This is a genomic window from Escherichia sp. KS167_9B (genome assembly GCF_030295215.1).
GTDB classification, from domain to species: Bacteria; Pseudomonadota; Gammaproteobacteria; order Enterobacterales; family Enterobacteriaceae; genus Escherichia; species Escherichia coli_F.
Map to the genome: position 1 here is coordinate 2005329 of NZ_AP025754.1, position 55163 is coordinate 2060491.

The 55163-nt window shown below is 52.7% G+C and carries 70 protein-coding genes and 1 pseudogene (2 of these 71 cut by a window edge); 62 read left to right on the top strand and 9 right to left on the bottom strand.

Going from position 1 to position 55163, the window contains the following annotated elements; all coding sequences use genetic code 11:
* Nucleotides 1-1206: the 3' portion of a YdgA family protein gene (locus tag QUE34_RS10015; RefSeq protein ID WP_001043385.1), read on the top strand. 303 nt of this gene lie to the left of the window's left edge; only the last 1206 of its 1509 coding nucleotides appear in the window; its start codon lies beyond the left edge, outside the window; it ends in the stop codon at nucleotides 1204-1206.
* 44 nt (nucleotides 1207-1250) lie between these two features.
* Here the strand turns inward: QUE34_RS10015 and uidC are convergent, their stop codons facing one another.
* The 6 genes from uidC to malI form a co-directional block, all read right to left on the bottom strand.
* A complete protein-coding gene (uidC, locus tag QUE34_RS10020; protein WP_103253687.1) occupies nucleotides 1251-2516 on the bottom strand; it encodes a glucuronide uptake porin UidC in 1266 nt (421 codons plus the stop codon).
* 38 nt (nucleotides 2517-2554) lie between these two features.
* Entirely contained in the window at nucleotides 2555-3928 is a 1374-nt protein-coding gene (gene uidB / locus QUE34_RS10025) for a glucuronide transporter (RefSeq protein ID WP_001075890.1), read from the bottom strand.
* On the bottom strand, nucleotides 3925-5736 hold the full coding sequence (gene uidA, locus QUE34_RS10030; RefSeq protein WP_032303115.1) for a beta-glucuronidase: 1812 nt from the start codon (nucleotides 5734-5736) through the stop codon (nucleotides 3925-3927). The genes uidB and uidA overlap by 4 nt, the downstream gene beginning before the upstream one ends.
* 387 nt (nucleotides 5737-6123) lie before the next feature.
* Nucleotides 6124-6714: a DNA-binding transcriptional regulator UidR gene (uidR, locus tag QUE34_RS10035; protein WP_000969092.1), complete on the bottom strand. Its 591-nt coding sequence runs from the start codon at nucleotides 6712-6714 to the stop codon at nucleotides 6124-6126.
* Nucleotides 6715-6934: 220 nt separating this feature from the next.
* Nucleotides 6935-7702: a 7-alpha-hydroxysteroid dehydrogenase gene (gene hdhA / locus QUE34_RS10040; RefSeq protein ID WP_000483362.1), complete on the bottom strand. Its 768-nt coding sequence runs from the start codon at nucleotides 7700-7702 to the stop codon at nucleotides 6935-6937.
* Nucleotides 7703-7813: 111 nt separating this feature from the next.
* Complete coding sequence (gene malI, locus QUE34_RS10045; RefSeq protein WP_000179513.1) at nucleotides 7814-8842, bottom strand: mal regulon transcriptional regulator MalI; 1029 nt, start codon at nucleotides 8840-8842, stop codon at nucleotides 7814-7816.
* 174 nt (nucleotides 8843-9016) lie between these two features.
* On the opposite strand from malI, the gene malX reads away from it, so the two are divergent.
* The 3 genes from malX (at nucleotide 9017) to add (ending at nucleotide 12896) form a co-directional block, all read left to right on the top strand.
* Complete coding sequence (gene malX / locus QUE34_RS10050) at nucleotides 9017-10609, top strand: PTS maltose transporter subunit IICB (RefSeq protein WP_000125609.1); 1593 nt, start codon at nucleotides 9017-9019, stop codon at nucleotides 10607-10609.
* 9 nt (nucleotides 10610-10618) lie between these two features.
* Nucleotides 10619-11791 carry a bifunctional maltose regulon transcriptional repressor/cystathionine beta-lyase MalY gene (gene malY, locus QUE34_RS10055; protein WP_103253686.1) on the top strand — a complete coding sequence of 391 codons (1173 nt, stop codon included), beginning with the start codon at nucleotides 10619-10621 and terminating at the stop codon, nucleotides 11789-11791.
* A gap of 103 nt (nucleotides 11792-11894) precedes the next feature.
* Nucleotides 11895-12896: an adenosine deaminase gene (add, locus tag QUE34_RS10060; protein ID WP_000567509.1), complete on the top strand. Its 1002-nt coding sequence runs from the start codon at nucleotides 11895-11897 to the stop codon at nucleotides 12894-12896.
* A 35-nt stretch (nucleotides 12897-12931) separates the two neighbouring features.
* On the opposite strand, the gene QUE34_RS10065 is transcribed toward add, so the two are convergent.
* Nucleotides 12932-13972 carry an oxidoreductase gene (locus QUE34_RS10065; RefSeq protein ID WP_001282537.1) on the bottom strand — a complete coding sequence of 347 codons (1041 nt, stop codon included), beginning with the start codon at nucleotides 13970-13972 and terminating at the stop codon, nucleotides 12932-12934.
* 242 nt (nucleotides 13973-14214) lie between these two features.
* On the opposite strand from QUE34_RS10065, the gene blr reads away from it, so the two are divergent.
* The 12 genes from blr (at nucleotide 14215) to gstA (ending at nucleotide 24646) form a co-directional block, all read left to right on the top strand.
* Nucleotides 14215-14340, top strand: a complete 126-nt coding sequence (gene blr / locus QUE34_RS10070) for a division septum protein Blr (protein ID WP_024166213.1) — start codon at nucleotides 14215-14217, stop codon at nucleotides 14338-14340.
* Between the two features lie 272 nt (nucleotides 14341-14612).
* A complete protein-coding gene (gene ydgT / locus QUE34_RS10075; RefSeq protein WP_000217950.1) occupies nucleotides 14613-14828 on the top strand; it encodes a transcription modulator YdgT in 216 nt (71 codons plus the stop codon).
* An 85-nt stretch (nucleotides 14829-14913) separates the two neighbouring features.
* Nucleotides 14914-15354 (top strand): DUF2569 domain-containing protein, encoded by a 441-nt coding sequence (locus tag QUE34_RS10080; protein WP_001306099.1) that lies wholly within the window; start codon nucleotides 14914-14916, stop codon nucleotides 15352-15354.
* A 76-nt stretch (nucleotides 15355-15430) separates the two neighbouring features.
* The gene (rsxA, locus tag QUE34_RS10085) at nucleotides 15431-16012 is read left to right on the top strand and encodes an electron transport complex subunit RsxA (protein ID WP_000133193.1); all 582 of its coding nucleotides are present in this window, start codon (nucleotides 15431-15433) and stop codon (nucleotides 16010-16012) included.
* A complete protein-coding gene (rsxB, locus tag QUE34_RS10090) occupies nucleotides 16012-16590 on the top strand; it encodes an electron transport complex subunit RsxB (RefSeq protein ID WP_000991806.1) in 579 nt (192 codons plus the stop codon). Before rsxA ends, rsxB begins: the two co-directional genes overlap by 1 nt.
* Nucleotides 16583-18805: an electron transport complex subunit RsxC gene (gene rsxC, locus QUE34_RS10095; RefSeq protein WP_032303117.1), complete on the top strand. Its 2223-nt coding sequence runs from the start codon at nucleotides 16583-16585 to the stop codon at nucleotides 18803-18805. The genes rsxB and rsxC overlap by 8 nt, the downstream gene beginning before the upstream one ends.
* On the top strand, nucleotides 18806-19864 hold the full coding sequence (gene rsxD, locus QUE34_RS10100; protein ID WP_032303118.1) for an electron transport complex subunit RsxD: 1059 nt from the start codon (nucleotides 18806-18808) through the stop codon (nucleotides 19862-19864).
* A 3-nt stretch (nucleotides 19865-19867) separates the two neighbouring features.
* Complete coding sequence (gene rsxG, locus QUE34_RS10105) at nucleotides 19868-20488, top strand: electron transport complex subunit RsxG (RefSeq protein WP_000920784.1); 621 nt, start codon at nucleotides 19868-19870, stop codon at nucleotides 20486-20488.
* A gap of 3 nt (nucleotides 20489-20491) precedes the next feature.
* On the top strand, nucleotides 20492-21187 hold the full coding sequence (gene rsxE, locus QUE34_RS10110; protein WP_032303119.1) for an electron transport complex subunit RsxE: 696 nt from the start codon (nucleotides 20492-20494) through the stop codon (nucleotides 21185-21187).
* Nucleotides 21187-21822: an endonuclease III gene (gene nth / locus QUE34_RS10115; protein ID WP_103253684.1), complete on the top strand. Its 636-nt coding sequence runs from the start codon at nucleotides 21187-21189 to the stop codon at nucleotides 21820-21822. Before rsxE ends, nth begins: the two co-directional genes overlap by 1 nt.
* Before the next feature lie 610 nt (nucleotides 21823-22432).
* A complete protein-coding gene (gene dtpA / locus QUE34_RS10120) occupies nucleotides 22433-23935 on the top strand; it encodes a dipeptide/tripeptide permease DtpA (RefSeq protein WP_000100942.1) in 1503 nt (500 codons plus the stop codon).
* Between the two features lie 105 nt (nucleotides 23936-24040).
* Nucleotides 24041-24646 carry a glutathione transferase GstA gene (gene gstA, locus QUE34_RS10125; RefSeq protein ID WP_103253683.1) on the top strand — a complete coding sequence of 202 codons (606 nt, stop codon included), beginning with the start codon at nucleotides 24041-24043 and terminating at the stop codon, nucleotides 24644-24646.
* A 43-nt stretch (nucleotides 24647-24689) separates the two neighbouring features.
* On the opposite strand, the pseudogene pdxY reads toward gstA, so the two are convergent.
* Nucleotides 24690-25478, bottom strand: a pseudogene (gene pdxY / locus QUE34_RS10130) (pyridoxal kinase PdxY); the annotation flags it as partial.
* A gap of 313 nt (nucleotides 25479-25791) precedes the next feature.
* Nucleotides 25792-26439 (bottom strand): helix-turn-helix domain-containing protein, encoded by a 648-nt coding sequence (locus tag QUE34_RS10135; RefSeq protein ID WP_047088848.1) that lies wholly within the window; start codon nucleotides 26437-26439, stop codon nucleotides 25792-25794.
* A 168-nt stretch (nucleotides 26440-26607) separates the two neighbouring features.
* Between QUE34_RS10135 and QUE34_RS10140 the strand changes: the two genes are divergently transcribed.
* The 46 genes from QUE34_RS10140 to QUE34_RS10355 all read left to right on the top strand — a co-directional run.
* Complete coding sequence (locus tag QUE34_RS10140; protein WP_000989761.1) at nucleotides 26608-26844, top strand: helix-turn-helix domain-containing protein; 237 nt, start codon at nucleotides 26608-26610, stop codon at nucleotides 26842-26844.
* Nucleotides 26844-28886, top strand: coding sequence for a Mu transposase C-terminal domain-containing protein (locus QUE34_RS10145; protein WP_047088849.1), 2043 nt, complete (start codon nucleotides 26844-26846; stop codon nucleotides 28884-28886). The genes QUE34_RS10140 and QUE34_RS10145 overlap by 1 nt, the downstream gene beginning before the upstream one ends.
* Before the next feature lie 18 nt (nucleotides 28887-28904).
* Nucleotides 28905-29798: an AAA family ATPase gene (locus QUE34_RS10150; RefSeq protein WP_047088850.1), complete on the top strand. Its 894-nt coding sequence runs from the start codon at nucleotides 28905-28907 to the stop codon at nucleotides 29796-29798.
* Nucleotides 29799-29812: 14 nt separating this feature from the next.
* A complete protein-coding gene (locus QUE34_RS10155) occupies nucleotides 29813-30037 on the top strand; it encodes a hypothetical protein (RefSeq protein ID WP_000361028.1) in 225 nt (74 codons plus the stop codon).
* A gap of 12 nt (nucleotides 30038-30049) precedes the next feature.
* A complete protein-coding gene (locus tag QUE34_RS10160; RefSeq protein WP_047088851.1) occupies nucleotides 30050-30265 on the top strand; it encodes a hypothetical protein in 216 nt (71 codons plus the stop codon).
* Nucleotides 30266-30294: 29 nt separating this feature from the next.
* Nucleotides 30295-30939: a DUF3164 family protein gene (locus tag QUE34_RS10165; protein WP_047088852.1), complete on the top strand. Its 645-nt coding sequence runs from the start codon at nucleotides 30295-30297 to the stop codon at nucleotides 30937-30939.
* Nucleotide 30940: 1 nt separating this feature from the next.
* Nucleotides 30941-31174: an ANR family transcriptional regulator gene (locus tag QUE34_RS10170; protein WP_012904653.1), complete on the top strand. Its 234-nt coding sequence runs from the start codon at nucleotides 30941-30943 to the stop codon at nucleotides 31172-31174.
* Entirely contained in the window at nucleotides 31155-31346 is a 192-nt protein-coding gene (locus QUE34_RS10175) for a hypothetical protein (RefSeq protein WP_047087255.1), read from the top strand. The genes QUE34_RS10170 and QUE34_RS10175 overlap by 20 nt, the downstream gene beginning before the upstream one ends.
* An 80-nt stretch (nucleotides 31347-31426) precedes the next feature.
* The gene (locus QUE34_RS10180; protein ID WP_047087257.1) at nucleotides 31427-32155 is read left to right on the top strand and encodes a DUF2786 domain-containing protein; all 729 of its coding nucleotides are present in this window, start codon (nucleotides 31427-31429) and stop codon (nucleotides 32153-32155) included.
* Complete coding sequence (locus QUE34_RS10185) at nucleotides 32145-32372, top strand: hypothetical protein (protein WP_047087259.1); 228 nt, start codon at nucleotides 32145-32147, stop codon at nucleotides 32370-32372. Before QUE34_RS10180 ends, QUE34_RS10185 begins: the two co-directional genes overlap by 11 nt.
* Entirely contained in the window at nucleotides 32369-32599 is a 231-nt protein-coding gene (locus QUE34_RS10190; protein WP_042966114.1) for a hypothetical protein, read from the top strand. The genes QUE34_RS10185 and QUE34_RS10190 overlap by 4 nt, the downstream gene beginning before the upstream one ends.
* Complete coding sequence (locus QUE34_RS10195; protein ID WP_042970909.1) at nucleotides 32589-32879, top strand: DUF4752 family protein; 291 nt, start codon at nucleotides 32589-32591, stop codon at nucleotides 32877-32879. The genes QUE34_RS10190 and QUE34_RS10195 overlap by 11 nt, the downstream gene beginning before the upstream one ends.
* A complete protein-coding gene (locus QUE34_RS10200) occupies nucleotides 32876-33184 on the top strand; it encodes a hypothetical protein (RefSeq protein WP_042970913.1) in 309 nt (102 codons plus the stop codon). Before QUE34_RS10195 ends, QUE34_RS10200 begins: the two co-directional genes overlap by 4 nt.
* Before the next feature lie 4 nt (nucleotides 33185-33188).
* A complete protein-coding gene (locus QUE34_RS28435; RefSeq protein WP_071940939.1) occupies nucleotides 33189-33371 on the top strand; it encodes a hypothetical protein in 183 nt (60 codons plus the stop codon).
* A gap of 31 nt (nucleotides 33372-33402) precedes the next feature.
* Nucleotides 33403-33717 carry a hypothetical protein gene (locus QUE34_RS10205; RefSeq protein WP_042966117.1) on the top strand — a complete coding sequence of 105 codons (315 nt, stop codon included), beginning with the start codon at nucleotides 33403-33405 and terminating at the stop codon, nucleotides 33715-33717.
* Entirely contained in the window at nucleotides 33689-34087 is a 399-nt protein-coding gene (locus tag QUE34_RS10210) for a gp16 family protein (protein WP_047087260.1), read from the top strand. Before QUE34_RS10205 ends, QUE34_RS10210 begins: the two co-directional genes overlap by 29 nt.
* Complete coding sequence (locus QUE34_RS10215) at nucleotides 34084-34563, top strand: hypothetical protein (RefSeq protein ID WP_042970930.1); 480 nt, start codon at nucleotides 34084-34086, stop codon at nucleotides 34561-34563. Before QUE34_RS10210 ends, QUE34_RS10215 begins: the two co-directional genes overlap by 4 nt.
* 94 nt (nucleotides 34564-34657) lie before the next feature.
* Nucleotides 34658-35125 (top strand): Mor transcription activator family protein, encoded by a 468-nt coding sequence (locus tag QUE34_RS10220; RefSeq protein ID WP_047087262.1) that lies wholly within the window; start codon nucleotides 34658-34660, stop codon nucleotides 35123-35125.
* Between the two features lie 25 nt (nucleotides 35126-35150).
* Entirely contained in the window at nucleotides 35151-35429 is a 279-nt protein-coding gene (locus QUE34_RS10225) for a hypothetical protein (RefSeq protein ID WP_042971158.1), read from the top strand.
* A 183-nt stretch (nucleotides 35430-35612) separates the two neighbouring features.
* The gene (locus QUE34_RS10230; protein WP_001372993.1) at nucleotides 35613-36005 is read left to right on the top strand and encodes a phage holin family protein; all 393 of its coding nucleotides are present in this window, start codon (nucleotides 35613-35615) and stop codon (nucleotides 36003-36005) included.
* Complete coding sequence (locus QUE34_RS10235) at nucleotides 35995-36273, top strand: phage holin family protein (protein WP_000445984.1); 279 nt, start codon at nucleotides 35995-35997, stop codon at nucleotides 36271-36273. Before QUE34_RS10230 ends, QUE34_RS10235 begins: the two co-directional genes overlap by 11 nt.
* 2 nt (nucleotides 36274-36275) lie before the next feature.
* Complete coding sequence (locus tag QUE34_RS10240) at nucleotides 36276-36653, top strand: M15 family metallopeptidase (protein WP_042966122.1); 378 nt, start codon at nucleotides 36276-36278, stop codon at nucleotides 36651-36653.
* 13 nt (nucleotides 36654-36666) lie between these two features.
* Nucleotides 36667-36849, top strand: coding sequence for a hypothetical protein (locus QUE34_RS10245; RefSeq protein WP_042966123.1), 183 nt, complete (start codon nucleotides 36667-36669; stop codon nucleotides 36847-36849).
* Complete coding sequence (locus QUE34_RS28595; protein ID WP_157839881.1) at nucleotides 36788-36937, top strand: SPASM domain-containing protein; 150 nt, start codon at nucleotides 36788-36790, stop codon at nucleotides 36935-36937. The genes QUE34_RS10245 and QUE34_RS28595 overlap by 62 nt, the downstream gene beginning before the upstream one ends.
* Nucleotides 36924-37076 (top strand): hypothetical protein, encoded by a 153-nt coding sequence (locus tag QUE34_RS10250; RefSeq protein WP_162838175.1) that lies wholly within the window; start codon nucleotides 36924-36926, stop codon nucleotides 37074-37076. Before QUE34_RS28595 ends, QUE34_RS10250 begins: the two co-directional genes overlap by 14 nt.
* Nucleotides 37076-37576, top strand: a complete 501-nt coding sequence (locus QUE34_RS10255) for a DUF1804 family protein (RefSeq protein WP_000312574.1) — start codon at nucleotides 37076-37078, stop codon at nucleotides 37574-37576. Before QUE34_RS10250 ends, QUE34_RS10255 begins: the two co-directional genes overlap by 1 nt.
* Before the next feature lie 46 nt (nucleotides 37577-37622).
* Nucleotides 37623-38363, top strand: a complete 741-nt coding sequence (locus QUE34_RS10260; RefSeq protein WP_042966124.1) for a DNA-methyltransferase — start codon at nucleotides 37623-37625, stop codon at nucleotides 38361-38363.
* A 1-nt stretch (nucleotide 38364) separates the two neighbouring features.
* The gene (gene terL / locus QUE34_RS10265; RefSeq protein ID WP_047088853.1) at nucleotides 38365-40005 is read left to right on the top strand and encodes a phage terminase large subunit; all 1641 of its coding nucleotides are present in this window, start codon (nucleotides 38365-38367) and stop codon (nucleotides 40003-40005) included.
* A gap of 3 nt (nucleotides 40006-40008) precedes the next feature.
* On the top strand, nucleotides 40009-41604 hold the full coding sequence (locus QUE34_RS10270) for a DUF935 domain-containing protein (protein ID WP_047088854.1): 1596 nt from the start codon (nucleotides 40009-40011) through the stop codon (nucleotides 41602-41604).
* Nucleotides 41591-42757, top strand: a complete 1167-nt coding sequence (locus QUE34_RS10275) for a phage head morphogenesis protein (protein ID WP_042966127.1) — start codon at nucleotides 41591-41593, stop codon at nucleotides 42755-42757. Before QUE34_RS10270 ends, QUE34_RS10275 begins: the two co-directional genes overlap by 14 nt.
* Nucleotides 42754-43305 (top strand): phage virion morphogenesis protein, encoded by a 552-nt coding sequence (locus QUE34_RS10280; protein ID WP_050937630.1) that lies wholly within the window; start codon nucleotides 42754-42756, stop codon nucleotides 43303-43305. Before QUE34_RS10275 ends, QUE34_RS10280 begins: the two co-directional genes overlap by 4 nt.
* A 209-nt stretch (nucleotides 43306-43514) precedes the next feature.
* The gene (locus QUE34_RS10285; protein WP_047088860.1) at nucleotides 43515-44630 is read left to right on the top strand and encodes a phage protease; all 1116 of its coding nucleotides are present in this window, start codon (nucleotides 43515-43517) and stop codon (nucleotides 44628-44630) included.
* The gene (locus tag QUE34_RS10290) at nucleotides 44631-45026 is read left to right on the top strand and encodes a hypothetical protein (protein WP_042966128.1); all 396 of its coding nucleotides are present in this window, start codon (nucleotides 44631-44633) and stop codon (nucleotides 45024-45026) included. It begins immediately after the preceding gene.
* 10 nt (nucleotides 45027-45036) lie between these two features.
* Nucleotides 45037-45945 carry a Mu-like prophage major head subunit gpT family protein gene (locus QUE34_RS10295; RefSeq protein ID WP_286338958.1) on the top strand — a complete coding sequence of 303 codons (909 nt, stop codon included), beginning with the start codon at nucleotides 45037-45039 and terminating at the stop codon, nucleotides 45943-45945.
* A 3-nt stretch (nucleotides 45946-45948) separates the two neighbouring features.
* Entirely contained in the window at nucleotides 45949-46290 is a 342-nt protein-coding gene (locus tag QUE34_RS10300) for an HI1506-related protein (RefSeq protein ID WP_001402713.1), read from the top strand.
* A gap of 3 nt (nucleotides 46291-46293) precedes the next feature.
* The gene (locus QUE34_RS10305; RefSeq protein ID WP_096913030.1) at nucleotides 46294-46725 is read left to right on the top strand and encodes a gp436 family protein; all 432 of its coding nucleotides are present in this window, start codon (nucleotides 46294-46296) and stop codon (nucleotides 46723-46725) included.
* Nucleotides 46722-47360 carry a DUF1834 family protein gene (locus QUE34_RS10310; protein WP_071988111.1) on the top strand — a complete coding sequence of 213 codons (639 nt, stop codon included), beginning with the start codon at nucleotides 46722-46724 and terminating at the stop codon, nucleotides 47358-47360. Before QUE34_RS10305 ends, QUE34_RS10310 begins: the two co-directional genes overlap by 4 nt.
* On the top strand, nucleotides 47341-47583 hold the full coding sequence (locus QUE34_RS10315) for a DUF2635 domain-containing protein (protein WP_042966132.1): 243 nt from the start codon (nucleotides 47341-47343) through the stop codon (nucleotides 47581-47583). Before QUE34_RS10310 ends, QUE34_RS10315 begins: the two co-directional genes overlap by 20 nt.
* Nucleotides 47576-48997, top strand: coding sequence for a phage tail sheath C-terminal domain-containing protein (locus QUE34_RS10320; RefSeq protein ID WP_105268812.1), 1422 nt, complete (start codon nucleotides 47576-47578; stop codon nucleotides 48995-48997). The genes QUE34_RS10315 and QUE34_RS10320 overlap by 8 nt, the downstream gene beginning before the upstream one ends.
* Nucleotides 48998-49009: 12 nt before the next feature.
* Entirely contained in the window at nucleotides 49010-49384 is a 375-nt protein-coding gene (locus QUE34_RS10325; RefSeq protein ID WP_032082846.1) for a hypothetical protein, read from the top strand.
* Nucleotides 49381-49764: a hypothetical protein gene (locus tag QUE34_RS10330; RefSeq protein ID WP_042970743.1), complete on the top strand. Its 384-nt coding sequence runs from the start codon at nucleotides 49381-49383 to the stop codon at nucleotides 49762-49764. Before QUE34_RS10325 ends, QUE34_RS10330 begins: the two co-directional genes overlap by 4 nt.
* 14 nt (nucleotides 49765-49778) lie before the next feature.
* A complete protein-coding gene (locus tag QUE34_RS10335) occupies nucleotides 49779-49937 on the top strand; it encodes a hypothetical protein (protein WP_000178828.1) in 159 nt (52 codons plus the stop codon).
* Nucleotides 49927-52167: a phage tail tape measure protein gene (locus QUE34_RS10340; protein WP_286338959.1), complete on the top strand. Its 2241-nt coding sequence runs from the start codon at nucleotides 49927-49929 to the stop codon at nucleotides 52165-52167. The genes QUE34_RS10335 and QUE34_RS10340 overlap by 11 nt, the downstream gene beginning before the upstream one ends.
* Nucleotides 52167-53516 carry a DNA circularization protein gene (locus QUE34_RS10345; protein ID WP_047088843.1) on the top strand — a complete coding sequence of 450 codons (1350 nt, stop codon included), beginning with the start codon at nucleotides 52167-52169 and terminating at the stop codon, nucleotides 53514-53516. The genes QUE34_RS10340 and QUE34_RS10345 overlap by 1 nt, the downstream gene beginning before the upstream one ends.
* Nucleotides 53500-54711 carry a phage baseplate assembly protein gene (locus tag QUE34_RS10350; RefSeq protein WP_047088844.1) on the top strand — a complete coding sequence of 404 codons (1212 nt, stop codon included), beginning with the start codon at nucleotides 53500-53502 and terminating at the stop codon, nucleotides 54709-54711. Before QUE34_RS10345 ends, QUE34_RS10350 begins: the two co-directional genes overlap by 17 nt.
* Nucleotides 54711-55163, top strand: the 5' portion of a protein-coding gene (locus QUE34_RS10355; protein ID WP_042966138.1) for a phage baseplate assembly protein V. It continues 201 nt past the right edge of the window; 453 of the gene's 654 nt are visible here — the first part of the coding sequence; it begins with the start codon at nucleotides 54711-54713; the stop codon falls past the right edge of the window. The genes QUE34_RS10350 and QUE34_RS10355 overlap by 1 nt, the downstream gene beginning before the upstream one ends.

Consider the following 55163-nt stretch of genomic DNA (forward strand, 5'->3'; position numbering starts at 1 on the left):
CCCTTTGCCCAGCTTAAAAAACTGAACCTGATCCCGTCTATGGCATCAATTCAAACCACGCTGGTCAATAACGAAGTAAGCAAGCCACTGTTTGATATGGCAAAGGGTGAAACGCCTTTTGAGATTAACTCCCGCATTGGTTATAGCGGTGATTCCAGTTCCGATATTTCGCTCAAGCCACTGAATTACGAGCAAAAGGATGAAAAAGTCGCCTTTAGCGGCGGCGAGTTCCAGTTAAATGCTGACAGAGACGGTAAAACTATCTCCCTTTCAGGGGAGGCGCAAAGTGGTCGGATAGACGCGGTTAACGAATACAACCAGAAAGTGCAGTTGACCTTTAATAATCTGAAAACCGACGGTTCCAGCACGCTGGCAAGTTTTGGTGAGCGCGTAGGAAACCAAAAACTGTCGCTGGAGAAAATGACCATTTCAGTGGAAGGCAAAGAACTGGCACTGCTGGAAGGCATGGAGATCAGCGGTAAATCGGATCTGGTCAATGACGGTAAAACGATCAATAGCCAACTGGATTACTCGCTAAATAGCCTTAAGGTACAGAATCAGGATCTGGGCAGCGGCAAGCTGACTTTAAAAGTCGGCCAGATTGATGGCGAAGCCTGGCATCAGTTTAGTCAGCAATATAACGCGCAAACTCAGGCGCTTCTGGCACAGCCAGAGATTGCCAACAATCCCGAACTTTATCAGGAGAAAGTGACGGAAGCCTTCTTTAGCGCCCTGCCGCTGATGTTGAAAGGCGATCCGGTGATTACTATCGCGCCGTTAAGCTGGAAAAACAGTCAGGGTGAAAGTGCGTTGAATCTGTCGCTGTTCCTGAAAGATCCGGCAACGACAAAAGAAGCGCCGCAAACGCTGGCACAGGAAGTAGACCGCTCGGTTAAATCTCTGGATGCGAAACTGACCATTCCGGTGGATATGGCAACTGAGTTGATGACTCAGGTAGCGAAGCTGGAAGGTTATCAGGAAGATCAAGCGAAAAAACTGGCGAAACAGCAAGTTGAAGGTGCATCAGCAATGGGGCAGATGTTCCGTCTGACCACCTTGCAGGACAATACCATCACCACCAGCCTGCAATATGCTAACGGTCAGATCACGTTAAACGGGCAGAAAATGCCACTGGAAGATTTTGTTGGCATGTTTGCGATGCCGGCATTAAACGTTCCGGCTGTACCCGCTATTCCGCAGCAGTAATTCACAGCCAAAATGCCGGAGATTTTTCTCTCCGGCGTTTTTTCTTACTTCAGCATAAAGTCATACTGAATACTCATTTTCACATCCCAGTAATTCAGGTGATCGCCCAGTGTACTGCCATCGCGCTTTTCCCGCCCTTTATCGGCAGCAAGAAAGAAATTCATCCCTTGTAACGGCCCTTCGCTGACCCGATAGTTCATACCACCTAAGATACCCGCGCCTTCAATCCGCACATCTCGTTTACTGGATTCATAGCCGCGAGTCACAATCGGTGCAAATGTCAGCGTAAATTGCGGAGTTAAACGATAATAGACGCCCAATTGCCAGGACTGCATTCCTTCACGGTTACGATCAAGACTTAATGAAAAGGGATAGCCAATGTCGGTGTCCACCACGGCACCATTCATTGCATGGCGCAAATAACCACCACTGCCAAATACACTTCCCCACGGCGCATTCCAGGTCAATTGTCCACTAACCAACGCCGTTTCATTGGGCTGGCTGGTATTACGACTTAAACCTTCGAGTTGCGCGTAAAAGCCGAGCAACTCCCCTTTCAACGTATAATTCGGGTCGAGCGGTATGCTTTTCTCGAGAATACTTTGTATCTGATTGGAAACATCTTTCTGTACCGATGCCCCCAGAGAATAGCGACTGGTATCATCATGCCAACTGGCGGCTAAAAAAGAACGTGCGCGATGTTTATCGTATTTTCCCGTCTGGCTGTTATAAACCCCTTCATCACGAATACCGGTTGTTGAATCGGTCCATAAAAATACTCGTGACCGCCACATTCCCCACAGATCAATATTTGGCGTTAAAGCCCAGTAACCTAATGCTCCTTCAGAAACTGTCGGTAATGTACGTTGCGAACTGCCAGCAATTAACGGAATACGATAAGGTAAGCTACCATAACTATAATCCGTCCCGAAGCGACCTAATTTAAGCAGGCTATTTTCACTGTGTTTTATTTTTACTGCACCCAAGGCAAAGCCAAAACTTTTATCACCATCAAGATACCACCGGGTACTCATATCAGCACGAGCACCTAATTTATAAACATAATACGCCCCGCCTTCAACGCCAATAATATTGGAATAATAACCACTATTGAAATCGAGCAATCCTCCCTGTACCCATGCGTAAATATCTCTTCCCGCGCCAGCACTGGGCTTATCCGCCCTGCGCAATTCGTTTTTCAGTCTGATGCGTAGTCCCGCTTCATCGTCAGCCAGTTGCGCCGCGTAAGCAGAGGTAAGGCCAGAGGCAGCCGTCAGGCAAATAACGGCCATGGCCACTATTTTTCTCATAGTTGCACCTTTGATGTTCTGATTATTTTTATTGAATATTAATTAGTGATATCGCTGATTAATTGCTGCTGCATTTTTTTACGATTATCAATTTCAACCACGATTTCTTTGAATTTTTTATCCGTGAGAGGATAAAACCAGATAATGACGAATGCCAGCAGCATAAATCCGCAAGGTACTAAGGCAATTGATGTGCGGATGCCCATAATAACTTCCGGCGTTTGCACCTGATTGGCAATATATCCGCTTAATCCCAAAATAAAGGCAGGAATTGAACCTCCGATTGCCTGACCGCATTTACGGGTAAATGAGAATAGTGAATAGGTGAGCCCTTCTATTCGCACGCCGGTCAGGTATTCACCGTATTCTACAGTATCAGCTTCCAGTGCCCACATCACGGTCATGGTAACGCCCTGACCAATTGAAGCGATGGCCAACGCAACCAACGCCACCGGCAGTGACCAGACCGAAACCCAGAAGAACAGCAGATAACCGCAGGTTCCCAGCAAAGCGCCAATCAGGAAGGTATTCTTTTTACCGATCCTCGCGACCATCCCCGGCACCAGCGGTGCCGATGCCACAGTACCGACCAGGTTTTGCACCAGTACCAGCACAGTGAACAGCCCGGTATCATTTAACACATAGCGCACGTAGAACAACGACGAGGCGCTGACCGCGAAGGTCGAAATCAGCACACACAGCGCACCGATGCACAACATAAACAGCGGGCGATTCCGTTTCAGGGTTTGCAGACTGATCTTCAATGACGGCTGCGCCACGATACGTACCACATTCTCACGCGTCGATTTGAAGCAGATGAAGTAAAGCACCATTCCGGCAATCGCCAGCACAATCGTCCAGAAATGGTATACCGACACCATCTCTTCCGGACTGGAGTTCTTAATGCTCGGTCCTATCAGAAATGCCAGACAGACAAAGGTCAATGAAGCGGCAATCCCGCGAGCCGCGCCCAGACGGGCGCGGGATTGTGGTTGTTGGGTCATCGCGGTAGCAAGTGAACCATAAGGAATATTCACCAGGCTGTAGCAAAGCCCGAGGCCCATGTAGGTCAAATATGCATACACTACTTTGCTGCTATGGCTCCAGTCGGTCGGCACCCAGAATACCAGCACACTGAAGATCATTAACGGCGCAGTACCGAAGAGTAAAAACGGGCGGAATTTTCCCCAGCGGGTATTCACACTGTCCACCACTCGTCCGGCAAAGACGTCGGCGAAGGCATCGAATACCCGCACCAGTAACAGCATGGTGCCCGCCGCAGCGGCACCGACGCCAGCGACGTCGGTGTAGTAACTCAACAGGAAGAGCGCCCCCATTGCGAAGGCGAAGTTATTGGCGACGTCACCGAGGCTGTAGCCGACGATGGTGCGCCAGGAGAGTTGTTGATTCATTGTTTGCCTCCCTGCTGCGGTTTTTCACCGAAGTTCATGCCAGTCCAGCGTTTTTGCAGCAGAAAAGCCGCCGACTTCGGTTTGCGGTCGCGGGTGAAGATCCCTTTCTTGTTACCGCCAACGCGCAATATGCCTTGTGAGGTCGCAAAATCGGCGAAATTCCATACCTGTTCACCGACGACGGCGCTGACTCGATCAAAGACGCGGTGATACATATCCAGCCATGCACACTGATACTCTTCACTCCACATGTCGGTGTACATTGAGTGCAGCCCGGCTAACGTATCCACGCCGTATTCGGTGATGATAATCGGCTGATGCAGTTTCTCCTGCCAGGCCAGCAGTTCTTTTTCCAGTACCTTCTCTGCCGTTTCCAAATCGCCGCTTTGGACATACCAACCGTAATAACGGTTCAGACACAGCACATCAAAGAGATCGCTGATGGTATCGGTGTGAGCGTCGCAGAACATTACATTGACGCAGGTGATCGGACGCGTCGGGTCGAGTTTACGCGTTGCTTCCGCCAGTGGCGCGAAATATTCCCGTGCACCTTGCGGACGGGTATCCGGTTCGTTGGCAATACTCCACATCACCACGCTTGGGTGGTTTTTGTCACGCGCAATCAGCTCTTTAATCGCCTGTAAGTGCGCCTGCTGGGTTTCTCCGTTGACTGCCTCTTCGCTGTACAGTTCTTTCGGCTTGTTGCCCGCTTCGAAACCAATGCCTAAAGAGAGGTTAAAGCCTACAGCTGCAGTTTCATCAATCACCACGATGCCATGTTCATCTGCCCAGTCGAGCATCTCTTCAGCGTAAGGGTAATGCGAGGTACGGTAGGAGTTGGCCCCAATCCAGTCCATTAATGCGTGATCGTGCACCATCAGCACGTTATCGAATCCTTTGCCACGCAAATCCGCATCTTCATGACGACCAAAGCCAGTAAAATAGAACGGTTTGTGGTTAATCAGGAACTGCTCGCCCTTCACTGCCACTGACCGGATGCCGACGCTCAGCGGGTAGATATCACACTCTGTCTGGCTTTTGGCTGTGACGCACAGTTCATAGAGATAACCTTCACCCGGTTGCCAGAGGTGCGGATTCACCACTTGCAAAGTCCCGCTGGTGCCTTGTCCAGTTGCAACCACCTGTTGATCCGCATCACGCAGTTCAACGCTGACATCACCATTTGCCACCACCTGCCAGTCAACAGACGCGTGGTTACAGTCTTGCGCGACATGCGTCACCACGGTGATATCGTCCACCCAGGTATTCGGCGTGGTGTAGAGCATTACGCTGCGATGGATCCCGGCGTAGTTAAAGAAATCATGAAAGTAAGACTGCTTTTTCTTGCCGTTTTCGTCGGTAATCACCATTCCCGGCGGGATAGTCTGCCAGTTCAGTTCGTTGTTCACACAAACAGTGATACGTACACTTTTCCCGGCAATAACATACGGCGTGACATCGGCTTCAAATGGCGTATAGCCGCCCTGATGCTCCATCACTTCCTGATTATTTACCCACACTTTGCCGTAATGAGTGACCGCATCGAAACGCAGCACGATACGCTGGCCTGCCCAACCTTTCGGTATAAAGACTTCGCGCTGATACCAGACGTTGCCCACATAATTACGAATATCTGCATCGGCGAACTGATCGTTAAAACTGCCCGGCACAGCAATTGCCCGGCTTTCTTGTAACGCGCTTTCCCACCAACGCTGATCAATTCCACAGTTTTCGCGATCCAGACTGAATGCCCACAGGCCGTCGAGTTTTTTGATTTCACGGGTTGGGGTTTCTACAGGACGTAACATAAGGGACTCCTCATTAAGATAAAAATACTGGTCAACCTTTAATCTGATTAGTTAACCAATTCTGTGTTGCACACAGTTATCTGTGAGAAACCCATGGAAGAGAAATGGAAATAAAAAGAACTGACACCGCGATCAAAAAACCAAAAACTGCAATACCCACAGCGTGATATTGATCGCATTAATCTTTAAAACAGCGTTGACAGAAGCCACAAAATAAGCAATCGAACGTTCGTTCGAACATATTGGGAGCGATAAACCCTCATGATATATTGCTAAGATGAATATTTAGGTGGGATTCTCCGATCCCTGGGAGGATGATTTTTGCACAGAGAAATTACGATATGAAACGCGGGCTCAGTTGTCACCAGCCCGCGGAAAGAGAGAGGATCAGGATGCGGTTAAGATACCGCCAATCATCGCGCGTAATCCCTGAGCAAACGACGCTTCACGCGCCAGATCTTCCGCTTCGATATCGGCCAGTACACCGTAGGTCAGATCCAGCAGTAAACGTGAAGTCATTGCCGTGTTGATGTCTGGGCTTATCTCGCCTTTTTGCTGGGCATCACGCATCCGCTGGGCAACAAATTCCGTGATCGTCATATGCTTATTTTTAAGCATGGCGGCGACCTGTGGGTTACGCATCCCTTCCGCCATAATTTCGACCACCAGCGCCCGTTGCCCAAAGGCCTCATGGGTGAGAGAGACAATAGACTCGACCATATAGTCAACGAAATGAATCCCTTCAATCGGTTCCCGGAAACGGGCCAGCGCCCTCTCCTGGTCCTGTAAGATAATCGCCTGAATCAAGGCTTCTTTGGAGATGAAATGGTGATAGAGCGTCCCGGGACTAATGGCGCAAGATTTACAGATGGCTTTCATCGAGGCACTGTGAAATCCATTTTCTGAAAAAATCTCTCTGGCAGCATTGAGGATCCGGGTCCGTGTCGGTTGTGCTTCAGTCTGCATGTTATCCATCATTAAACCATTATAGTTAGCGTGAATAACTAGTTTACCGCGTTGTCAGGTGAGCGCCTATCATTGCTGTTGAATAGTGCGAAGGCACACTCTATTCGTATACTTTTCACTCGTAAATTGGTTAACCAATATCCGTGATTTGGTTGCCAGTTGTTTAGCAGAGACGTTGATGAGTTTATCCCGGTAAACAACACGGACGGTTGTTTACCGGTCCGTTAGTGTATTAATTGAGCTCCTGTACCCCACCACCGGAGACGGTGAGAATTTGTCCGCTTACCCAGCTGGCTGCAGGCGAGCAAAGGAATAGCGCCGCGTTAGCAATATCTTGCGGTTGGCCCAGACGTCTGATCGGCGTGTGCTGTAACATTTTTTGTTCAATTTCTGGTGTAATAACGGATTTCAGGGCATCGGTTAATATTGCCCCCGGCGCAATGCCATTCACCCGAATATTTTTTTCACCCAGGTCAAACGCCATATTTCTGACCAGATGACTGGCCGCAGCTTTAGATGACGCATAGGAGGTCATGTTGATATTTTTATTTTCTGCCGCCATAGAAGTGATGGTCAGAATAACGCCACCGCCATTTTTTTCCATTTCTGGCGCAACAAGTTGTGACAGATGGAAAAAAGAAAACACATTCAGTTCATAAGCACGGCGAAAATCCGCCATTGGCATATCAAACGGTTTAGGACCACCGCCACCGGCGTTGTTAACCAGAATATCAACTTTACCCAGCTTACTGACGGCAAAGTCTGCCAGTGCAGAGAGTTCCTGTTCGGAAGTAATATCGCAGCGGCAGGCAAATGCCTGACCACCCAGTTGTTGAATTTCATCTACAACATGATTAGCTGCATCGGCGTTAATATCACTGACCACCACAGATGCGCCAGCTGTCGCGAATGTAATGGCGATTTCTTTACCAATACCTGCACCCGCACCTGTAATGATGGCGCATTTTCCGTCGAGTCTCAGGTTGTCAGAATTAAACACATAAACCTCCTGTGAACTTCAGTAAAAATAAAAGGCACCGCCTGTGTGCCACATTTTTTATCATTAACCTTGAGGAAAGGACACTACCAGGTATAGCAGATAAAGAGAGGATTATTTCGCCGCAATGAGCCGGGCGGGAATAATAAGATTGCGTGAATGCGTCTCTTCATGGGTGATTTTTTGCATCATGCGATCCGCAAGTGTGGTACCAAGTTCCCGCGCTGGCGTGCTGGCCCAGGTAACGGGTATATCATCAAGTGTGGTTGGCGTTGCATCGGTAAATGCCGCCAACGAAACCTGTTGCTCAAAGTAACGATCGACTCCGCTTTCCCCGCTTTGCCTCCCTGCTTTCAGCAAACCAAACCATGCCCCCATCGCAATAGTTTCGTTATAGCAAACCACGGCGCTGATGGTCGGGTTATGACGTAAAAGCGCCGTGATAGCTTCCGCGGCTTGCTTCTGGCTGGAAGTGCACTCCAGCACCCAATCGCTGTGAAACGGCAGGCCAAATTTTAGTAGAGTCGCACAATAGCCCCCCACCCGTTCTGCCCGGGTTAATGAGGAACTTTGCCCTCCCAGCCAGGCGATACGCTGATGCCCATTGCGAATGAGATGCTCCGTCAACAACTGTGCAGCCTGCATGTTGTCCGGGCGAACCGTATCAACGTCATCAAGATAACTGGCACGGGAAGCGAAAATCACCGGGATAGCTTTTTCTTCTGCCATCCGTCGCAGGTCATCGCTGCTTCCTGCAGCCCCGGCAATTACCACACCATCGACCCCCTGATTCAGTAACAGTGAAAACCGTTGTGCCAGCTGCTCGCCGTCTTTACCGCCGTGAAGCAAAAAAACCATCCGTCCCTGCGCTTCCAGAGCTTCCGTCAATCCGGCCGTTAATTCGGCGTAAAACGGCGCAGATAAATCACGGACGATCAAACCAATGACGCCGCTTTGCCCGCCGCGCAGCGCCGACGCCTGACGATTGCGCACAAATCCCAGCTCTTCAATGGCGGCGTTAACACGTTCTCCTGTGGCGGTAGAGATTCGCCCTTTGCCACTTAGCACCAGCGAAACGGTACTTACCGACACGCCCGCAGCCAGCGCAACATCATGAATGGTTATTTTTTTGGCGGTAGCCATGCAGATGACCTACTCCCTGATTATGTGACAGATAAAACGTTTTACCTTTTATTTATCTTATACCCGCTATTATCGTTGCGTAATGTGATTTATGCCTCACTAAAATTTGATAAAACGTTTTATCTTCTCGCGCAATTTACTGAATCCAGATTGTTCTCTACGAGGAGTCGTTTTATGACGGCGAAAACAGCACCGAAAGTCACGCTGTGGGAGTTCTTCCAGCAGTTAGGCAAAACCTTCATGTTACCCGTGGCATTATTGTCGTTCTGCGGCATTATGCTCGGCATTGGTAGTTCTCTTAGCAGCCATGATGTCATCACCCTGATCCCGGTCCTGGGCAACCCCGTGTTGCAGGCTATCTTTACCTGGATGAGTAAGATTGGCTCGTTTGCTTTTAGTTTCCTGCCAGTCATGTTCTGTATCGCCATCCCGCTGGGCCTGGCACGCGAAAACAAAGGTGTAGCGGCATTTGCTGGCTTTGTCGGTTATGCGGTAATGAATCTCGCGGTAAACTTCTGGTTGACCAATAAAGGCATTCTGCCAACCACGGACGCCGCGGTTCTGAAAGCCAATAACATTCAGAGCATTCTTGGGATCCAGTCGATCGATACAGGGATCCTCGGTGCGGTGATCGCCGGTATTATCGTCTGGATGCTCCATGAGCGTTTCCATAATATCCGCCTGCCGGATGCGCTGGCATTCTTCGGCGGTACGCGCTTCGTGCCAATCATCTCCTCACTGGTAATGGGCCTTGTCGGTCTGGTGATTCCATTAGTCTGGCCGATTTTCGCCATGGGTATTAGCGGCTTGGGCCATATGATAAACAGCGCGGGTGATTTCGGACCGATGCTGTTTGGTACCGGTGAACGTCTGCTGTTGCCGTTTGGTCTGCATCACATTCTGGTGGCATTAATTCGCTTTACCGACGCAGGCGGCACGCAGGAAGTCTGCGGTCAAACCGTCAGCGGCGCACTGACCATCTTCCAGGCGCAATTGAGTTGCCCGACCACTCACGGTTTTTCTGAAAGCGCCACGCGTTTCCTTTCGCAAGGCAAAATGCCTGCGTTTCTCGGCGGTCTGCCAGGTGCAGCGTTAGCTATGTATCACTGCGCGCGCCCGGAAAATCGCCATAAAATTAAAGGGCTGCTGATTTCTGGCCTGATCGCCTGTGTCGTTGGCGGCACGACCGAACCGCTGGAATTCCTGTTCCTGTTCGTAGCGCCAGTTCTGTATGTCATCCACGCGCTGTTAACCGGCCTCGGCTTCACCGTCATGTCTGTGCTCGGCGTCACCATCGGTAATACCGACGGCAATATCATCGACTTCGTGGTGTTCGGTATTTTGCATGGTCTGTCAACCAAGTGGTACATGGTGCCAGTGGTGGCGGCAATCTGGTTTGTCGTTTACTACGTCATCTTCCGTTTCGCTATCACCCGCTTCAATCTGAAAACCCCGGGGCGCGATAGCGAAGTTGCCAGCTCAATCGAAAAAGCCGTTGCCGGTGCACCGGGTAAATCAGGTTACAACGTTCCGGCAATCCTCGAAGCCTTAGGCGGTGCCGACAATATTGTCAGCCTCGATAACTGCATTACCCGTCTGCGTTTGTCTGTGAAAGATATGTCGCTTGTTAATGTGCAGGCACTGAAGGACAATCGGGCAATTGGCGTAGTACAACTTAATCAACATAACCTGCAGGTTGTTATCGGGCCACAAGTTCAGTCAGTAAAAGATGAAATGGCCGGTCTGATGCATACTGTTCAGGCATAAGGATAAGATATGTTCGATTTTTCAAAGGTCGTGGATCGTCATGGCACATGGTGTACGCAGTGGGATTATGTCGCTGACCGTTTCGGCACTGCTGACCTGTTACCGTTCACGATTTCAGACATGGATTTTGCCACTGCCCCCTGCATTATCGAGGCGCTGAATCAGCGCCTGATGCACGGCGTGTTTGGTTACAGCCGCTGGAAAAACGATGAGTTTCTCGCGGCTATTGCCCACTGGTTTTCCACCCAGCATTACACCGCCATCGATCCTCAGTCGGTGGTGTATGGCCCTTCTGTTATCTATATGGTTTCAGAACTGATTCGTCAGTGGTCTGAAACAGGTGAAGGCGTGGTGATCCACACACCCGCCTATGACGCATTTTATAAGGCCATTGAAGGTAACCAGCGCACAGTAATGCCCGTTGCTTTAGAGAAGCAGCCTGACGGCTGGTTTTGCGATATGGACAAGCTGGAAGCCGTGCTGGCGAAACCAGAATGTAAAATTATGCTCCTGTGTAGCCCACAGAATCCTACCGGGAAAGTGTGGACGTGCGATGAGCTGGAGATCATGGCTGACCTGTGTGAGCGTCATGGTGTGCGGGTTATTTCCGATGAAATCCATATGGATATGGTTTGGGGCGAGCAGCCGCATATTCCCTGGAGTAATGTGGCGCGCGGAGACTGGGCATTGCTAACGTCGGGATCGAAAAGTTTCAATATTCCCGCCCTGACCGGTGCTTACGGGATTATAGAAAATAGCAGCAGCCGTGATGCCTATTTATCAGCACTGAAAGGACGTGATGGCCTTTCTTCCCCTTCAGTACTGGCGTTAACTGCCCATATCGCCGCCTATCAGCAAGGCGCGCCGTGGCTGGATGCCTTACGCGTCTATCTGAAAGATAACCTGACGTATATTGCAGATAAAATGAACGCCGCGTTCCCTGAACTCAATTGGCAGATCCCGCAATCCACTTATCTGGCCTGGCTTGATCTACGTCCATTGAATATTGACGACAACGCGTTGCAAAAAGCGCTTATCGAGCAAGAGAAGGTCGCGATCATGCCGGGGTATACCTACGGTGAAGAAGGTCGTGGTTTTGTCCGTCTCAATGCCGGCTGCCCGCGTTCGAAACTGGAAAAAGGTGTTGCTGGATTAATTAACGCCATCCGCGCTGTTCGTTAACCCCAATTGCGCAACGTAAAAAATCGTTGCGCAATCGTGGATTTTTACCCTGCTTTGTTTTTATAATGGTGCGCACTTTTATATCCAGAAAAAGAGTGCGACCATGATTGATACCACCCTGCCATTAACTGATATCCATCGCCACCTTGATGGCAACATTCGTCCCCAGACCATTCTTGAACTTGGCCGCCAGTATAATATCTCGCTTCCTGCACAATCCCTGGAAACACTGATTCCCCACGTTCAGGTCATTGCCAACGAACCCGATCTTGTGAGCTTTCTGACCAAACTTGACTGGGGCGTTAAAGTTCTCGCCTCTCTTGATGCTTGCCGCCGCGTGGCATTTGAAAACATTGAAGATGCAGCCCGTAACGGCCTGCACTATGTCGAGCTGCGTTTTTCACCAGGCTACATGGCAATGGCACATCAGCTGCCTGTAGCGGGTGTTGTCGAAGCGGTGATCGATGGCGTACGTGAAGGTTGCCGCACCTTTGGTGTGCAGGCGAAGCTTATCGGCATTATGAGCCGGACCTTCGGTGAAGCCGCCTGTCAGCAAGAACTGGAGGCCTTTTTAGCCCACCGTGACCAGATTACCGCACTTGATTTAGCCGGTGATGAACTTGGTTTCCCGGGAAGTCTGTTCCTTTCTCACTTCAACCGCGCGCGTGATGCGGGCTGGCATATTACCGTCCATGCAGGCGAAGCTGCCGGGCCGGAAAGCATCTGGCAGGCGATTCGTGAACTGGGGGCGGAACGTATTGGACATGGCGTAAAAGCCATTGAAGATCGGGCGCTGATGGATTTTCTCGCCGAGCAGGAAATTGGTATTGAATCCTGTCTGACCTCCAATATTCAGACCAGCACCGTGGCAGAGCTGGCGGCACATCCGCTGAAAACGTTCCTTGAGCATGGCATTCGTGCCAGCATTAACACTGACGATCCCGGCGTACAGGGAGTGGATATCATTCACGAATATACCGTTGCCGCGCCAGCTGCTGGGTTATCCCGCGAGCAAATCCGCCAGGCACAGATTAATGGTCTGGAAATGGCTTTCCTCAGCGCAGAGGAAAAACGCGCACTGCGAGAAAAAGTCGCCGCGAAGTAACAAAAATGGATGGTGCTAATTGCACCATCCCCTTTTCACGCAAGGCACAAAGTCGCGCGATGTTTGGCGGATTCGATGCCCAGCTCAATCAACTCCATTACCTGGATTGCCTGACTTGCCGGAACCGGATTTTCACCATCGCCATTTAACGCATCACGAATAGCCGCATAGTAAGCCGGATAATTCCCCGGCACCGTCAACAGCGTTTCTTCGACACGTTCCTCACCTTCCACGCGGGTAAGTACGCCATCACGCATATCGTAGCCCCAGTCTTCCTGCGGCAGACGCTCGCCATTTTTCAGACGTTCTTCCTGTGGATCGAGGCCATATTTCACATAACTGCCTCGGGATCCATGCACGATATAACGTGCTGACTCAGCGGCTGCCAGCATGGTGCCGTGTAAAATGACTCGCCGCTGCGGATAGGACAAGATGGCGTGGAAATAATCAGTCGACTGCGCTCCGGGCCGTAACTGTGCCAAATCTACCGTCATGCTAACCGGTAAACCAAATAGCGTAATGGCCTGATCAAGAAGATGCGGTGCTAAATCGTACCAGATACCGCTGCCAGGGCCGCCCTGTTCACGCCAACGATCGCGCACCTGCGGACGGAAGCGGTCAAAATGAGACTCAAAGTAAGCAACTTCACCCAGTACGCCTTCCGCGAGCAAACCTTTTAGCGTCAGGAAATCGCTATCCCAGCGACGGTTATGGAATACAGACAGCACACGCCCCAGGCTTTTTGCCAGCGCTTCCAGCTCTCGCGCTTGTGACAGTGTCACGGTAAAGGGTTTATCAACGACCACATGTTTACCCGCCTCAAGCGCCGCTTTGGCTAACGGAAAATGGGTATCGTTGGGTGTAGGAATGACAATCAGGTCTATGTTGGGATCGTTAAACAGATGCTTCGGCTCAGAGACAACCGTAACCGTTGGCCAGTCGGCTTTTACTTTTGTTTCATCGCTGCTGGAGATTACCGCCAGTTCCAGCCCGGGCGTGCCCGCAATCAGGGGCGCATGGAAGGTTTTGCTCGCATAACCATACCCAATCAACCCAACACGGATGTTGTCGCTCATGTCATTGCCTCTCATTGAAGTATGATGGCTATTTGACACTATCCTTTACCCTCGCTCAACAGTTTAATAACCTGCCAGCAATAAGGGATGTTGTTTAACTTAAGTCAAAAAAATAGCGAATTTTCCAACGACAAAAGCTAAATATCGCAAAAACCTCAGTAAAAATCTTGCTGGAGCTATTATTGCTAAGTAACATTTACCCCCTGAAGTTAATGGATCAATCAACAGAGATGTGGGCTGTAATGAATCGTCTTATTGAATTAACAGGTTGGATCGTTCTTGTCGTTTCAGTCATTCTTCTTGGCGTGGCGAGTCACATTGACAACTATCAGCCACCTGAACAGAGTGCTACGGTACAACACAAGTAAACTCTACTCTTGTAGAGCGACATGCTGCCCGACCGGGTGCATGTTTTAACTTGTCGGATATTAAACCAGGAATTTATTATCTTGTTCGATGATGTTGGTGATTGTCAGGGATAGTAAAGCGCGTTACTCTTTTCAGAGCAGTTTTTCATCCCTGAATATTTACCATCAGCGCATTCTTATTATTGTAATAATACAAACGTTCACTTTTGGTGAAATTTTATCATCACTAATAATACCTACCCCTTTGGTATTAATTATTTTATGGACCTTTTATGACTGTTCAGGACTACTTATTAAAATTTCGCAAAATCAGTTCACTCGAAAGTCTGGAAAAACTCTACGACCATCTTAATTACACCCTGACGGACGATCAGGAACTGATCAATATGTATCGTGCTGCCGATCACCGTCGCGCAGAGCTGGTTTCTGGCGGGCGTTTGTTTGACCTCGGCCAGGTACCGAAGTCCGTCTGGCACTATGTCCAATAAAGAAAGTAGCGATCGGTTATAAAAGCCTTATAATAACGCCCCTAAAATTAGATTTGCCTGTTTGCGTCGCTATTCTGGAGAACCTATGACCACCACAACGCCACAACGTATTGGAGGCTGGTTGCTTGGCCCATTAGCCTGGCTTTTAGTCGCTCTGTTAAGTACGACGCTGGCGTTGTTGCTGTATACCGCTGCGTTATCTTCTCCGCAAACATTTCAAACGCTCGGCGAACAAGCACTGACGACACAAATCTTATGGGGCGTTTCTTTTATTACCGCTATCGCCATGTGGTATTACACACTGTGGTTGACCATCGCTTTCTTTAAACGTCGGCGTTGTGTTCCTAAACACTATATTATCTGGCTGCTTATTTCCGTATTGCTGGCAGTAAAAGCGTTCGCTTTTTCACCCGTGGAAGATGGCATAGCCGTTCGCCAGTTACTGTTTACTTTGTTGGCAACCGCATTGATCGTCCCCTATTTTAAACGCTCGTCGCGGGTGAAAGCGACGTTTGTGAATCCGTAATAACCTTACAGTTAACCTGTTGTCGCCTGCTCTGGATTAACGGATAATAGGCGGCTTTTTTATTTCAGGCCGAAAAATGACTGACTACCTGTTACTGTTTGTCGGAACTGTACTGGTCAATAACTTTGTACTGGTCAAGTTTCTCGGTCTCTGTCCGTTTATGGGGGTTTCCAAAAAGCTGGAAACCGCGATGGGCATGGGGCTGGCTACAACGTTTGTGATGACGCTGGCGTCTATTTGCGCCTGGCTTATCGATACGTGGATTTTGATCCCGCTTAATCTGATTTACCTGCGCACCCTGGCGTTTATTCTGGTGATTGCTGTGGTTGTGCAGTTCACCGAGATGGTGGTGCGCAAAACCAGCCCGGTGCTTTACCGTCTGCTGGGGATTTTTTTGCCGCTTATCACCACCAACTGTGCAGTGCTCGGCGTGGCGTTGCTGAATATCAATCTCGGGCACAATTTCTTGCAGTCGGCGCTGTACGGTTTTTCCGCCGCTGTCGGTTTCTCGCTGGTGATGGTGCTCTTCGCCGCCATCCGCGAACGCCTTGCTGTGGCTGATGTCCCGGCACCTTTTCGCGGTAATGCCATTGCGTTAATTACCGCAGGTCTTATGTCTCTGGCCTTTATGGGCTTTAGTGGTTTGGTGAAGTTGTAATGAATGCTATCTGGATTGCCGTTGCCGCCGTGAGCCTGCTGGGCCTGGCGTTTGGCGCCATTCTGGGTTATGCCTCCCGCCGTTTTGCGGTGGAAGACGATCCGGTCGTTGAGAAAATTGACGAAATCTTACCGCAGAGCCAGTGTGGTCAATGCGGTTATCCCGGCTGTCGCCCCTACGCGGAAGCCATCAGCTGTAACGGTGAAAAAATTAACCGCTGCGCCCCAGGTGGCGAAGCTGTGATGCTAAAAATTGCTGAGTTGCTTAATGTCGAGCCACAGCCGCTGGATGGCGAAGCGCAAGAGCTAACGCCTGCGCGGATGGTGGCGTTTATTGATGAAAATAACTGTATTGGCTGCACTAAATGTATTCAGGCGTGTCCGGTAGACGCCATCGTTGGTGCTACCCGCGCCATGCATACGGTAATGAGTGATCTCTGTACGGGCTGCAATTTATGTGTTGATCCGTGCCCGACGCACTGCATCTCGTTGCAACCGGTTGCAGAAACACCTGACTCCTGGAAATGGGATCTGAACACCATTCCCGTGCGTATCATTCCCGTGGAACACCATGCTTAAGTTATTCTCTGCATTCAGAAAAAATAAAATCTGGGATTTCAACGGCGGCATCCATCCACCGGAGATGAAAACCCAGTCCAACGGTACGCCCCTGCGCCAGGTACCACTGGCGCAGCGTTTTGTCATACCACTGAAACAACATATTGGCGCTGAAGGTGAGTTGTGCGTTAGCGTCGGCGATAAAGTACTGCGCGGCCAGCCGCTTACCCGTGGACGCGGCAAAATGCTGCCAGTTCACGCGCCCACCTCGGGTACCGTTACGGCTATTGCGCCCCACTCTACGGCTCATCCTTCAGCTTTAGCTGAATTAAGCGTGATTATTGATGCCGATGGCGAAGACTGCTGGATCCCGCGCGACGGCTGGGACGATTATCGCTCTCGCAGTCGCGAAGAGTTAATCGAGCGCATTCATCAGTTTGGTGTTGCCGGGCTGGGTGGTGCGGGATTCCCGACAGGCGTTAAATTGCAGGGCGGCGGAGATAAGATTGAAACGTTGATTATCAACGCTGCTGAGTGCGAGCCGTACATTACCGCCGATGACCGTTTGATGCAGGATTGCGCGGCTCAGGTCGTAGAGGGTATTCGCATTCTTGCGCATATTCTGCAGCCACGCGAAATTCTTATCGGCATTGAAGATAACAAACCGCAGGCGATTTCCATGCTGCGCGCGGTGCTGGCGGACTCTCACGATATTTCTCTGCGGGTGATTCCAACCAAATATCCTTCTGGCGGTGCTAAACAATTAACCTACATTCTGACCGGGAAGCAGGTTCCACATGGCGGGCGTTCATCCGATATCGGCGTATTAATGCAAAACGTCGGCACTGCTTATGCAGTGAAACGTGCCGTTATCGATGGCGAACCGATTACTGAGCGTGTCGTGACCCTGACTGGCGAAGCAATCGCACGCCCGGGCAACGTCTGGGCACGGCTGGGTACGCCAGTGCGTCATTTATTGAATGATGCCGGATTCTGCCCCTCTGCCGATCAAATGGTGATTATGGGCGGCCCGCTAATGGGCTTTACCTTGCCATGGCTGGATGTCCCGGTCGTAAAGATTACCAACTGTCTGTTGGCTCCCTCTGCCAATGAACTTGGCGAACCACAGGAAGAACAAAGTTGCATCCGTTGTAGCGCCTGTGCTGACGCCTGCCCTGCGGATCTTTTGCCGCAACAGTTGTACTGGTTCAGCAAAGGTCAGCAACACGATAAAGCCACCACGCATAACATTGCCGACTGCATTGAATGTGGGGCTTGCGCGTGGGTTTGCCCGAGCAATATTCCCCTGGTGCAATATTTCCGTCAGGAAAAAGCTGAAATTGCGGCTATTCGTCAGGAAGAAAAGCGCGCCGCAGAAGCCAAAGCGCGTTTCGAAGCGCGCCAGGCTCGTCTGGAGCGCGAAAAAGCGGCTCGCCTTGAACGACATAAGAGCGCAGCCGTTCAACCTGCAGCCAAAGATAAAGATGCGATTGCTGCCGCTCTGGCGCGGGTGAAAGAGAAACAGGCCCAGGCTACACAGCCTATTGTGATTAAAGCGGGCGAACGCCCGGATAACAGCGCAATTATTGCAGCACGGGAAGCCCGTAAAGCGCAAGCCAGAGCGAAACAGGCAGAACTGCAGCAAACTAACGACGCAGCAACCGTTGCTGATCCACGTAAAACCGCAGTTGAAGCCGCTATCGCCCGCGCCAAAGCGCGCAAGCTGGAGCAGCAACAGGCTAATGCGGAGCCAGAAGAACAGATCGATCCACGCAAAGCCGCCGTTGAAGCGGCTATTGCCCGTGCGAAAGCACGCAAGCTGGAACAGCAACAGGCTAACGCAGAACCAGAAGAACAGGTTGACCCGCGCAAAGCCGCCGTTGAAGCGGCTATTGCCCGCGCCAAAGCACGCAAGCTGGAACAGCAACAAGCTAATGCGGAACCAGAACAACAGGTCGATCCGCGCAAAGCTGCCGTCGAAGCCGCTATTGCCCGTGCCAAAGCGCGCAAACTGGAACAGCAACAGGCTAATGCGGAGCCAGAAGAACAGGTTGATCCGCGCAAAGCTGCCGTCGAAGCGGCTATTGCCCGCGCCAAAGCACGCAAGCTGGAACAGCAACAGGCTAATGCGGTACCAGAAGAACAGGTTGATCCGCGCAAAGCGGCAGTTGCCGCGGCTATTGCCCGCGTTCAGGCCAAAAAAGCCGCCCAGCAAAAGGTTGTAAACGAGGACTAAATGGTATTCAGAATAGCTAGCTCCCCTTATACCCATAACCAGCGCCAAACATCGCGCATTATGCTGTTGGTGTTGCTCGCAGCCGTGCCAGGAATCGCAGCGCAACTGTGGTTTTTTGGTTGGGGTACTCTCGTTCAGATCCTGTTGGCGTCGGTCAGTGCTCTGTTAGCCGAAGCTCTCGTACTCAAACTACGCAAGCAATCAGTAGCCGCAACGTTGAAAGATAACTCAGCATTGCTGACAGGCTTATTGCTGGCGGTAAGTATTCCCCCCCTCGCGCCATGGTGGATGGTCGTACTGGGTACGGTGTTTGCGGTGATCATCGCTAAACAGTTGTATGGCGGTCTGGGGCAAAACCCGTTTAATCCGGCAATGATTGGTTATGTGGTCTTACTGATCTCCTTCCCGGTGCAGATGACCAGCTGGTTACCGCCGCATGACATTGCGGTCAACATCCCTGGTTTTGTCGACGCCGTACAGGTTATTTTCAGCGGTCATACCACCAGTGGCAATGATATGAACACACTACGCTTAGGTATTGATGGCATAAGTCAGGCAACACCGCTGGATACATTCAAAACCTCTGTCCGCGCCGGTCATTCGGTTGAACAGATTATGCAATATCCTATCTACAGCGGTATTCTCGCGGGTGCAGGCTGGCAATGGGTGAATCTCGCCTGGCTGGCTGGCGGCGTGTGGTTGCTATGGCAGAAAGCGATTCGCTGGCATATTCCCCTCAGCTTCTTAGTAACGCTGGCGTTATGCGCAACGTTGGGCTGGTTGTTCTCACCAGAAACACTGGCAGCACCGCAAATTCATCTGCTGTCTGGAGCGACCATGCTCGGCGCATTCTTTATTTTGACTGACCCGGTTACCGCTTCTACGACCAATCGTGGTCGTCTTATTTTCGGCGCGCTGGCGGGTTTATTAGTCTGGTTGATCCGCAGTTTCGGCGGCTATCCTGACGGCGTGGCTTTTGCCGTCCTGCTGGCGAACATCACGGTTCCTCTGATCGATTACTACACGCGTCCGCGCGTCTACGGCCATCGCAAAGGGTAAACCATGCTGAAAACTATCCGAAAACACGGCATTACACTGGCACTATTTGCAGCGGGTTCTACAGGGTTAACTGCGGCCATCAACCAGATGACCAAAACGACAATTGCTGAACAGGCCAGTCTGCAACAAAAGGCGTTATTTGATCAGGTGCTGCCAGCCGAACGCTATAACAATGCGCTGGCACAGAGTTGCTATCTGGTAACTGCGCCAGAGTTAGGTAAAGGTGAGCATCGGGTTTACATCGCCAAACAGGATGACAAACCGGTAGCCGCCGTTCTGGAAGCAACCGCGCCAGATGGCTATTCTGGTGCGATTCAGCTGCTGGTGGGAGCCGATTTTAACGGCACGGTACTAGGCACGCGCGTGACAGAGCACCACGAAACGCCAGGGCTTGGCGATAAAATCGAACTGCGCCTTTCTGACTGGATCACCCATTTTGCGGGTAAAAAAATCAGTGGTGCGGATGATGCGCACTGGGCGGTGAAGAAAGATGGTGGTGATTTCGACCAGTTCACCGGCGCGACGATTACTCCGCGCGCGGTGGTAAATGCGGTAAAACGCGCCGGATTGTACGCGCAGACGTTACCGGCACAACTTTCTCAACTTCCTGCCTGTGGAGAATAAAGCGTGAGCGAAATTAAAGACGTTATTGTTCAGGGGTTGTGGAAAAACAACTCTGCGCTGGTCCAGTTGCTCGGCCTTTGTCCGCTGCTGGCGGTCACGTCCACTGCCACCAACGCCCTGGGTTTAGGACTTGCGACAACGCTGGTGCTGACGCTGACCAATCTGACCATTTCGACGCTGCGCCACTGGACCCCAGCCGAGATCCGCATTCCCATTTACGTGATGATCATCGCCTCGGTGGTCAGCGCTGTACAGATGCTGATCAACGCCTACGCCTTTGGTCTGTATCAATCGTTAGGGATTTTTATTCCGCTGATTGTCACTAACTGTATCGTTGTGGGCCGCGCTGAAGCCTTCGCCGCAAAAAAAGGTCCGGCGCTTTCGGCACTGGACGGCTTTTCAATTGGTATGGGCGCAACCTGCGCCATGTTCGTGCTGGGTTCACTACGCGAAATTATCGGCAATGGCACGTTGTTTGACGGTGCAGATGCGCTGTTAGGTAGCTGGGCCAAAGTATTACGCGTGGAGATTTTCCACACCGACTCCCCTTTCCTGCTGGCAATGCTGCCACCAGGTGCATTTATTGGCCTGGGACTGATGCTGGCAGGAAAATACCTGATTGATGAAAGAATGAAAAAGCGCCGTGCTGAAGCAGCTGCCGAAGGTGCATTGCCAAACGGTGAAACAGGGAATGTCTGATGAACAAAGCAAAACGCCTGGAGATCCTCACCCGCCTGCGTGAGAACAATCCTCATCCCACTACTGAGCTTAATTTCAGTTCGCCTTTTGAATTGCTGATTGCCGTGCTGCTTTCCGCTCAGGCCACCGATGTCAGCGTTAATAAGGCGACGGCAAAACTTTACCCGGTAGCGAATACGCCTGCAGCGATGCTTGAGCTGGGCGTCGAAGGGGTGAAAAACTATATCAAAACTATTGGCCTTTATAACAGCAAAGCAGAAAATATCATCAAAACCTGCCGTATCTTACTGGAACAGCATAATGGCGAGGTGCCTGAAGATCGTGCTGCGCTTGAAGCCCTGCCTGGTGTAGGTCGTAAAACAGCCAACGTCGTATTAAACACCGCATTCGGCTGGCCGACTATTGCTGTCGACACGCACATTTTCCGCGTTTGTAATCGTACTCAATTTGCGCCGGGGAAAAACGTCGAACAGGTAGAAGAAAAGCTACTGAAAGTGGTTCCGGCAGAGTTTAAAGTCGACTGCCACCATTGGTTGATCCTGCACGGGCGTTATACCTGTATTGCCCGCAAGCCTCGCTGTGGCTCTTGTATTATTGAAGATCTTTGTGAATACAAAGAGAAAGTTGACATCTGAAGAAAAGGGGTAACACCGATTACCCCATTGATAACCTTTCTTTATCCTCTTTTAAAACATCTTTTTAACGTCAATGATGCCATTGCTTAGCGTTATCATCAGGTAATCCGTTTGCGGATAACCAAAAATGCAGGTTAATTGTTTTTTTAATAGCGAAATTTTCTATTCATTCGTGATCAAGATCACGATGCTGTGGCAATGTAAAAACATTGCAAGAACTAGGTTAAAATCATTTAAATTTACACACGCAACAAATATTGACCTACAAAACATTACACTGGCTATTTTTCAGAAACTGGACTATCTCACTAGGAAAAACGCCAAATAGCAGAACATATCGCCGTTAAGCCATCATCCCCCTCTCAGGGTAGTGAAAAAATCTGCCGTTACGTTTTTTGAAAAATTTAACGCTGGATAACATTTCCCGGAATGGTTGAATTCCCCGCCTCAGTTATATGTAACAGATTATTACAAAGGACTTGTCTGAAAGTGCAAGATAGTGAACATTACCTGCCGTTTCCCCTCCCACTATAACAATTGCGCGTATGTTTTTTAGGCATAACGCGAGAAAGCACCCCCGTTAATATGGGATGTAAAAAAAGAGGTAAAAGTGTCCACTGCAAACCAAAAACCAACTGAAAGCGTCAGTTTGAACGCTTTCAAACAACCGAAGGCGTTCTATCTCATCTTCTCGATTGAGTTATGGGAACGTTTTGGTTATTACGGCCTACAAGGAATTATGGCTGTTTACCTGGTTAAACAACTGGGTATGTCTGAAGCGGATTCAATCACCCTTTTCTCTTCCTTTAGTGCCCTGGTTTATGGTCTGGTCGCTATCGGCGGCTGGTTAGGTGACAAAGTACTGGGTACTAAACGCGTAATTATGCTTGGCGCTATTGTGCTGGCGATTGGTTATGCTCTGGTTGCCTGGTCTGGTCACGACGCCGGTATCGTTTATATGGGTATGGCGGCTATTGCGGTCGGTAACGGCCTGTTTAAAGCTAACCCGTCTTCTCTGCTTTCTACATGCTATGAGAAAAACGACCCGCGTCTGGACGGTGCATTCACCATGTACTACATGTCCGTCAACATCGGCTCTTTCTTCTCTATGATCGCCACCCCGTGGCTGGCCGCGAAATACGGCTGGAGTGTTGCGTTTGCGTTGAGCGTAGTCGGTCTGCTGATCACTATCGTTAACTTCGCCTTCTGCCAACGCTGGGTTAAACAGTACGGTTCAAAACCAGACTTCGAGCCTATCAACTACCGTAACCTGCTGCTGACCATTATTGGTGTTGTGGCGCTGATCGCTATCGCCACCTGGCTGCTGCACAATCAGGAAGTTGCGCGTATGGCGCTGGGCGTTGTTGCCTTTGGTATCGTGGTTATCTTCGGTAAAGAAGCCTTCGCGATGAAAGGTGCTGCGCGTCGTAAAATGATCGTTGCCTTCATCCTGATGCTCGAAGCCATTATCTTCTTCGTGCTGTACAGCCAGATGCCAACGTCACTGAACTTCTTTGCGATTCGTAACGTTGAACACACCATTCTGGGCCTGGCCGTAGAACCTGAGCAGTATCAGGCACTGAACCCGTTCTGGATCATCATTGGTAGCCCGATTCTGGCCGCTATCTATAACAAGATGGGCGATACCCTGCCGATGCCAACTAAGTTTGCAATCGGTATGGTGATGTGTTCTGGTGCGTTCCTGATTCTGCCGCTGGGTGCAAAATTCGCGTCTGACGCAGGTATCGTGTCTGTAAGCTGGCTGGTCGCAAGCTATGGCCTGCAGAGTATCGGGGAACTGATGATCTCTGGTCTGGGTCTGGCAATGGTTGCACAACTCGTTCCGCAGCGTCTGATGGGCTTCATTATGGGCAGCTGGTTCCTGACCACTGCTGGTGCAAACCTGATTGGTGGTTATGTTGCGGGTATGATGGCTGTGCCGGATAACGTTACCGATCCGCTGATGTCACTGGAAGTCTATGGTCGCGTATTCTTGCAGATTGGTGTCGCTACTGCCGTTATTGCGGTACTGATGCTGCTGACCGCGCCGAAACTGCACCGCATGACGCAGGATGACGCTGCAGACAAAGCGGCGAAAGCTGCTGTAGCGTAAAATTCAGGGAAACTCTTTTACAAGCCGCTAACTTTTCGTTAGCGGCTTTTTTTTTGTTCAGCAACGCACTACCATACTTTAAACCACAGACAAAAGGAGTTACCGATGAAATTGTTCTACAAACCGGGCGCCTGCTCTCTCGCTTCCCATATCACCCTGCGTGAGAGCGGAAAGGATTTTACGCTCGTCAGTGTGGATTTAATGAAAAAACGTCTCGAAAACGGTGACGATTACTTTGCAGTTAACCCTAAGGGACAGGTGCCTGCATTGCTGATGGACGATGGTACTTTGCTGACGGAAGGCGTAGCAATTATGCAGTATCTTGCCGACAGCGTCCCCGACCGCCAGTTGCTGGCACCGGTAAACAGTATTTCCCGCTATAAAACCATCGAATGGCTGAATTACATCGCCACCGAGCTGCATAAAGGTTTCACGCCTCTGTTTCGCCCTGATACACCGGAAGAGTACAAACCGACAGTTCGCGCGCAGCTGGAGAAGAAGCTGCAATATGTGAACGATGCACTGAAGGATGAGCACTGGATCTGCGGGCAACGATTTACAATTGCTGATGCCTATCTGTTTACGGTTCTGCGCTGGGCATACGCGGTGAAACTGAATCTGGAAGGGTTAGAGCACATCGCGGCATTTATGCAACGTATGGCTGAACGTCCGGAAGTACAAGACGCGCTGTCAGCGGAAGGCTTAAAGTAATAGCTATCGGCCCACAGGTTGTTGTGGGCCGAAATGAGATATTTCAGAGCTTTGTTGCGCTGAAATAATGTTCTGGTTTGGCAATACGATCCTGAGCAGCAACCACTTGCAGCTCATATTCCTGCATTGCTTTGGTGGTCACCATGATTTCGTATACTGCAGCGGTCACATGTTCCAGGGCCTCCTGCAGCGTTGCCCCCTGAAGCAGTTTCACCAGCAGTAAACCGCTCGTCACATCACCGACACCTACCGGTTGGCGCATACCAAAATCCACCAGCGGACGGCTGATATGCCAGGCTTCATCAGCGGTAACCAGCAGCATTTCAAAACGGTCACGGCTGTAGCCAGCCCGCGCCAGGTGTTTAACCAACACAATTTGTGGCCCTTGCGCAATGAGTTCACGCGCTGCCAGAACCGCTTCTTCGACGTTATTTACCGGATGCTCACAGAGTATCTCCAGCTCAACCAGATTCGGCGCAATGATATCGCTGGCAGGCAAACCGTGACGCACATGAAACTCTGCGACACCCGGTGCAACGATACAGCCTTTTTCCGGATGACCCATTACCGGATCGCAAAAATATTTCGCCTGCGGATTCGCTGCTTTCACCTGACGAACGATACCGAGGATATGTTCACCCTGCTCCGCCGAACCCAGATAGCCACTTAATACGGCATCACAGGTGTGTAATTTATCAATGGCGGCAATGCCTTGCACAATTTCGGTTAAATGGCTGGGCGGCATCACGCAGCCAGTCCATTTGCCGTATTGAGTGTGATTAGAAAATTGAACGGTGTTCAACGGCCAGACGTTCGCGCCCAGGCGGCGCATCTGTGGGGTAGTGATCAATTCTGGGCGGACTTAGTGCAGCCTGGTAGAACCAGCAAGCCTTGTGTGGCGCGGGGTGTGGTGATTTAGTGTGATTCTGGGCGGATTTGTGAGAAATGACCAAAAACGCTTTTTTTTGCGCTTTTTTCTGGGCGCTTTTGATCTGGTTCTGCTACAAACTTAACGGGTTTTAAATGCTTTTAAAAAAGTGTTTTATCCTTACCCGTTTTCCTCAATTTGTTCTCATCTGTGTGTTCGGTTTTGTTGTGGTTATTGCTGATTAGCTAACAGCACACGCCCCGCCAAAACGAGGCGCTTATGCTGATTTCTTGTTTACAGGCTTAGTTTCTTGCTCCGGTGTGACGGGAACGCGATCACCTGGTGTTCCAGCACAGAAAATAGCTTTGGCGCGGCGCAAAATCTCTTTGTCATTTTCCTCATCGCCAGCTAATGCCATGCAAACAGCGTCTTTAAGCGATTGCCTGATGTTCAGGCTTTGAATGGCCTTCCTTTGTTCCTCAAGTTCGCTATCGGCTTGCTTGGTTTGCCTGGTGGGTTGCTGTAGGCGTTCAAGGACTCCTTTGATGCCAATACAACACAGCATATCAATAAGACGCTCTCTATCTTCTGGAGTAGCTCGCCTTAGTATTTCATCGACAATACTTGTGTTTGGGCGGTTAACGTCTTCTGTAGGCACCTTTTTTTCTATTATTGGATCACGATCGCCCTCACCGTAGACCAGCCATTCCAGTGATACATTCTCTAATTTTGCTATCGTAGCGACCACATTTAGGCCGGGAGTGGTGCCTTTCTCAAAGTAGTTATTTATGGTCGAGTACGGCAACCCCCAGTCTGAGGTGGCTTTACGCAGACTCCTAGTGCCAACCAGTTGCTTGATTCTGTCCTGAATGCTTTCTTTTCTATTCTGAGAAAAGGAAAAATCATCGGCGGTTTGTTTACTCACTTTCTTTCCTCTCAATCTATTGATTTACAACACATTTCTACAAAAAGACTTTCTTTTCACCAAAGCAAGAAAAGAAAGCTTGTAATTTTCTATTTATGGATCAATACTTATATCCGAAGGGATAACACGGCGGTGTTATCCGCACGGATAACTTTTAAGGGTAACCTAATGATGGTTAGAAATGAAGTAATGAACAAAGACTGGCACCGCGAGTACATCGTTGCCGCTGTGCACACCAAAGGTTTTACATTGCGTGAACTTTCTGAACGCGCTGGTCTAAAAAAAGACTCTTTAAAAAATGCACTGTATCGCTCATGCCCTAAATATGAACGCATCATAGCCGATGCTATTGGTGTGGAACCTGCGGAGATCTGGCCAAGCCGGTATGCCAGTAAGGCGGCGTAATGTTTTATTCAGCCAATGAGCTGGCCGGTCTTCCTGGTTTGCCCGGTACAGTTCAGGGGGTGCGCTGGACGCTCAATCGGATCACAGATACGCACCCGGAATGGAAGCGCAAGCGCGAAGGCACCAAAGCATTCGAGTATCACATCGACTGCCTGCCCGCTGAAGCGCAGAAAGTTTTACGTAAGCGCCTGACCCATCAGGTTCTGGAAGATGCACAACTGCCCGCCGTGGTTGAGCAGAAGGCAGTTAAAAACGTCGCCGTTCGCGATGAACTGGAAGTGATGGTCAAATGCCCGGAACTGGCATTACGCGAAGTCCAGGCACTGACCGACAAGCAAAAGGCCATTGCTGATGCGCGGATATTGCTGGCTACTGAAGTGCATAAACTGCGTGAATACGCCGGAATGACCAGGAAGGCCGCGTTAAAGCACATCGTTGATGGTGTGCGCATGGGGGCGTTGCCTGACCGCATTATCGAAGCAGCGAATACTGCAAATGCACGTCAGGGAAAGCGAACCGGTGTCAGCACCGGCAGCCTGGATAGCTGGTACTCCAGCTGGGTGATGGCGCGCGGTGATGCCAATCAGTTACTGGCGTTACTGGCTCCCGGTCATCATAAGGGAACACCGTGGGAGCAGGTCTGGTGGTTGAGCGATTTCTTTATGTTCTATCGCTCATGGAAGCGCCCGACCGTTGAATATGCGTATCGCGAGTTTTCAGCCTGGTGGCATGAGAAGCACGCGAACGATGCGGGAATGCTGGCGGCACTGCCTTCCGTTCACGCAGTAAGACGGGTATTAAGCAGTGTCCCGGTGATTGTTAAGGAGCGTTTCCGCTCCACCGGTTCAGCCTGGCGTTCGCTCAATCCCTTTGTGCGACGCGACTGGAGCACATTACCGGTTAATGCGGTATGGGTCGGGGATGGTCACTGTATGAAACTGATGGCATTCAGCCCTGCCACCGGGAATACATTCCGGCCAGAAGTGACGCTGGTTATGGATGCAGGACAACGCTTTATTGTGGGCTGGTCGCTGTCCCTGTCGGAGAACGTGGTGGCCGTTGCTGATGCATTGCGTCATGGCATGTCACAACACGGAATACCGCTGATTTATTACTCCGATAACGGGGGCGGTGAAAAAAACCGGGTGCTTGATGCCGATATTACCGGGATTTTGCCCCGGCTGGGTGTGGAACATCACACGGGGATACCAGGTAACCCGCAGGGGCGCGGGGTAATAGAACGGGCAAACAAAGGAATACCCAAAGATGTGGCTCTGAGTTTCCAGACGTACTGCTCAAAAAATGCAGACAAGGAAACGGTGATGATGCAGCAACGCATCACACAGTCAGCCATTAAGGCCACCCACAAAGGGAAGGAGCTGACAAAGCGGCAGGTTAAAGCAATGGGAGAAGTCCCCACCTTTGAGCAATTGATGGCCGCAATAGAGCTGGAGGTAAAACGGTATAACAACCGCCCACACAGCAGCCTTCCCCGCAAAGAGGATGGCGAACATTACAGCCCGGCAGCGTATCGCCGGAAACTGATAAAAGAGCAGAAAGCTGAAATCGACATGCTGTCGCCGGAAGAACTTCACGAAATGTTCCGACCGGAAAGCATCTGCACAGTGCGACGCGGTGAAGTGGTGTTATTCAGAAACATCTATTTCTCCACAGAACTGGCAGCAGAGCACGGAAATGAAGTCAGGGTTTGTTACGACATTCACGACGCAAACAGCGTGATTGTCAGGCGGATGGACGGTTCTTATATCTGCGATGCCATCTGGAACGGTAACAAGGTTGATGCGTTCCCTAAAGCTGTTATCGAACAACAGCAGGAGAAACGCACCAGAGGCCGCATTGCACGGGCCGCGCAGAAAATCGAAGAGGCTAAACGCGAGCTTACTCCGGCTATTACGCAGAAACCTGACTTTAATTTTGGATTTGGTCTGGAGCGCCCGGAGAAAAAGGAAAAAGAAGAACTTTATTTATTCGCATCTGAACGCGAACGCAATTTAAAGAAAAACGGCACAAACAACCGTTAATTTAAAAGGTATTTAATTATGAGTTTAATTACGCAATTAAATGACGTAATGGCCCGTCGCGGCTATACGCAGACCCACGTCGCCCGTGCTATTGGTCGTAGCAGCGCCGTTATCAGCCAGTATTTGCAGGGTAAATATCAGGGCGATATGTCTGATATTGAAGAACGCATTTCTGCCTTTGTGACCCGTGAGCGGGAAAAAGAAAACAGCCGCCGTATTAAAGCAAAGTTTGTGACCACCGGTATGGCTGCCAAAGGACTGGAGGTGCTGGCCTACGCTCACCTGGAATGTGAAATCTGTGTGCTGTATGGCGCAGCAGGTCTTGGCAAAACAATGATTCTGCGTGAATACGCCGCCAGAAACCGGGATGCGGTCCTGATTGAAGCCGACCCGGGCTATACAGCCAGAACACTGCTTGAGGAGCTGTGCCGCCAGCTGGGGGTAAAAGTTCGCGGCAATATCCACGAACTGATTGATGCATGTGTGCGAGAACTGCGTGATTCCGGTCGTCTGCTGATGGTGGACGAGGCTGAACTGCTCCCCTATCGCGCACTGGAGGTTCTGCGCCGTCTGCATGACAAAGCGGGTATCGGGGTTGTTCTGGCGGGTATGCCTCGCCTTCTGATTAACCTCAAGGGGCGTCGTGGTGAGTTCGCCCAGTTATACAGCCGCGTGGCGCTGGCGCTTAACCTGGGCGATACGTTGTCGCAGGAAGATTTTAACCAGATAGCTACCGGGTTGATGCCGGAAGCAGCAGAGCCGGAAATCAGCGAGGCGCTTTATACACGTTCGCTGGGTAATGCCCGCCGTCTGTTCAAGCTGGCGCGTGGTGTGTACCGGATTTGTGATATCAGCGATGCGCCGGTCAGTGTGCAGGCCATTGATAAATTCGCAGAAATGTTAATTCACTGATGGAGAACAAGACGATGGACAAGCAGACCATTAACGCCGTCCGTTCCCGTGCCCGTGTGGCCATCCACACCACTGGTGGTCGTGTAACGGGACAACATCACCGTTTACCTGTGGTTTATGCCTGCCCGCCCGTGGGTGGTCCTGTATGGCCGGTAACGGAAATCATCCAGACATTCAGCGGCCTGCGCCGCGTGGTTAAAACGTCCTGTATCGACGGCTGCACCGTCGTATGGCAATAAGAGGAAATCAGAATGGCGGTCAAGTTAGAAGTAATTATCTATACCGATGAAAACGGTACGCTTCGTGTCAGGAGCATGGGGGCTGTTGATAAAAAAGGATTTACGGATGAAGAGGTCGGAGTAAGACAACGGTTATGGGAGGTAATGAATCAAACTCTTAATAAAGAATTTAACGGCGTTGATTTATTTTCTGTTGGCGTGGAACCCTGCGCGCAAAACACACATTAATTTGTAAATATCACTGAGGTAATTTAATTATGACGACTGAAAATAAAGTTAAGCAATACACGAAAACTGAAGCGCCTGAAGGTTACTGGGTGGATGCCCGTGGCGTAATGACACCTGAAAGTCTTATCAAAGATATTGACCGCGACCGTGAGCAGCTGGTCGGTGAGCTTGTGGAGATGGTGATTGCTGCCTCCGCCTCACTGCGTGAACTGAAACTGCGTGCGTTTGGTGATATTCAGGCGTTTATTGACCTGTCGGCGGAGAAATACGGCGCTGTGAAAGGCGGTAAAAAAGGGAATATCACGCTTTACAGCTTTGACGGGCGTTACAAGATTCAGCGCGCCATGCAGGACCGTATCGCGTTTGATGAACGCATTCAGACCGCGAAGTCGCTGATTGATGATTGCCTGGCTGACTGGACGGAAGGTGCACGTCCTGAAATAAAAGCCATCATCAGCGAAGCATTCAGCACGGACAAGGAAGGCAACATCAACACCGGGCGCGTTCTGGCTCTGCGTCGTCTCGATATTACGGAGGAGCGCTGGGATAACGCCATGAAACTGATTGGTGAAGCCGTCCAGGTGGTTGGCAGCAAAAGCTATATCCGCGTGTATGAGCGCGTCGGTGATTCCGACGAATACCGCGCAATCCCGCTTGATATTGCAGGGGTTTAACATGCATCAGGATATCAAAGAGTACAGAGCCGGAAATAGTTGCGCGGCGTATTCGCTGGGCGCGTCCAGAGCAGAACAACGCGGCGATTATGCCGAGGCTGAAAAGTTGTGGCGTAAGGCAGCGCAAAGCCCGTGTAGCACCCTGCGCCGCATCTGGGCTGAACATCGTGCGGAGTTCTGCGCTAACGCTCACCTGAAGGGATGGAGGCCACGCCATGAATGCGAAGAACTTTAATAAGCAGTATCCGCCAGGGACTCGCTTCATGCACACGGCACATCCGGCGTTGCGCGGTGGCCGGGTGGTGAAAACCGTTGCACCGGCCAGAGATTTTAAATGTGGTTGTGTGGTTGAAATTAATGTCGAGCCTTATTTCGTAAAAGTCGAAACACTGAAAGCAGCGCATTAATTTAATTCGTTTTTAATTGTTATTTAAAACAGGCGTAAACCCGCCGGGGCTGGCTTACGCCTGAATCTGAGGGATTCATTATGGAAAATAAAAGCAAATATATCGCCAGAATTAAAAAACTGTTACGCCTTGCCAGAGGAACATCAAGCCCGGAAGAAGCCGCTAACGCTATTGCAAAAGCCCAGGCTTATATGCGCCAGCATGGTATCAGCGAAAACGACGCGGAATTGTTCGACATTCAGGAAGCTGCCAGCGCGGGTGCGCCGAGTGATGCCAGTACACCGCCGCGTTATATGCACATCCTGTGTGACCTGGTATGTAAAGCCTTCGGTGTCGAGTGTTACATCTCCGGTGAATACCGGGCTTCTGGTTCACTCAAACGTTACGTTCGTTTTTATGGTCCTGACAGCCGCCCGGAAATTGCGGCCTACGCGTTTGATGTGCTTTCCCGTCAGATGATGGCAGAGCGTAATCAATATCAGGATAAACACTGTAAGCGTTGCAAACCATCCACGCGGGTGGCCCGTGGCGACCAGTTCTGCGAAGGCTGGGTCTTTGGTGCCCGTGATGTCATTGCGGTGTATGACGTCTCCCCGGAAGAAAAAAGCCGCCTTGAGCTTTACAGAGAAAACCTGCACAGGACTAAAGTGCGGCGCGACGGGGATATGCGCACAGCTAAAGCGTGTCGGGGTGCAGAGTTTGCCGCTACTGCTGGTTTTATCGCCGGGAAAAATGCCAGGTTGCATCAGGGGGTTAATGGTCAGAGCAACAGGCCGCTGGCGCTGGGAGGGGATAACGATGGCTTTTAAACTTCTCAGTGTTACCGAAGCAATATACCAGCCGCCAGAAGAACGCCACGAATACAGGATGAATGACGGCAGCGCGGCGGTTGAGTTTCCCAAATATCCGGGGGCTTCCCGGTGGCGGTTCTATGACAGTGCGGGACGCCGGATTATTAAAAGAACCGTGCACAACGCCATGAAAGCCGCTGTAGAACGTCACAAAAGAAGGTTTAACTGCAAATGAATATTGAATTTTATGACTACGGAGTCACCTCAAAAATCATTGTTACCTGCTGGTTCTGGGAGTTCCGTCGCTATTGCCGGGTTGTGGATGCGGCGTTGTTTGTGGCTCCTGAAGTGCGCCACCAGAGTGGCGGTGGCCTTTTAATGAAAACCGTCATCACCGGTAAAACGGTCCCGATGTTACGGGCGTTTAAAGTGGCAAAACAGGAGGCTTGCAATGGTCATTGATAAAACGATAACGATCGATGTAGCCATGAATACAGGTCTGGCGCTTATCGGTTATGGCTATATCACTTTTATGTCATTCAGGTGGTTGATTTCTTCGTTCTTTAAGCAATGTGAAAAACGTTGCCGCAAAGACAAGCGCGTGAAGGCACTAAATGCGTTTAATGACGCTTTTGATATTGACCGTATGCAACAGGGAGACCCGGCACGCGTAATTACCCAGGGAGATGTCGTGATTTTGGTATACCGGAGTGAAAAAAATGAACAGGAGGCGGCGCAGTGAACCAGCAAACCAGAATAAGCGATAAGAGCCTGACCAGACTGATTGCCGATGCTGACAAAATGCTTGATATGCGCGGACCGATTGTAGACAGAGAGTGGTGGATGCTTTTACGGCAGTCCCTGGTTGAACTTCAGGAACGCCGGAGTGCTGGAATCATTCCAGTGACGCTGAGAGTAAAGGAGCATCAGGTCAGAGAGCTGGTTAATCAGTTACGAGATGTGGCAATCAAATACCACGGAACGCAGCAATTACGGGAGCGTATTGCAACAACAGTCATTTATTCAGAACTGGTTTCAGGGGAATAATCAGATGAAAAACCGTAAGGCAAAAATTCTGTTAGCTCGCAGAAACGGTGTTGGGGTCTGGCGATGGTTGAGGATTAGTAACAGACGAGTGAGGTTGACGGGGTGTCGTGGTGTGATGGGGCACAGTTGTTGCAAAAAGCCCAGCGCGGCGCAAAACCGCTGGAAGAATCACACTAACGCAAAGTAATTAAATAATAACCAATAGCAGACCAAAATATATGTTTTGGTCTGCCAAAAGCGATGTTTTGGTCATTATGAAGATTGAACAAATCGGAATGGCAGCCTTCCGGCAGCAGGCTGAAAGCGGTGGCGTGGATGAGTTCGTCGTGCAGAGGTTCGGTGGTGTGTATCACCTCTTCGCTGTGAATCGCCGCGCTGGTGTGTCTTATTTTCTACAGGAACGCCGTGGCGATTACAAGACGTGGCTGTCTCTTGACCGTGCCGCCGCGTTCCTGTCAGGGATTGGCGTTTCACGTTTTACCGTGCGTTTTGAGGATAACAAACATGCTGAAAAAGATGATCGGAGCCATTAAAGCCGGTCAGGCGTATCTGGGGTGGGATGATGTCCTTTATCGCCAGACGCTGGCCCGCCTGACCGGTAAAACCAGCACCACACGCTGCAACCTCGATGAACTGCGCATCATCCGGGAATACATGCACGAACAGGGATTTCCGCGCAAAGCACCCGCCGGTAAAGGTCGCCGCCCCCGTGTTGCAATGAGCAGAAAATCAGTATTATCCAAAATTGAAGCGTTGCTGGCTGATGCCGGTCGTTCCTGGGCATATGCAGAAGGGCTGGCATCTCACATGTATAAGCAACATGTGATCGAATGGCTGACGGATGAACAGCTTTTTGGGGTAATGGTGGCGCTGGTTAAAGATTCAAGAAGGAGAAATCAATGATGAAAAAATGGTTGTTTTGTTTAGTAGGGGTTATTTTCTCTTGTTCTGCGTTGGCTCAGACAGAGGAACAGGCGCAAAAGGAACTGAAACGTTATCAGGATATGAAACCACAGGTTGAGCAACTTCTGAGGGAAAGCCTGAAACTCTATTATGACATGCCAGACGCTGCATCAGAATATAATAACGGTAACCCTGAAAAATGGCGTAAGGTCATAACAGGCCTGAAGGAATTCGATAAACAAATAGAGAAAATTGGCGGTAATGGCTTCGATCCTGTTTATAGTTCCTGTGTAAATATGGGGATTCAACTACAGGATTACTGGTCTAACGTCCTCGGCAACAACAAACAGTTTCTCGAGCGTTCCAGAAGTTTGTTTATACAGGATCGCATGGATTGCTTTGATCAATTCGTCTTTGGTAAAGAACGTATAGAGGCCAGAAAAGACCTTGCCATTGTTAATGTCTGGGATGAATAAACAGGAACCTCCGCAAACGCGGAGGTTTTTTATGAACTGTACAGGCGATCATGTATGGCTATAATAACAGTAAGTTACTACCGGAGACGCCATCATGCAGACCTTCAGTGAAACAGATCTTCGCGATGCGCAGGTACTGCTGCCCGATTCCGTACAGCAACTGATTAGCGTGATTGGCTTCCCCGCCCTGACCCGGTTAATCCGTTCTTTTGGTGGCGTGACGTTAAGCGGTAAAACCGGCGCACACGCCGGACGCACCGGCGGTGTCCATGCCCTGTTACATGACGTGCTGACCGAAGACGAAATCAACAAATTGATCCGCTTTCTTGGCGGTGCACCGTTTTACATTCCTCGTTGCGATCATGCGTTACGTGCCCTGCGTAACACCCGTTTTATGGCTGATTTACAGCAGCATGTAAAAGACGGATGCTCACACCGGCAGGCGCTGGCACTACTCTGTCCCCGTTACGGGATTTCAGACCGGTACGCATGGCAACTGATACACCGACGACAAAAACAGACTTCGCTGAAAAGCCCCACCCAGGTGGGGCTTTTTGATTAACAGGCCTCAGAAAAAGGAGACACTTATGACCAACTATACGGCACCAGGCGAGTATACGGCCTACTCAGAGCAGGCCCGGGATGCTGCCGGACGCCGCTTCGCTTATATGAAAAATCTGGCCAGCCAGCTAAACCGAATGGCCGAACAACCGGATATGGTTGTTCAGGAAGAAGCGTTGCAGTGTGCCATTGCTGACATCATCGCCAGCGAAAACGAGATGCGCGCAGCGATGGAAAAGGCGAACGCCTCTGCTCCGCTTTGTAATAAACCTCTTATTACGCCGGATTCTCTTTCCCGCTTCTGATTTAGCACCCCGCCGCGGCGGGGTGCTGAACTCCCCCAGCAGTACCCACCACACCAGACCGTTTACCCTCTCCACTCAGACCACAAGGCACCTTAAGGGATAGCGCCCGGCAAAAGTCATTCTGTGCCTTTGACCGGGTGTTATTTACGGGCCGTCAGTGGCTCAGATTTACAGGAGAAACTCATGTCTGAACCCTTATCAGGCGGCGGAGCTGTGGCAGTCACCATCGGTGGTGCCAGTGTGTTTGGTCTTCTCACCAATACCGATTTTGGCGTCGTGGTGGGCGCGTTTGCCGGGGCGCTTTTTGTTGTCACGCAACAGAAAGAAATCCCGGTGTGGCGAATGGCCATCCACCTGCTCGTCGCGTTTGTGGTTGGCGTTCTGGGGGCTGGCGTGGCTGCGTCACTGATGCAGTGGCTGACCCACTACAACGACAAGCCGCTCGATGCATTGTGTGCGGTCGGTGTCTCGGCGTTATCCATCAAGATACTGACCTTTCTTTATCAACAGGAAATTTCATCGCTGTTCGGCCTGTTTTCCAGACTGCGCGGCGGAGGGGGTGGAAATGGAAAGTAGCCTTGCCGGTATCGTGAATGTCTGGCTGTGTCTCGCCATTGTGCTGGGGTTGTTTGTGTATCGCCGTCACGGTGCGGCGCATAAACCGATGATTACCTGGCTGGCGTACTGGCTGATGCTCGGCTACATCATCATCCCGTTCCGCTGGCTGTCAGGTACATACACACACTCCAGCTGGCTGGTTGTGGCGCTGAATCTGGTGTTCTGTGCGCTTATCGTGTGGGCGCACGGGAATTTGTCAAAAATCCTTTCGTTACTGCGGAGGTGAATATGTCGGAAAAATTCCGTTTCAGTCAACGTAGCGAGAAAAATCTGGCTGGTGTAAAACCACAACTGGTGGCGGTTGTACGCCGTGCGCTGGCGTTGTCGGACGTCGATTTTGGTATTACCGAAGGTTTACGCACGAAAGAACGTCAGAAACAACTTGTCGCTGAAGGCAAGAGCCAGACCATGAACAGCCGTCACCTTACTGGCGATGCTGTTGATGTCGTGGCTTACGTTGGTGGCACCATTTCATGGGACTGGCCGTTATACGAAAAAATCGCCCGAGCCTTTAAACAGGCTGCCGCAGAGCTGGGTGTCGCCATCGAATGGGGCGGAGACTGGAAAACGCTGAAAGACGGGCCTCATTTCCAGTTAAAACGCTGATGCGGGAGGGATTATGAACAGAAGTCACTGGCCCCACAGAACGCCACGTAAAGCCGTGCGCTGTGTTCTGGCCCTGTTTCTGGTGATGTTGCTTCCGGTGGGATGCACTGACATTAACAGAGCGGGCCAGCTGTTTGACGCGGCGGCACAGGTCTGCCGGATTATCGACGGTATCCGGCAGTGTTCGCAGAACTGATTTTTTGAAGGTCTGGCACAGTGAGCGTTATCAGATTTACAGAATACACAGGTTCAGGAGGTGCAGGCGCTGTCATGGTGCTCGCTGAACGCATCACCCATTTTTACCGTCAGCACGGTACACATGATGGCACTGTCATTGAACTGGATACCGGGAAAAACGTGTTCGTTCTTGAAAATCCCGACGAAGTTCAGCGCAGGATTGAACAGGCTCAGAAGGACACTTAATGGCGTGGTCACAGGATATCAGGGACAAAGTCCGTAACGGGTACATCTTTGACCAGCTTCCGCTGGATATCGTCGCCATGAAGTACGCCGTGCCGCACGATACCGCGCGGCGCTGGAAAACGCAGGCGATGAAGAACGGTGACGACTGGGACAAGCTGCGGGCCGCTCACGCGCTCGCCGGTGACGGGCTGGAAAGTGTCGCCCGCACCGTGCTTATCAGTCTGGTGGTGAAGTGTCAGACGACGCTTGAACGGCTGAACCAGAACCCGGACATCCCGCCGCAGGAGTCCGTCGAACTGCTGGCGAGTCTGTCTGACAGTCTCAGTAAGGCGGTGGCCAGCAGTAAAAAAATCCTGCCGGAAACCGACCGGCTCGCCACGGCACTGGAAGTGGTGCAGCGGCTCGGCGCGTTCATCAAGGAGCGTCACCCGGCACAGTATGCCGCGTTCCTTGAGGTGCTCGAAGGCTTCGCTAAAGAGCTTGAGGATAATTTCAGTTAACCACAGCGGCCCGGTTTTCCGGGCCGTCTGATATTCGGGATTTGTAATGCAAAAACAGATTATTGGTAACGCAACGTTGTATTGCGGTGATGTTCTTGATGTGCTGCCAGCGTTATCCGAACGTTTTGATGCCGTCATTACCGACCCGCCTTACAGCAGTGGTGGCACACATAAATCAGACCGCAGCATAGCCCCTTCGGACAAGTATGTCGGTCACACCCGGTATGCCGAGTTCACCGGCGATAACCGCGACCAGCGCAGCTGGGCGTTCTGGTGTTCCATGTGGATTTCTCATGCATTGCACAGGCTGAATCCCGGCGGTTATTTCATGGTGTTCAGTGACTGGCGACAACTACCGGCGCTTACCGATGCATTTCAGGCCGGTGGTGTGCTGTGGCGTGGTCTGGTTGTCTGGGATAAAACGCAGGCTTCCCGTGCGCCACACACCGGCTATTTCCGGCATCAGGCCGAGTATGTGGTCTGGGGCAGCAACGGAAAACTCGACAAATGCCCGCACGGTGGCCCGTTCCCTGGTGTGATTACGCAGCGTGTTGTCCCGTCTGAAAAACTGCACATGACCGCAAAGCCAGTTCAGCTGATGGCCGAGCTGGTTAAACCGCTGGCACCGGATGCGCACGTCCTCGATCCGTTTATGGGAAGCGGCACCACCGCCATCCCTGTACTTGCCCGTGGCGGACGGTTTACCGGCATTGAAATGACTAACCAGTATTTTGATATCGCCTGCGCACGTATCGAAAAAGCGCAGGCAGAAGCAGCGCAGGTGTGACGTGGCAAAACGTAAACTTTCCATTAAAGAGTTTCAGAGAAGCTTACAGGAGTACATCGCCAACCTCCGCCAGACCATTGAGGCTGAATGTCTGGGGTTTGATGTTAACCCGCAGGCCACACAGGCCCGCCGGGCGGCAGTCTGCGACCCGGTGACGGGCTACGATTATTTTGTCGAAAACTATTTCCCGCACTACGTCCGCAACCCGGCAAAAAGTGAGCTGCATAAATACCTGTTCAGCCGTCTGCCACAGGTTGTGGCAAGCCCGGACCCGGAGAACGACGCCATCGCCGCGCCCCGTGGTGAAGCAAAATCCACGCTGGTGACTCAGCTGTTTACCCTGTGGACCATTATCCGGGCCATTAAACATTATCCGGTCATCATTATGGACAGTATCGACCAGGCTTATCCGATGCTGGAAGCCATCAAGGCTGAACTGGAGTTTAACCCCCGTTTAAAAAACGATTTCCCGGAGGTGTGCGGGCAGGGTCGCGTCTGGCGTATGGGGACCATCGTCACAGCCAACAATATCAAGGTGACCGTTGCCGGTAGTGGTAAAAAGCTGCGTGGTCTGCGCCACGGCCCGTACCGTCCTGACCTGGTTATCCTCGACGATATCGAGAACGACGAGATGGTGCGTAACCCGGAGCAGCGCGACAAGCTGCATGACTGGCTCACCAAAACCGTGATGCCACTGGGTGAGGCTGGCGGTAAAACCGATATTATTTATATCGGAACCATCCTGCATTACGACTCCGTACTGTCGCGCACGCTGAATAACCCGATGTGGAAAACGGCCCGTTTTAAGGCCGTCATTCAGTGGCCTGCCAATATGAAGTTGTGGGACGAGTGGGAAGAACTCATCCGCAACAAACAGCCGGAAGCGGCGGAGGCACTTTACCGGCAGAACGAAGCCGAGATGCTCGCCGGGTCGGTGGTGTCATGGGCGGCGCGTCCCCTGCTGGCACTGATGAAAATCCGTGTCCGTGACGGTCACGACACCTTTGATTCTGAATACCAGAACGACCCGGTCAGCGGTGAAGATGCGCTGTTTGCGGGCTGCATTAAGTTCTGGGTTAACCGTCTTGATGAATGGGTGTTCTACGGCGCTGTTGACCCCAGTCTCGGGAAGAAAAACAAAAACCGCGACCCGTCGGCCATTCTCGTGGGGGGCTTTAACCGCTTTACCGGCATTCTGGATGTGGTTGAAGCCGATATCCGCCGACGTCTGCCAAATAAACTTATCGAAGACGTGATCAAGTATCAGCGGGAATACCACTGTCTGTGCTGGTCGTTTGAGTCCGTTCAGTTTCAGGAGTTTCTGCGTACCGTGCTGGTTGAGCGTTCGGCGGCGCTGGGCGTACCGGTTCCGGCGCTGCCGGTCATCCCTCTGGAGGATAAGGCGCTGCGTATTGAGTCCCTTCAGCCGCATATGGCCAACGGCCTGATTCGCATCAGTCCCGCACATCAGACTCTGATTGACCAGCTGCGCCACTACCCCAAAGCCGACCATGATGACGGCCCGGACTGTCTGCACATGCTGTGGACGCTGGCAGTGTCGCGCAGCGCAAAATTTCAGATACACACCCCACGCAGCACCGGGCGTGACCGTGGCGGGCGTTTTGGTTCAGGAGGATGGTAATTAATGGCACAGCTTGTTGATATTTACGGACGCCCGCTGAAACGTGAGGCACTCAAAACCACGCAGTCGGTCAGAGTGGCAGAACGGCTGCGCATTTATCCCGACCACCCGTCCCGTGGTCTGAATATCAGAAAACTGCCGCGCATTCTGGAAGCTGCCGAACGCGGCTATCTTCCGGCGCAGGCGATGCTGTTTGCGGATATGGAAGAACGTGATGGCCATCTGTTCGCAGAGATGGAAAAGCGCAAAAAAGCCTTGCTGACGCTGGACTGGTCGGTGGAGCCGCCCCGCAATGCCTCGAAGGCAGAAAAGGAGCTGGCCGCCGCCGTGGATGAATGGCTGCACGGTATCCCGGACATGGAGGACATCATCCTCAACGGGATGAGTAGTGTCGGTTACGGCTTCAGCTGTCAGGAAATCAGCTGGGCGTTCGTGGATAAAACGTGGTTACCGGATGCGGTGACGCTGCGCCCGCATAACTGGTTTATTACCCTGCCGGAACACAATGACGAACTCCGCCTTGATGACGGCAACCGTGGGGAAGATGGTAAGGACGGCTCCGCACTGTGGCCGTTCGGCTGGCTGGTTCATCGTTACAACGCCCGGTCGGGGTTCCTGGGTTCATCCGGCCTGTTCCGCGTACTGGTCTGGCCGTATCTGTTTAAAAACTTTGCGTTGCGTGATATGGCGGAATTTCTGGAGATTTACGGCCTTCCGGCGCGCATTGCGTACTATGCACAGGGCACCAGTGACGAAGACCGGGACAACATTCTCGAAGCCCTGGTTAATCTGGGCCATGAAGCGGTGGCAGCCCTGCCGCAGGGTAACGAAATCGAGTTCAAGGAAGCCGCGTCCGGTGGGCCGGAGGCGTTCATGTCGATGGTGGAATGGGCGGAGCGTACCACCTCAAAAGTGATTCTGGGCAGTACGCTGACCAGCCAGGCTGACGGTAAAACCTCCACCAACGCGCTGGGTAATGTGCATAACGAGGTCCGGCACGACATTCTGGCCGCCGATGCGCGCCAGCTGTCCGGCATGTTCAGCAGCCTGATACAGATGATGGCCAGCCTCAACGGCTGGCAGGATATCCCGCCACGCCGTCTGCCGCGTCTGGTGTTTGATGTGCAGCAGGAAGCCGACATTAAGGGGGTGGCGGAAGCCGTCAGTGTGCTGGTCAACAATGTGGGAATGAAGGATATCCCGGTGTCGTGGGTGCGCAAAAAAACCGGTATCCCCACCCCGAAAGACGGCGAAGAGGTACTGGTTCCGGTGGCACAGCGTCTCCCTGTGCAGGCCGGTCTCAGCCAGCTGCGTGAGCGGATGAATGTTGCCGCACTCAGTCAGCAGGACAACGGGGAGGACGACCCGGCACAGCGCGCCATCGACCGGGCAGCACTTCCGGCAGAGGCCATCGCGCAGGGAATGAACGAACTGGTGGCCCCGCTGGTGCAGGCCATACAGGAAGGCCGGAATGCAGACGAGGTCATGAACGTACTGGCGGATGCATGGACGGAGCTGCCGGATGACACACTGCGGCAGTTGCTGGCGCAGGCATTCTTTGTGGCGGATATCTGGGGGCGACTGAATGCCGACAGCTGACGATGTTGACCTGGGGTATGCGTACACACTGAAACCGGAAGAAGCGATTAAGTATTTCGAAAGTAAGGGATACGTTATCGGCTTCCGCTGGCACGATGTGAAGGATATCGCCAACGCCCGGGCGTTCACGGTGGCGGGCGTGCTGAAACTGGATGTGCTGAAGGATATCCGTGATGGCCTGACGGCCGCACTGGCTGACGGCGGGACGTTCCGGGAGTTTGCTGCACAACTGGAGCCACTGCTGGAGAAAAAAGGCTGGCTGGGTAAAAAACTGATTGTGGACGAGGACACCGGCGAACTGCACGGCAGACAGCTGACGCCGCGCCGGTTGCGCACGATATTTGATACCAACATTCAGTCGTCCTACAACGCCGGACGTTATCAGCAACAGATGGCGAACGTGGCCGACCGGCCTTATTTTGAGCGCGTGGCGGTGATGGACCTTCACACACGCCCGAAACACGCCGCCCTGAACGGCTTTACCGCCCGGGCGGATGACCCGGTCTGGGAGTATTTCTACGCCCCTGACGGGTACGGATGCCGCTGCCGTATCCGGGCGCGTTCGGCGTCTGATGTGGAGAAATATGGCCTGACGGTGCAGAGCAGCGAGGGGCGACTGGTTGAGGTTGAGCAGGAATATGGCCAGCCGGGCCTGACCATCAGAACAATGGGACTGAAGATGCCGGACGGCTCCGTGTATACCGCCGACCCGGGCTTCGGATTTAATCCCGGTCGGGTGGCATGGCAGCCGGAACTGGAGAAATATGATTACCGCAGTGCCCGCCAGTATGTCACCGGCACTCTGACCGGGCCGGATTTTGCCCGGGGACTGGCGAACGTCAGCGAACTGGATGCGCGCCAGCGATATCCGCTGGCCATCCGTTCACCGGAACAGGTCGCCGCCACGGGCGCTGCACGGCAGACGGTAAACCTTACGGCTGACGTTATGAAGCGCCTCAGTGCAACAGACACGCCCCCGGCCGCCGCCGACTATGTGCTGATGCAGCAGACCATCGAACGGGCGGAGCATGTCACGCAGGACGGCAACGCGTGGCGGTATGCGTTACAGTCGGGCGACCGCTGGTCAGTGGCGACGGTTGAGGATGACGTGCTGACAGACTGGGTTATGCAGGATACCCCGGAGGCATCATGAGCAACGGTAAACTGGATATTAAGATTGATTTAAGCGCGTATAACACCACGCTGGGGAAACTGATTCGTTCCGTGAAGGACCGGCGCGATCTGATGACGGCACTTGCGGGTTCCATGCTGGATGCGGTTGAAACTAACTTTGAACAACAGGGGCGCCCGAAATGGATGGGCTGGAGTCCGGCTTATGCGAAACGGCGCGGCCCCGGGCAAATCCTTCAGAAATCCGGGCGACTGGCTGCCAGTATCCGCTCTGCGGTTAACAATAACGAGGCCACGGTCGGGACAAACGTCCGTTATGCCCGTATCCACAACGAAGGCGGCGAAATCCGCCATCAGGCACGGACGCAGAACCTGTATTTTAAACAGTACAAAAACGGCAGCGTCAGCACCCGCTTTGTGAAAAAGCGCAACAGTAATTTTGTGCAGAGCGCAACGGTCGGAGCGTATACGGTCAACATGCCCGCGCGCCCCTTCCTTCAGCTTGTACAGGACGACATCGACGAGCTGGAGAACACCGCAAACCGCTATTTTGCGCGTGTGATTGACTGAATGACCACAAACGCGCTGTAATCGTCTGTGGCAACATAAACGCCTCACGGATGAGGCATTACAGCACCGCACCCCGTAAATGCTGTCAGAATCGTTTTTAAAAGGGTTTTAAAAACGGTTTTATTTCCCCTTTTATCCTTTCGCGTTATGGCTGGGTGCTGAACACCCTCCACAGTACCCCGTGTTCCCCTTCCGTCATCATGCCGCGTATGAAACTGAACATTGCGGCGTTAAGCCTCGAAATTACTAAAGCAACCCACAGCGAAATCCAGCTGTTTCCGGCGGGCGAGTTCAGCGCGGTGGATGGTCGCCCACATACCGATGAAGTCGAAAGCGGTAAATGGGTGCTGACCGCTGAACTGGCCGCGCAGCTTGTCGCGCAGGTGGCCGCCCGTACCACGCCTTTTGTCATTGATTACGAACATCAGACGCTGCGCGCCGTAAACAACGGCAAGCCCGCCCCGGCGGCGGGCTGGTTCAGCCAGGTGGAATGGCGAGAAGGCGCGGGCCTGTATGCCACCGGTGTGGAGTGGACGGATAACGCGGTGGCCATGATTGCCGCCGGTGAGTACAAATTTATTTCCCCTGTTTTTGCCTACAACAAGCGCGGCGAAGTGCTGGAGCTGTTACATGCTGCGCTGACCAATACCCCGGCGCTCGACGGTATGGACGCGGTCATGCTGGCTGCGGCCAGCCGTCTGGCGAGTCTGTCAACTGAAACGGAGAACACAACGGTGGATGAAGAACTGTTAAACGACTTGCTGTCCAGTCTGCGCTGGATGCTTAACCTCCCGGTTACCTCAACGGCGGAAGATATCAAAAACGAGCTGCAAAAGGTCGTTGACATGATTTCGAACGGTCAGGGAACGGCGGCGGCATCCGTCAGCCTGCTGGCCCTGCTGAATCAGAAAGACGAGCAAATCGCCAGCCTGTCAGCCAGTGCCTATGACCCGTCAAAACACATTTCCCTTGCGGCCTTTGAAGAACTTCAGGGGCGTTATGCCGCACTGGCGCAACAGTCCGGTGAGGCCGAAGCCGGGGCACTGATTCAGGCGGCGCTGTCTGACGGGCGACTGCTTCCGGCGCAGGAAGACTGGGCGAAAGATTACGCCAGCCGCGATATCAACGGCTTTAAGTCCTGGCTGGATAACGCACCAAAACTTGTTGCACTCAGTCAGACCCAGACCGGCGGTAAACCACCCCAAACGCCGTCGCCTGCCCCGGCGCAGATTAAAACCGGTGATGACATCGATGTCGATATCGCCATTTGTTCAATGATGGGCGTTGATCCAGAGGATGTCGCCCGTTACGCAGGAGACAAGTAAATGGATCGCAATACCCCCTATCGTGACGGCGAGCTGAACCCGGTGCCGGTTGCCGCTGCGACCGAAATTTTTGGCGGCCATATGGTGGCCGTTAACGCATCCGGTTATGCCGTTCCGGCCAGTGCCACGGCCTCACAGATTACGCTGGGCGTGTCTGATGGCTGGGTGGATAACAGCACCGGCAGCGATGGCGACGCCACCGTTCTGGTGCGTTGCGGCAAAGCCTTTCTGATGGCGAACAGCACCTCAGACCCGGTCACGCAATCGCAGGTCGGCAAGGTGTGCTACGTGGAAGACAGCGTGACCGTGGCAAAAACCGACAACAGCAGCGCCCGCCCTGTCGCCGGGAAAATAATCGGCATCGGTGACGATGGCGTCTGGGTTCATTTCAGTTAAGGAGCAAAACGTGATAGTCAACGTTAAAAACGTCAAACAGATTTTTATCAATCTGAAGGCCACCTTCCAGAAAGCCTTCGACCAGTCACCAACTGACTGGCAGAAGGTGGCAATGGAAGTGCCATCAAACGGCAAGGAGAACGACTACAGCTGGTTAAGTCGTTTCCCGAAAATGCGCGAGTGGATTGGTGACAAGGTCGTTAAATCACTGGCGGCATTTAACTACACCATCCGTAACAAGGACTGGGAAGCCACGGTTGAAGTCGATCGTAACGACATCGAGGACGACCAGATTATGGGCTATGCCCTTCAGGCGAAAGGGGCCGGACAGTCGGCGGCAGAGCTACCAGCAGATATTGTGGCGTCCCTTATCAGTAACGGTTTTACCAATCCCTGTTACGACGGCCAGCCGTTCTTTGATACCGACCACCTGGTCGCCGGTAAATCGGTGTCCAACAAAGGCACCAAAAAACTCAAAGTTGGCTCGCTTGCCGAGGCGAAAGCCTCCTACGGTGCCGCCCGTACATCCATGCGCAGCCTGAAAGATGACGAAGGCGCATCCCTTAAAATTCGCCCGAATCTGCTGGCTGTGCCACCGGCACTGGAAGATGACGCGAACTACCTGATGACCGCCGAGAAGTTCCCGGACGGTACGCCGAACCCGTACCGCAATACCGCCGAAGTGCTGGTGATGCCGGAGCTGGCGTCGGATTCTGCGTGGTTCCTGTTTGACACCACCAAACCGGTGAAACCGCTGATTTATCAGCTGCGTAAAAAGCCTGTTTTTGTGGAGCAGACGGACTACAACAGCGACAACGTGTTCAAGCGTAAGAAGTTCCTGTTTGGTGCCGAAGCGCGCTGTAACGGCGGTTACGGCTTCTGGCAGATGGCATTTGGTTCTGATGGTACGACGGAGTAATGCATGGAAAAGGTGATTGAAATTACCGCCCGCCGTGAGGGTTTTCGCCGCTGCGGTGTGGCACACAGCGCAACCACGAAGGAATGGCCTGCGGATGCGTTCACCCCGGAACAGCTGGCGGTGCTGAAGGCTGACCCCATGCTGATTGTGGTGGAGCGCGATAAAGCGTCCGGCCAGAACGACGCGGCCCGGGGTGATGAGCTGGCCGCACAGCTGGATGCCGAGCGTCAGAAAGTCAGCGAACTGACGGCGCAACTGGAAGAAGAACGCCAGAAAGTCAGTGAACTGACCGCACAGCTGAACGCCGCACAGAAAACACAAAAAGCGGACAAAAAGGAGAAGTAACCCATGTCTTACGCCACACCGGAACAGTTCATCAGGGCGTTCAGTGAACGCGAGGCGCGCACACTGACGGATGAAGACATGACGGGATTCATCGACGAAGAAAAGCTGGCCTCCGCGCTTGCACGTGCCAGTGCCTGGATTGATGGCTATCTGGTGGGGCGTTACCGGACCCCGTGGCCTGACAGCCCGGGGATACTGGTGGGTTACTGCTGCGATATCGCCCGTTATCACCTGGCGACCGATTACCGTATCTGCTCAGAAGAAATTCAGATGCGCTACCGGGATGCCATCCGCTTTCTGGAGAAAGTCGCGGCAGGACAAATCAACCTCGGACGGGATACGTCCGGCAGCGTGATCCAGTCATCGTCACAGGTGCGTATCCGCTCCGGCTCCCGTCAGTTCGGGCGTGAGTCCACGCGGGGAGGTGCATTCTGATTACTGACATTGAACGGGCGCTGGTTGAGCGTCTGCGCTGTGGTCTGGGGCATATGGTGCAGGATGTCCGCACCTATGCCGGTGAACTGGATGAAGACCCGGGCCGGATTGTTCGCAGCCTTCCGGCAGCCTGGGTGACGTTCGGCGGCATCGTGAAAACCGAACGCTATTCCACGTCACGCCGGAAATACATTGCCACCGGACGCTTTGTGGTTGTGGTGGGTGATTACAACACCCGCAGCGAACAGAGCGCCAGACAGGGAGGCACTGTCCGGGATGAAGTCGGGACAAACCAGCTTGTTGAATCCGTCCGTCGCCTGCTGACCGGTCAGGATTTGGGGCTGGAGATTGATTATTTCGAACCCGGGCGGGTCAGGACGCTGTTTAACACCGGCGTGGCAGAGCGGGCAATGTCCGTGTTTGCCTGTGAGTTCGATACCCGCTGGGTGGAGCACGCGCTGGAGAACGGCAAATGGCCGGAGCGCGGCGCAGAAGCGGACCGTCTCTTCAACCGCTACCACGGCAGGCTGTCAGACCCTGACCCGGATTTACTGCGAATTGGTACGCAATACGGCGCAGATATCTGTGGTCTGGATGAATTAAGAGAGCAACAGCATGAACAAAATGAAGGTTAAGGCGGCTCCCGGGGTGAAGTTCCCGATGGAGGATAACGCCCGGAAATACATCACCACGGAAGCGGTGAACGTTGAGAACACCGCTTATTACCGGCGCGCCGTTCAGGACGGTGACCTGATTCTGGTGAAGGATGAGCCTGAAACCACCGTGACGGCTGAACAGGACGCCGTGCAGGTAAAAGCGAAGGCGAAGAGAGAGAAACAGGTGGATTCCGATGAGTGAAATTCAGTTTGACACCATTTCGGGCGGCATCCGTAAGCCCGGTGTGCATTTTGAGTTTAATACCCGGCTGGCCGTTAACACGCTGCCGGGTAATGAACAGCGTGTTCTGGTGATTGGTCCGATGCTGTCAGGCGGCACCGCCACGCCCCTGAATGCCGTCTCCGTGTATTCCGAAGACGAAGCGGATTTGTATTTCGGGGCCGGTTCGCTGGCCGCTGCAATGGCGCGCGCGGCCATTAACGCCAACAGTTATCTGCAACTGGATGTTATCGGTATTGCAGACAGTGGCGCAGGACAGGCGGCAACCGGTGCGGTTACCGTCAGCGGTACGGCAATCAGCAGCGGCACACTGTCGGTATGGGTTGCCGGTGAGCAGGTTACGGTGGATGTGGAAACCGGCGATGAACCGTCGAAAATCATTCCTGCACTGGTGGAAGCAATGACGCAGACGCCATCGCTTCTGGTCACGGGGGAATACAAATCAGAAACCTCTCAGCTGACGGTGACCACCCGGACCAAAGGTGCCTGGGGGAATGATATCACCCTGTCAGCGTCCACCACGGCAGGTGGTCTGACCGTGAGCGCCACGCCGATGGCGAACGGTGAAATGGACCCGGATATTCAGCCCGCACTGGATGCGGTCTTTGCCGCCGGTCACAACATTCTGATTTGTCCGTTCAGTACCACGCCAGCCCTTGCCGCCCTGAAGCAGCATCTGGAGAAAACCGGGAACGCGATGGAACAGCGCGGCGCGATTGGCTGTGCAGGCTGGACGGGCAGTCTCGGAAACGGGATCACCCTGGCAGCCGGTGTGAACAGTGGGCGCGTGTCCGTCCCCTGGTATCGCGGCTCCGTGAAGCTGCCAGCGGTGCTGGCTGCCATCTACGGCGCTGTGATGGCGGGCGAGGAAGACCCGGCGCGTCCGCTGAACTCGCTGGCGCTGTCCGGGCTGGATGTGGTCGCAATGTCACAGCGTGAAAGCCGTAACGAGCAGGAAAACGCCCTGCATAACGGCCTGACGCCGGTTGAGGTTGGCCCGGGTAACACGGTGCAGATTGTGCGTGCGGTCAGTACGTACACGGTTAACGCACAGGGTGTGACTGACGTCTCGTTACTGGATATCACGTCCATCAGAACGCTGGACTACACCCGCAAGGCGTGCCGCGAACGCATCAGCCTTCGCTTCCCGCGCGAAAAACTCAGCACCCGTACTATCGCAAAAGTGGAAAGCGAACTGTATGACGTGCTGATCAAGCTGGAGGAAGCGGAGATTCTGGAGAACGTGGAAGCGAACAAGGCAAAGCTGCGCGTTCAGCGAAACGGGAAAGATGCAAACCGTCTCGACTGCGTGGTTCCGGCGGATGTGGTTAACGGCCTGCATGTGTTTGCCGGTCGCATCGACATGATTTTGTAAGGAGCGCGGTAAATGTCCATTAAAGAATATGTCGGCTCGATTGTGCTGGAGGTGGACAGCCAGGAAATCGAGATCACCGACTTCGATGTTCAGATCAACACCGGGCGAAAGCTGGTCAAGACCATGAACAAAACCGGCAGGGCCAAAGGCTTTGCCCGTGGCATTGCCACTTACGATATTTCAGTTTCGGCGGTGATCCCTGATACCAACGAGCCGGACTGGGAAAATCTGGAAGGTGTGAAAATCTCAATTTATCCGCTCAGCAACAGCGGCAAGCGCACCTCCTATCTGGACTGCTTCACAACCGAAGTGGGTGAGAAATACACCGTCGACAGTGAAGCGAAAATTGATATCAAAATGGCTGCACTCAGGAAGGTGACAGGATGACTTTGATTAATACACAGACCGGCGAACTGTCTGATGGCGTGGTGTTTAACGGCACCGTTCATAAAAACTTTGAGCTGCGTCTGCCAGTCATGCGTGATAACGGGCAGGCACTGGAAGAAACCGAAGAACGCTTTCAGACGGTGGATGGCTTCGCGGCGGATTATTACTACCGCTGTGCGGTGATGGCGGCAACGCTGGTCCGTCTGGGGGATATTCCGCAGGAAGAACTGACGGCGGAGCTGTTGCACGACAACATGACGCCGGACGATTTTAATATTCTGCTGGCATCACGCAACGTCCTGAAGGTAAAGCGGAACGGCGGGAATCCCGGCTCGCCGGACTCCGGCTCGCAGTCCTTATCCTCGGGCGCTACGGAATAACCGAAGAGCAAATCATGACCATGAGCCGTCCCGAGCTGGACGGCTGGCTTGCCGCCGTTGACAGGCTGAACGGCGGCGGCTCAGGAAGAAAGGACACCTCACAGACCACCCGCCAGTCATTTAAATCCCTCAGAAAGAAACGCAGAAAAGGTAAGCAGAAAAATGGCCGGTAATTTCAAAGTTGGCATGACCCTGACTGCGAAGGACGAAGCCTCGCAGGTTCTGGAAAAGGGACAAAAACAGGTTATCAAAGCCACCGAAGGTGTAACAAAGGCAACCCGGAAGGCAGGCGCAGAGCAGAAGCGTACCGGGCAGGAAAGCATTAACAGCACGAAAAAGGCCGCAAAAGAGATACAGCGTGCCGCCCGTGCCCGGGAAACGCTCGGTATTCGTGCAGAACGCGAGATCCGGCGTGAAATTTATCTGACGGTTGCCAGTTATAACCGTCTGGCCCGCGCCGGTTTTGAATCTGCGCAGGAGCAGGAGCGCGCCATGCAGGCCACCCGGGAAAAAGCCCGGGCACTCAAGCGTGAACTGGATGGCGTCACTCAGGCTCAGATGAAGATGGCGAAAACACCTGTTATCCCGGAGCCGGGGCGTTTTGCACGTGCGGCAGCATTTGGCGGGAATGCCGTGACAATAGGTGGTGGTATCGCGGCAGGTGCTGCCATTATGGCGCAGCCGGTCAAAAAGCAGATGAGCTACGAACGCCAGCTGGCAATGATGGCCAATACCGCCTTCAGTGATGGCGGACTGGAGGGGCGCAAAGCCGGTCTTGAGCAGATGAAAAGCAGCATCCGTAACGCGGTGACCTATGGTGGCGGCACAAAAGAGGATGCAGCCGAAACACTGGATGCCCTGCTGAAAGATGGCGGTATTTCATTTGACACAGCCAGCAAGTGGCTGCCTGAACTGATGAAATACGCCACGGCTTCCGGTGCATCAGCGACAGACCTGGCTAATGTGATGCTTAAGGGCAAAAAGACTTTTGGATTCAGGGATGAAGATATTTCCACCGTTCTGAATATGGCAATTGCAGCGGGCAAAGAAGGCAGCTTTGAACTGAGCGACATGGCCCGATGGTTATCTTCGCAACTGGGGTCAGCGTCAGCTGCGGGGATGAAAGGCAAAGATGATTTCGTCAAGATTCTGGCACTGAATGAAGCTGCTGCCATCACGGCGGGAAGCAGTGATGAGGCCGGAAATAACGTGTTTAACCTGCTGGCTAAACTGACCAGCCACGATATTGAAACAGCGGCAAAGAGCATTGATTACAACGGTAAAGGAATTGATTTTTCCGGTACGCTGGTTCAGGCGCGCGAGCATGGGCTTGATCCGATAGATGCGCTGTCCAGCCTGATAGACAAAATCGTTGCCAGCGATAAACGCTTTCAGGAGTTGCAAAAGAAACTGGCCTCCGCCCGGGATAAAGGTGAGCAGACGGCTGTTTACGATTCGATGGCAAAACTCCTTGAAGGCTTTGGTGTCGGGAAACTGGTTGCAGACCAACAGGCGTTAAAAGCGTTGCTGGCTTACCGTAACAACCCTGAATACCGCAAGAAGGTTGAAGATGCGGTTAATCAGCAGCGCACCCTGCCGGAAGGTCAGCGCGCGGGTGATGTGGATTTTAACTTCATATCCGGCCTCAATGACTTTAAAACCGAACAGGCTAAAAACACGCTTGAATTTTCACAAATGGATGGTGTGAAAAAACTGGCTGATGCATCCGGGACTGTGGCCGATGCCATAAGCTGGGCGGGTGAAAAATTTCCGGGGCTGACCACAGCAGTGGTGACAGCTACCACAGCCATTAAAGCGATGACAGCAGCGGCCGTCACGTTTGCGGGGCTGAAACTTATTACCGGTAATCCAGTGTCCGGAGGAGCAGATAAGCCCGATGATACTGGGGATACTGCATCCAAAGTTAAAGATATCAGTGAAGTCGCTTCCGGCAATCAGGGACGTCTGGGAAAAATAATGGGCGCTGCCGGAAAAATTGCAACCATTTACGCAGGCTATGAGGCCGCAGAAGAACTTTATGGGGCTGTTGTTGGCGATACCATCAAGAACTTTACAGATAATCATGGTTTGTTTTTTGCAGACGATGGCTCCTTGTTCTTTACCCGTGAAGGAATGCTTAAACGGGATAATGAGCTGAAAGCCGCAGCTGATGCTCTGCCATCACCGGAGCAGGTGAACAAAGCCGCAGGAAACACAACGTCTGAACCGGCATCAGAACAACCCGGACGCATCACCCAGCCGGAATACCTCACGCACTGGGGACCACCTGCCAGCCCCATAAATTTCACCACACAACTGGTGCTCGATGGTCAGGTCGTGGCGGAGGCAGTGAACAAATACAACCTTCAGGACGGCAACAGAGGCACGGGAGGAACTTACTGATGGGCTGGGCTGAAAACCTGCAAAACGCCTCCTTTCGCGGTGTGCAGTTTGATGTACTGAACACGGATGAACAAATCAGCCGCGACCATGCGGTCTATGAATACCCGTTTGTTGACGGGGCGGATTTGCACGACCTCGGGCGCAAGGCGCGACCGTTCCGCATGACGGCGTTCCTGTGGGGGGAGTATTACGAATATAAACTCGAAAAGCTGATCGCCGCCCTGGATAAAGGCGGTGATGGTGAGCTGATTCACCCGGTTTACGGCTCCGTACCGTCGGTGATTGTGACCGGCTACAGCATCCGCCATGACGCAGAAAGCCCGGACAGCTGCACCATCGACATGAGTTTTCTGGAGAACCGCACCGGCAGCGCGTTGTTCAGCACCCCGTTACCGGAGCTGTTTGCACAGAAGTTATTTGAAGAACTGGATAAGTTACTGGCACAGTTAAGCGAATTATTTGACGCTGTTACGGCCCCTTTAAAGACCATTAACAGCGTGATTAAAAAAATCCAGACGGTGCGTGCCACGCTGGTGAATACCCTGCTGACATTCAAAAGCGATTTTCTCTCATCCATCGACAATATGATGTCACTGGCCAGCGAACCCGGAAAGTTCATCGGCGGGCTGGCAGAGGTGCTGGAAATCCACACGTCAGATGTCGGGCACGCGGTGCCGGTGCTGGAGCGTACTGATTCCGCCACCACGACCGGACTGACCGGGGAAGACAGCGTCGCCAGTTCTGCGACAGTGATGACCTGCTGGAATGAGGTGATGGCAGATATGGATGAGCTGGTCGCACTGCCGGTCGCACTGGTCAGCGGTGATAAAACGCCGTCTGTGGCACTTCCGCCGGATGCGTCCGTGGAAGACGTGCAGGACGTGAAAGCGGCATATGCGGTTCTGGCAGCCTCAGAGCTGGCCAGCGTGGCGACGGCGATACTGTCAGATGAGGCCCAGTCAGAGCAGCTTATACCGGCGGATATCGGGCGACTGGTCGGGGATGTGCGCACCCGCTTACAGGCAGCCATCACGCTGTTCCGTGAACGCTATGAAGGCGAACGCGAACGGATAACCGAAACCGCATCACCGCTGGGGCTGATGTACCCGGAAATCATTCAGAGCATGAAGAACGTGGCGGCATCCGTGCAGGATGTCGGCCTGCTGGTTCTGTCTCGCCGCCCACCGCTGACGCAGAAACAGGTGCAGGCGGACAGCTGTCTGCTGTTGCTGGCGTGGCAGTGGTACGGCGATTACAGCCGTGCGGCAGAGCTGCAACGTCTGAACCCGCAGCTGCGTGACCCGAACAACATAACCGCCGGGATGGTGATTAATGCCTATGCAAAATAACGACGACAAAATCAGCCTGGTCATTGCCGGAAGGTCGCATTCTGACTGGAGCAGTTATCGTATTGACAGCGATTTCCTGAAAGCCGCCGACGGCTGGCAGCTTCAGCTGGGACTGCCTGAAAAGGTGTTCCCGGCGGATATCGTCCGGGGTGCGCCGGTCCGTTTGCAGGTGGGAGACGAGACGGTCCTCAGTGGTCGCGTGGACAGCGTGCGCCGCAGTGTATCCCGTCAGAGCTGCACGCTGACCCTGTCCGGGCGTGATGATGCCGCCATCCTGGTGGACTGTGCCGCACCGGTGTTCAGCGCCAACCAGCTGACACTGGACGAGGTCATCGACAGGATAGTCAGACCGCTGGGGATACAGCGCATCCGTATTCAGGCGTCCGGTGTGTCACGTAATGACAAGGTCGTTATAGAGCCGGGGATGCGTGCGTGGGATGCACTGGCTAAAGCTGCCGCCGGTCGCGGCTTATGGCCGTGGTTTGAGCCTGACGGGACGCTGGTTGTGGGTGGCCCTGACTACACCACCACGCCGGTGGACACGCTGATTATGAAGCTGGACGGCACCGGGAACAACGTGATGGAGCTGGACGATACCCGGTCCATTAACGGCTGTTTCTCCGAGCTGACGGTGCTGGCCCAGAGCCACGCCCGCCGCGCAGACAGCAAGAAACAACTGGCCGTGGTGCCGCTGGATATCTGGAACGAGGACGGCAGCGTGCGCACATTGTCCGGGCAGGACAGCGGTAATACGGACAGTGGCCAGACGGGCATTCATAACATGAAAGCCGTGGCCACCGACCCCACCGTGGATTATTACCGCCCGCAGATAATCACCCAGGGCGACACCAGTAACATGGAGCAGGTGAACTGGCGCGCCAAAAAAATGATGAGTGATGCCCGTCTGTCGGGGCTGGATATCGTCGCACTGGTTGCAGGTCATCGCACGGCGGACGGTGTCCTGTGGCAGCCCGGCCAGCGTGTGCGGATTGTCAGCGAACCCCACGGCATCGACGCCATCTTTTTCCTGATGGGGCGTGAGTTCAGCGGAGGCCGGAGCGGGCAGACAACCCGGCTCCGCTTTAAGGAGGATGGCGTGTGGATACCTGATGCCTTCCCGCGCGAGACGAAACGCCATCACCGCAGGGGCAAAAAGAAAAAAGAGGTCGCCATTGTTAAGGTCTGGGAGAAATGATGTGGGACAAGGTTAATCAGCGCATACAGCAGGCACTGGCCGCCGTTCGCCAGGCATTCAGGGTGGTGACCGGTACGGTGGACAGTTCGACCAAAGTACAGTTGCTTCAGCTGAACGGGCTGGCAGGCGAACAGCTGGACGGTGCGGAGTATTTTCAACATTACGGCCTCACCACATCCCCGCCGCCCGGCTCGATGGGTATTGCCGTTCCGCTGAATGGTAATACCTCCCATACCGTCGTCGTGGCCACAGAGCACGGCGCATATCGCCTGACGGAATTGAAACCCGGGGAAGTGGCCCTGTATACCGACGAAGGCGCGAAAATTGTGCTGAAGCGCGGACGTGTGATTGAAACGGAGTGTGATATTTACCGGGTGAAATGTAATTCGTTTGAAGTTGAAGCAAAGGACAGCGCTGGTTTTATTACTCCCCAACTTACCGCAAGTGAGCAA

Bases quoted from the DNA above. Each gene is read 5' to 3' on its own strand.
- uidC (WP_103253687.1), bottom strand. From the start codon at position 2,516: ATGAGAAAAATAGTGGCCATGGCCGTTATTTGCCTGACGGCTGCCTCT.
- uidB (WP_001075890.1), bottom strand. From the start codon at position 3,928: ATGAATCAACAACTCTCCTGGCGCACCATCGTCGGCTACAGCCTCGGT.
- uidA (WP_032303115.1), bottom strand. From the start codon at position 5,736: ATGTTACGTCCTGTAGAAACCCCAACCCGTGAAATCAAAAAACTCGAC.
- uidR (WP_000969092.1), bottom strand. From the start codon at position 6,714: ATGATGGATAACATGCAGACTGAAGCACAACCGACACGGACCCGGATC.
- malI (WP_000179513.1), bottom strand. From the start codon at position 8,842: ATGGCTACCGCCAAAAAAATAACCATTCATGATGTTGCGCTGGCTGCG.
- malX (WP_000125609.1), top strand. From the start codon at position 9,017: ATGACGGCGAAAACAGCACCGAAAGTCACGCTGTGGGAGTTCTTCCAG.
- malY (WP_103253686.1), top strand. From the start codon at position 10,619: ATGTTCGATTTTTCAAAGGTCGTGGATCGTCATGGCACATGGTGTACG.
- add (WP_000567509.1), top strand. From the start codon at position 11,895: ATGATTGATACCACCCTGCCATTAACTGATATCCATCGCCACCTTGAT.
- QUE34_RS10065 (WP_001282537.1), bottom strand. From the start codon at position 13,972: ATGAGCGACAACATCCGTGTTGGGTTGATTGGGTATGGTTATGCGAGC.
- blr (WP_024166213.1), top strand. From the start codon at position 14,215: ATGAATCGTCTTATTGAATTAACAGGTTGGATCGTTCTTGTCGTTTCA.
- ydgT (WP_000217950.1), top strand. From the start codon at position 14,613: ATGACTGTTCAGGACTACTTATTAAAATTTCGCAAAATCAGTTCACTC.
- QUE34_RS10080 (WP_001306099.1), top strand. From the start codon at position 14,914: ATGACCACCACAACGCCACAACGTATTGGAGGCTGGTTGCTTGGCCCA.
- rsxA (WP_000133193.1), top strand. From the start codon at position 15,431: ATGACTGACTACCTGTTACTGTTTGTCGGAACTGTACTGGTCAATAAC.
- rsxB (WP_000991806.1), top strand. From the start codon at position 16,012: ATGAATGCTATCTGGATTGCCGTTGCCGCCGTGAGCCTGCTGGGCCTG.
- rsxC (WP_032303117.1), top strand. From the start codon at position 16,583: ATGCTTAAGTTATTCTCTGCATTCAGAAAAAATAAAATCTGGGATTTC.
- rsxD (WP_032303118.1), top strand. From the start codon at position 18,806: ATGGTATTCAGAATAGCTAGCTCCCCTTATACCCATAACCAGCGCCAA.
- rsxG (WP_000920784.1), top strand. From the start codon at position 19,868: ATGCTGAAAACTATCCGAAAACACGGCATTACACTGGCACTATTTGCA.
- nth (WP_103253684.1), top strand. From the start codon at position 21,187: ATGAACAAAGCAAAACGCCTGGAGATCCTCACCCGCCTGCGTGAGAAC.
- gstA (WP_103253683.1), top strand. From the start codon at position 24,041: ATGAAATTGTTCTACAAACCGGGCGCCTGCTCTCTCGCTTCCCATATC.
- QUE34_RS10140 (WP_000989761.1), top strand. From the start codon at position 26,608: ATGATGGTTAGAAATGAAGTAATGAACAAAGACTGGCACCGCGAGTAC.
- QUE34_RS10145 (WP_047088849.1), top strand. From the start codon at position 26,844: ATGTTTTATTCAGCCAATGAGCTGGCCGGTCTTCCTGGTTTGCCCGGT.
- QUE34_RS10150 (WP_047088850.1), top strand. From the start codon at position 28,905: ATGAGTTTAATTACGCAATTAAATGACGTAATGGCCCGTCGCGGCTAT.
- QUE34_RS10155 (WP_000361028.1), top strand. From the start codon at position 29,813: ATGGACAAGCAGACCATTAACGCCGTCCGTTCCCGTGCCCGTGTGGCC.
- QUE34_RS10160 (WP_047088851.1), top strand. From the start codon at position 30,050: ATGGCGGTCAAGTTAGAAGTAATTATCTATACCGATGAAAACGGTACG.
- QUE34_RS10165 (WP_047088852.1), top strand. From the start codon at position 30,295: ATGACGACTGAAAATAAAGTTAAGCAATACACGAAAACTGAAGCGCCT.
- QUE34_RS10170 (WP_012904653.1), top strand. From the start codon at position 30,941: ATGCATCAGGATATCAAAGAGTACAGAGCCGGAAATAGTTGCGCGGCG.
- QUE34_RS10175 (WP_047087255.1), top strand. From the start codon at position 31,155: ATGAATGCGAAGAACTTTAATAAGCAGTATCCGCCAGGGACTCGCTTC.
- QUE34_RS10180 (WP_047087257.1), top strand. From the start codon at position 31,427: ATGGAAAATAAAAGCAAATATATCGCCAGAATTAAAAAACTGTTACGC.
- QUE34_RS10185 (WP_047087259.1), top strand. From the start codon at position 32,145: ATGGCTTTTAAACTTCTCAGTGTTACCGAAGCAATATACCAGCCGCCA.
- QUE34_RS10190 (WP_042966114.1), top strand. From the start codon at position 32,369: ATGAATATTGAATTTTATGACTACGGAGTCACCTCAAAAATCATTGTT.
- QUE34_RS10195 (WP_042970909.1), top strand. From the start codon at position 32,589: ATGGTCATTGATAAAACGATAACGATCGATGTAGCCATGAATACAGGT.
- QUE34_RS28435 (WP_071940939.1), top strand. From the start codon at position 33,189: ATGAAAAACCGTAAGGCAAAAATTCTGTTAGCTCGCAGAAACGGTGTT.
- QUE34_RS10205 (WP_042966117.1), top strand. From the start codon at position 33,403: ATGTTTTGGTCTGCCAAAAGCGATGTTTTGGTCATTATGAAGATTGAA.
- QUE34_RS10210 (WP_047087260.1), top strand. From the start codon at position 33,689: ATGCTGAAAAAGATGATCGGAGCCATTAAAGCCGGTCAGGCGTATCTG.
- QUE34_RS10215 (WP_042970930.1), top strand. From the start codon at position 34,084: ATGATGAAAAAATGGTTGTTTTGTTTAGTAGGGGTTATTTTCTCTTGT.
- QUE34_RS10220 (WP_047087262.1), top strand. From the start codon at position 34,658: ATGCAGACCTTCAGTGAAACAGATCTTCGCGATGCGCAGGTACTGCTG.
- QUE34_RS10225 (WP_042971158.1), top strand. From the start codon at position 35,151: ATGACCAACTATACGGCACCAGGCGAGTATACGGCCTACTCAGAGCAG.
- QUE34_RS10230 (WP_001372993.1), top strand. From the start codon at position 35,613: ATGTCTGAACCCTTATCAGGCGGCGGAGCTGTGGCAGTCACCATCGGT.
- QUE34_RS10235 (WP_000445984.1), top strand. From the start codon at position 35,995: ATGGAAAGTAGCCTTGCCGGTATCGTGAATGTCTGGCTGTGTCTCGCC.
- QUE34_RS10240 (WP_042966122.1), top strand. From the start codon at position 36,276: ATGTCGGAAAAATTCCGTTTCAGTCAACGTAGCGAGAAAAATCTGGCT.
- QUE34_RS10245 (WP_042966123.1), top strand. From the start codon at position 36,667: ATGAACAGAAGTCACTGGCCCCACAGAACGCCACGTAAAGCCGTGCGC.
- QUE34_RS10250 (WP_162838175.1), top strand. From the start codon at position 36,924: ATGGTGCTCGCTGAACGCATCACCCATTTTTACCGTCAGCACGGTACA.
- QUE34_RS10255 (WP_000312574.1), top strand. From the start codon at position 37,076: ATGGCGTGGTCACAGGATATCAGGGACAAAGTCCGTAACGGGTACATC.
- QUE34_RS10260 (WP_042966124.1), top strand. From the start codon at position 37,623: ATGCAAAAACAGATTATTGGTAACGCAACGTTGTATTGCGGTGATGTT.
- QUE34_RS10270 (WP_047088854.1), top strand. From the start codon at position 40,009: ATGGCACAGCTTGTTGATATTTACGGACGCCCGCTGAAACGTGAGGCA.
- QUE34_RS10275 (WP_042966127.1), top strand. From the start codon at position 41,591: ATGCCGACAGCTGACGATGTTGACCTGGGGTATGCGTACACACTGAAA.
- QUE34_RS10280 (WP_050937630.1), top strand. From the start codon at position 42,754: ATGAGCAACGGTAAACTGGATATTAAGATTGATTTAAGCGCGTATAAC.
- QUE34_RS10285 (WP_047088860.1), top strand. From the start codon at position 43,515: ATGAAACTGAACATTGCGGCGTTAAGCCTCGAAATTACTAAAGCAACC.
- QUE34_RS10290 (WP_042966128.1), top strand. From the start codon at position 44,631: ATGGATCGCAATACCCCCTATCGTGACGGCGAGCTGAACCCGGTGCCG.
- QUE34_RS10300 (WP_001402713.1), top strand. From the start codon at position 45,949: ATGGAAAAGGTGATTGAAATTACCGCCCGCCGTGAGGGTTTTCGCCGC.
- QUE34_RS10305 (WP_096913030.1), top strand. From the start codon at position 46,294: ATGTCTTACGCCACACCGGAACAGTTCATCAGGGCGTTCAGTGAACGC.
- QUE34_RS10315 (WP_042966132.1), top strand. From the start codon at position 47,341: ATGAACAAAATGAAGGTTAAGGCGGCTCCCGGGGTGAAGTTCCCGATG.
- QUE34_RS10320 (WP_105268812.1), top strand. From the start codon at position 47,576: ATGAGTGAAATTCAGTTTGACACCATTTCGGGCGGCATCCGTAAGCCC.
- QUE34_RS10325 (WP_032082846.1), top strand. From the start codon at position 49,010: ATGTCCATTAAAGAATATGTCGGCTCGATTGTGCTGGAGGTGGACAGC.
- QUE34_RS10330 (WP_042970743.1), top strand. From the start codon at position 49,381: ATGACTTTGATTAATACACAGACCGGCGAACTGTCTGATGGCGTGGTG.
- QUE34_RS10335 (WP_000178828.1), top strand. From the start codon at position 49,779: ATGACCATGAGCCGTCCCGAGCTGGACGGCTGGCTTGCCGCCGTTGAC.
- QUE34_RS10340 (WP_286338959.1), top strand. From the start codon at position 49,927: ATGGCCGGTAATTTCAAAGTTGGCATGACCCTGACTGCGAAGGACGAA.
- QUE34_RS10345 (WP_047088843.1), top strand. From the start codon at position 52,167: ATGGGCTGGGCTGAAAACCTGCAAAACGCCTCCTTTCGCGGTGTGCAG.
- QUE34_RS10350 (WP_047088844.1), top strand. From the start codon at position 53,500: ATGCCTATGCAAAATAACGACGACAAAATCAGCCTGGTCATTGCCGGA.